This window comes from Janthinobacterium pasteuri (assembly GCF_051380775.1).
In the GTDB taxonomy this organism is placed as follows: Bacteria; Pseudomonadota; Gammaproteobacteria; order Burkholderiales; family Burkholderiaceae_D; genus Janthinobacterium.
The window spans coordinates 1-55,744 of sequence record NZ_JBNYXS010000005.1 but is presented as its reverse complement, the minus strand read 5'-3'; the positions used below and the strand labels follow the sequence as shown (position 1 = coordinate 55,744).

Annotated in this window: 54 protein-coding genes and 2 pseudogenes (1 of these 56 cut by a window edge); 24 read left to right on the top strand and 32 right to left on the bottom strand. The window is 61.5% G+C overall.

Going from position 1 to position 55,744, the window contains the following annotated elements; translation table 11 throughout:
- Window positions 1-472, top strand: partial view of a multidrug effflux MFS transporter gene (locus tag ACQ4WN_RS07315; RefSeq protein ID WP_436550924.1) — the 3' end only. The gene continues 704 nt to the left of window position 1, outside the view; only the last 472 of its 1,176 coding nucleotides appear in the window; the start codon falls outside the window, past its left edge; its stop codon occupies window positions 470-472.
- Window positions 473-478: 6 nt separating this feature from the next.
- Here ACQ4WN_RS07315 and ACQ4WN_RS07310 read toward each other — a convergent pair whose 3' ends face one another.
- A complete protein-coding gene (locus ACQ4WN_RS07310; protein ID WP_436550923.1) occupies window positions 479-775 on the bottom strand; it encodes a hypothetical protein in 297 nt (98 codons plus the stop codon).
- A gap of 80 nt (window positions 776-855) precedes the next feature.
- A complete protein-coding gene (locus ACQ4WN_RS07305) occupies window positions 856-1,296 on the bottom strand; it encodes a carboxymuconolactone decarboxylase family protein (protein ID WP_436550922.1) in 441 nt (146 codons plus the stop codon).
- A 104-nt stretch (window positions 1,297-1,400) separates the two neighbouring features.
- Here ACQ4WN_RS07305 and pdxR point away from each other — a divergent pair, with 104 nt between their 5' ends.
- Window positions 1,401-2,873 (top strand): MocR-like pyridoxine biosynthesis transcription factor PdxR, encoded by a 1,473-nt coding sequence (pdxR, locus tag ACQ4WN_RS07300; protein ID WP_436550921.1) that lies wholly within the window; start codon window positions 1,401-1,403, stop codon window positions 2,871-2,873.
- On the opposite strand, the gene ACQ4WN_RS07295 is transcribed toward pdxR, so the two are convergent.
- The 5 genes from ACQ4WN_RS07295 to trxC form a co-directional block, all read right to left on the bottom strand.
- Window positions 2,842-3,435: a DUF1287 domain-containing protein gene (locus tag ACQ4WN_RS07295; protein WP_436550920.1), complete on the bottom strand. Its 594-nt coding sequence runs from the start codon at window positions 3,433-3,435 to the stop codon at window positions 2,842-2,844. The genes pdxR and ACQ4WN_RS07295 overlap by 32 nt on opposite strands.
- 62 nt (window positions 3,436-3,497) lie before the next feature.
- Window positions 3,498-3,833, bottom strand: coding sequence for a DUF6616 family protein (locus tag ACQ4WN_RS07290; protein ID WP_436550919.1), 336 nt, complete (start codon window positions 3,831-3,833; stop codon window positions 3,498-3,500).
- 24 nt (window positions 3,834-3,857) lie between these two features.
- A complete protein-coding gene (locus ACQ4WN_RS07285) occupies window positions 3,858-4,604 on the bottom strand; it encodes a HEAT repeat domain-containing protein (RefSeq protein ID WP_436550918.1) in 747 nt (248 codons plus the stop codon).
- Window positions 4,601-5,110 carry a MarR family winged helix-turn-helix transcriptional regulator gene (locus ACQ4WN_RS07280; RefSeq protein WP_436551082.1) on the bottom strand — a complete coding sequence of 170 codons (510 nt, stop codon included), beginning with the start codon at window positions 5,108-5,110 and terminating at the stop codon, window positions 4,601-4,603. Before ACQ4WN_RS07280 ends, ACQ4WN_RS07285 begins: the two co-directional genes overlap by 4 nt.
- A 70-nt stretch (window positions 5,111-5,180) precedes the next feature.
- A complete protein-coding gene (gene trxC / locus ACQ4WN_RS07275; protein WP_436550917.1) occupies window positions 5,181-5,633 on the bottom strand; it encodes a thioredoxin TrxC in 453 nt (150 codons plus the stop codon).
- A 147-nt stretch (window positions 5,634-5,780) separates the two neighbouring features.
- Here trxC and ACQ4WN_RS07270 point away from each other — a divergent pair, with 147 nt between their 5' ends.
- Entirely contained in the window at window positions 5,781-7,223 is a 1,443-nt protein-coding gene (locus ACQ4WN_RS07270) for a coniferyl aldehyde dehydrogenase (protein ID WP_436550916.1), read from the top strand.
- 4 nt (window positions 7,224-7,227) lie between these two features.
- Here the strand turns inward: ACQ4WN_RS07270 and ACQ4WN_RS07265 are convergent, their stop codons facing one another.
- Window positions 7,228-7,833, bottom strand: coding sequence for a LysE/ArgO family amino acid transporter (locus tag ACQ4WN_RS07265; protein ID WP_070312363.1), 606 nt, complete (start codon window positions 7,831-7,833; stop codon window positions 7,228-7,230).
- Window positions 7,834-8,037: 204 nt separating this feature from the next.
- Between ACQ4WN_RS07265 and ACQ4WN_RS07260 the strand changes: the two genes are divergently transcribed.
- Together ACQ4WN_RS07260 and ACQ4WN_RS07255 are read left to right on the top strand one after the other, a co-directional pair.
- Window positions 8,038-8,928: a LysR family transcriptional regulator ArgP gene (locus tag ACQ4WN_RS07260; RefSeq protein WP_436550915.1), complete on the top strand. Its 891-nt coding sequence runs from the start codon at window positions 8,038-8,040 to the stop codon at window positions 8,926-8,928.
- A gap of 105 nt (window positions 8,929-9,033) precedes the next feature.
- Window positions 9,034-10,065, top strand: coding sequence for an alpha/beta hydrolase (locus ACQ4WN_RS07255; RefSeq protein WP_436550914.1), 1,032 nt, complete (start codon window positions 9,034-9,036; stop codon window positions 10,063-10,065).
- 116 nt (window positions 10,066-10,181) lie between these two features.
- Here the strand turns inward: ACQ4WN_RS07255 and ACQ4WN_RS07250 are convergent, their stop codons facing one another.
- The 6 genes from ACQ4WN_RS07250 to ACQ4WN_RS07225 form a co-directional block, all read right to left on the bottom strand.
- On the bottom strand, window positions 10,182-10,817 hold the full coding sequence (locus ACQ4WN_RS07250) for a phasin family protein (RefSeq protein ID WP_436550913.1): 636 nt from the start codon (window positions 10,815-10,817) through the stop codon (window positions 10,182-10,184).
- A 238-nt stretch (window positions 10,818-11,055) separates the two neighbouring features.
- Entirely contained in the window at window positions 11,056-11,397 is a 342-nt protein-coding gene (locus ACQ4WN_RS07245; RefSeq protein WP_436550912.1) for a DUF2628 domain-containing protein, read from the bottom strand.
- Window positions 11,398-11,424: 27 nt separating this feature from the next.
- Window positions 11,425-11,796 carry a VOC family protein gene (locus ACQ4WN_RS07240; RefSeq protein WP_436550911.1) on the bottom strand — a complete coding sequence of 124 codons (372 nt, stop codon included), beginning with the start codon at window positions 11,794-11,796 and terminating at the stop codon, window positions 11,425-11,427.
- Between the two features lie 141 nt (window positions 11,797-11,937).
- Window positions 11,938-13,209, bottom strand: coding sequence for a YncE family protein (locus tag ACQ4WN_RS07235; RefSeq protein WP_436550910.1), 1,272 nt, complete (start codon window positions 13,207-13,209; stop codon window positions 11,938-11,940).
- A 57-nt stretch (window positions 13,210-13,266) separates the two neighbouring features.
- Window positions 13,267-14,037, bottom strand: coding sequence for a creatininase family protein (locus ACQ4WN_RS07230; RefSeq protein WP_436551081.1), 771 nt, complete (start codon window positions 14,035-14,037; stop codon window positions 13,267-13,269).
- 276 nt (window positions 14,038-14,313) lie between these two features.
- Complete coding sequence (locus ACQ4WN_RS07225; protein ID WP_436550909.1) at window positions 14,314-14,781, bottom strand: SRPBCC family protein; 468 nt, start codon at window positions 14,779-14,781, stop codon at window positions 14,314-14,316.
- A 446-nt stretch (window positions 14,782-15,227) separates the two neighbouring features.
- Between ACQ4WN_RS07225 and ACQ4WN_RS07220 the strand changes: the two genes are divergently transcribed.
- The 3 genes from ACQ4WN_RS07220 (at window position 15,228) to ACQ4WN_RS07210 (ending at window position 17,229) form a co-directional block, all read left to right on the top strand.
- Window positions 15,228-15,647, top strand: coding sequence for a hypothetical protein (locus ACQ4WN_RS07220; protein WP_436550908.1), 420 nt, complete (start codon window positions 15,228-15,230; stop codon window positions 15,645-15,647).
- Between the two features lie 50 nt (window positions 15,648-15,697).
- Complete coding sequence (locus ACQ4WN_RS07215; protein WP_436550907.1) at window positions 15,698-16,237, top strand: hypothetical protein; 540 nt, start codon at window positions 15,698-15,700, stop codon at window positions 16,235-16,237.
- A gap of 164 nt (window positions 16,238-16,401) precedes the next feature.
- Window positions 16,402-17,229 (top strand): DUF6624 domain-containing protein, encoded by an 828-nt coding sequence (locus ACQ4WN_RS07210; RefSeq protein ID WP_436550906.1) that lies wholly within the window; start codon window positions 16,402-16,404, stop codon window positions 17,227-17,229.
- Between the two features lie 50 nt (window positions 17,230-17,279).
- Here the strand turns inward: ACQ4WN_RS07210 and ACQ4WN_RS07205 are convergent, their stop codons facing one another.
- Window positions 17,280-17,999 carry a tyrosine-type recombinase/integrase gene (locus ACQ4WN_RS07205; protein WP_436550905.1) on the bottom strand — a complete coding sequence of 240 codons (720 nt, stop codon included), beginning with the start codon at window positions 17,997-17,999 and terminating at the stop codon, window positions 17,280-17,282.
- A 27-nt stretch (window positions 18,000-18,026) separates the two neighbouring features.
- Between ACQ4WN_RS07205 and ACQ4WN_RS07200 the strand changes: the two genes are divergently transcribed.
- Window positions 18,027-18,605, top strand: a complete 579-nt coding sequence (locus ACQ4WN_RS07200) for a hypothetical protein (protein WP_436550904.1) — start codon at window positions 18,027-18,029, stop codon at window positions 18,603-18,605.
- A gap of 52 nt (window positions 18,606-18,657) precedes the next feature.
- Window positions 18,658-18,996 carry a hypothetical protein gene (locus tag ACQ4WN_RS07195; RefSeq protein ID WP_157814644.1) on the top strand — a complete coding sequence of 113 codons (339 nt, stop codon included), beginning with the start codon at window positions 18,658-18,660 and terminating at the stop codon, window positions 18,994-18,996.
- Window positions 18,997-19,212: 216 nt separating this feature from the next.
- Here ACQ4WN_RS07195 and ACQ4WN_RS07190 read toward each other — a convergent pair whose 3' ends face one another.
- From ACQ4WN_RS07190 to ACQ4WN_RS07180, 3 genes are all read right to left on the bottom strand, one after another.
- Entirely contained in the window at window positions 19,213-20,859 is a 1,647-nt protein-coding gene (locus tag ACQ4WN_RS07190) for a methyl-accepting chemotaxis protein (protein ID WP_436550903.1), read from the bottom strand.
- 78 nt (window positions 20,860-20,937) lie between these two features.
- Complete coding sequence (locus ACQ4WN_RS07185; RefSeq protein ID WP_436550902.1) at window positions 20,938-22,059, bottom strand: patatin-like phospholipase family protein; 1,122 nt, start codon at window positions 22,057-22,059, stop codon at window positions 20,938-20,940.
- 312 nt (window positions 22,060-22,371) lie between these two features.
- Window positions 22,372-23,298: a LysR family transcriptional regulator gene (locus ACQ4WN_RS07180; protein ID WP_436550901.1), complete on the bottom strand. Its 927-nt coding sequence runs from the start codon at window positions 23,296-23,298 to the stop codon at window positions 22,372-22,374.
- 133 nt (window positions 23,299-23,431) lie between these two features.
- Here ACQ4WN_RS07180 and ACQ4WN_RS07175 point away from each other — a divergent pair, with 133 nt between their 5' ends.
- The 12 genes from ACQ4WN_RS07175 (at window position 23,432) to ACQ4WN_RS07120 (ending at window position 38,829) form a co-directional block, all read left to right on the top strand.
- Window positions 23,432-24,973, top strand: a complete 1,542-nt coding sequence (locus ACQ4WN_RS07175) for an MFS transporter (RefSeq protein WP_436550900.1) — start codon at window positions 23,432-23,434, stop codon at window positions 24,971-24,973.
- 210 nt (window positions 24,974-25,183) lie between these two features.
- Window positions 25,184-26,401: a maltoporin gene (locus tag ACQ4WN_RS07170; protein ID WP_436550899.1), complete on the top strand. Its 1,218-nt coding sequence runs from the start codon at window positions 25,184-25,186 to the stop codon at window positions 26,399-26,401.
- A 340-nt stretch (window positions 26,402-26,741) separates the two neighbouring features.
- Window positions 26,742-27,752, top strand: coding sequence for a substrate-binding domain-containing protein (locus ACQ4WN_RS07165; RefSeq protein WP_436550898.1), 1,011 nt, complete (start codon window positions 26,742-26,744; stop codon window positions 27,750-27,752).
- Window positions 27,753-27,992: 240 nt separating this feature from the next.
- Entirely contained in the window at window positions 27,993-29,630 is a 1,638-nt protein-coding gene (locus ACQ4WN_RS07160) for an alpha-glucosidase (RefSeq protein WP_436550897.1), read from the top strand.
- Window positions 29,631-29,714: 84 nt separating this feature from the next.
- Window positions 29,715-30,800, top strand: a complete 1,086-nt coding sequence (locus tag ACQ4WN_RS07155) for an ABC transporter ATP-binding protein (RefSeq protein WP_436550896.1) — start codon at window positions 29,715-29,717, stop codon at window positions 30,798-30,800.
- Between the two features lie 99 nt (window positions 30,801-30,899).
- Window positions 30,900-32,120, top strand: a complete 1,221-nt coding sequence (gene malE / locus ACQ4WN_RS07150) for a maltose/maltodextrin ABC transporter substrate-binding protein MalE (protein ID WP_436550895.1) — start codon at window positions 30,900-30,902, stop codon at window positions 32,118-32,120.
- A 94-nt stretch (window positions 32,121-32,214) separates the two neighbouring features.
- A complete protein-coding gene (gene malF, locus ACQ4WN_RS07145; protein WP_436550894.1) occupies window positions 32,215-33,726 on the top strand; it encodes a maltose ABC transporter permease MalF in 1,512 nt (503 codons plus the stop codon).
- 10 nt (window positions 33,727-33,736) lie between these two features.
- Window positions 33,737-34,627 (top strand): maltose ABC transporter permease MalG, encoded by an 891-nt coding sequence (malG, locus tag ACQ4WN_RS07140; RefSeq protein ID WP_070259183.1) that lies wholly within the window; start codon window positions 33,737-33,739, stop codon window positions 34,625-34,627.
- A 1-nt stretch (window position 34,628) separates the two neighbouring features.
- Window positions 34,629-36,257 carry an alpha-amylase family glycosyl hydrolase gene (locus ACQ4WN_RS07135; RefSeq protein WP_436550893.1) on the top strand — a complete coding sequence of 543 codons (1,629 nt, stop codon included), beginning with the start codon at window positions 34,629-34,631 and terminating at the stop codon, window positions 36,255-36,257.
- Window positions 36,254-37,165: a carbohydrate kinase family protein gene (locus ACQ4WN_RS07130; protein ID WP_436550892.1), complete on the top strand. Its 912-nt coding sequence runs from the start codon at window positions 36,254-36,256 to the stop codon at window positions 37,163-37,165. Before ACQ4WN_RS07135 ends, ACQ4WN_RS07130 begins: the two co-directional genes overlap by 4 nt.
- A 94-nt stretch (window positions 37,166-37,259) precedes the next feature.
- Window positions 37,260-38,546 carry an O-acetylhomoserine aminocarboxypropyltransferase/cysteine synthase family protein gene (locus tag ACQ4WN_RS07125; RefSeq protein WP_436550891.1) on the top strand — a complete coding sequence of 429 codons (1,287 nt, stop codon included), beginning with the start codon at window positions 37,260-37,262 and terminating at the stop codon, window positions 38,544-38,546.
- Between the two features lie 142 nt (window positions 38,547-38,688).
- Window positions 38,689-38,829, top strand: coding sequence for a hypothetical protein (locus ACQ4WN_RS07120; RefSeq protein WP_436550890.1), 141 nt, complete (start codon window positions 38,689-38,691; stop codon window positions 38,827-38,829).
- A gap of 3 nt (window positions 38,830-38,832) precedes the next feature.
- Here the strand turns inward: ACQ4WN_RS07120 and ACQ4WN_RS07115 are convergent, their stop codons facing one another.
- From ACQ4WN_RS07115 to ACQ4WN_RS07055, 13 genes and pseudogenes are all read right to left on the bottom strand, one after another.
- Window positions 38,833-39,876 carry an AAA family ATPase gene (locus tag ACQ4WN_RS07115; protein WP_436550889.1) on the bottom strand — a complete coding sequence of 348 codons (1,044 nt, stop codon included), beginning with the start codon at window positions 39,874-39,876 and terminating at the stop codon, window positions 38,833-38,835.
- A complete protein-coding gene (locus ACQ4WN_RS07110; RefSeq protein WP_436550888.1) occupies window positions 39,873-41,252 on the bottom strand; it encodes a phenylacetate--CoA ligase family protein in 1,380 nt (459 codons plus the stop codon). Before ACQ4WN_RS07110 ends, ACQ4WN_RS07115 begins: the two co-directional genes overlap by 4 nt.
- Complete coding sequence (locus ACQ4WN_RS07105) at window positions 41,249-41,842, bottom strand: hypothetical protein (RefSeq protein WP_436550887.1); 594 nt, start codon at window positions 41,840-41,842, stop codon at window positions 41,249-41,251. The genes ACQ4WN_RS07110 and ACQ4WN_RS07105 overlap by 4 nt, the downstream gene beginning before the upstream one ends.
- A gap of 126 nt (window positions 41,843-41,968) precedes the next feature.
- Window positions 41,969-43,756 (bottom strand): vWA domain-containing protein, encoded by a 1,788-nt coding sequence (locus tag ACQ4WN_RS07100; protein WP_436550886.1) that lies wholly within the window; start codon window positions 43,754-43,756, stop codon window positions 41,969-41,971.
- Window positions 43,753-44,730, bottom strand: coding sequence for a hypothetical protein (locus ACQ4WN_RS07095; RefSeq protein WP_436550885.1), 978 nt, complete (start codon window positions 44,728-44,730; stop codon window positions 43,753-43,755). The genes ACQ4WN_RS07100 and ACQ4WN_RS07095 overlap by 4 nt, the downstream gene beginning before the upstream one ends.
- A gap of 9 nt (window positions 44,731-44,739) precedes the next feature.
- Entirely contained in the window at window positions 44,740-45,207 is a 468-nt protein-coding gene (locus ACQ4WN_RS07090; protein ID WP_436550884.1) for a hypothetical protein, read from the bottom strand.
- Between the two features lie 14 nt (window positions 45,208-45,221).
- Window positions 45,222-46,802, bottom strand: coding sequence for an AAA family ATPase (locus tag ACQ4WN_RS07085; RefSeq protein WP_436550883.1), 1,581 nt, complete (start codon window positions 46,800-46,802; stop codon window positions 45,222-45,224).
- 169 nt (window positions 46,803-46,971) lie between these two features.
- A complete protein-coding gene (locus ACQ4WN_RS07080) occupies window positions 46,972-48,123 on the bottom strand; it encodes an ABC transporter permease (protein WP_436550882.1) in 1,152 nt (383 codons plus the stop codon).
- Window positions 48,120-49,301: an ABC transporter permease gene (locus ACQ4WN_RS07075; protein WP_436550881.1), complete on the bottom strand. Its 1,182-nt coding sequence runs from the start codon at window positions 49,299-49,301 to the stop codon at window positions 48,120-48,122. Before ACQ4WN_RS07075 ends, ACQ4WN_RS07080 begins: the two co-directional genes overlap by 4 nt.
- Before the next feature lie 6 nt (window positions 49,302-49,307).
- The gene (locus tag ACQ4WN_RS07070; RefSeq protein ID WP_436550880.1) at window positions 49,308-50,282 is read right to left on the bottom strand and encodes an HlyD family secretion protein; all 975 of its coding nucleotides are present in this window, start codon (window positions 50,280-50,282) and stop codon (window positions 49,308-49,310) included.
- The gene (locus ACQ4WN_RS07065; RefSeq protein WP_436550879.1) at window positions 50,282-51,694 is read right to left on the bottom strand and encodes a TolC family protein; all 1,413 of its coding nucleotides are present in this window, start codon (window positions 51,692-51,694) and stop codon (window positions 50,282-50,284) included. Before ACQ4WN_RS07065 ends, ACQ4WN_RS07070 begins: the two co-directional genes overlap by 1 nt.
- Before the next feature lie 561 nt (window positions 51,695-52,255).
- Window positions 52,256-52,819: pseudogene (locus tag ACQ4WN_RS07060) on the bottom strand (IS5 family transposase); the annotation flags it as partial.
- A 137-nt stretch (window positions 52,820-52,956) separates the two neighbouring features.
- Window positions 52,957-53,922, bottom strand: a complete 966-nt coding sequence (locus tag ACQ4WN_RS07055; RefSeq protein WP_436550878.1) for a GGDEF domain-containing protein — start codon at window positions 53,920-53,922, stop codon at window positions 52,957-52,959.
- 620 nt (window positions 53,923-54,542) lie between these two features.
- On the opposite strand from ACQ4WN_RS07055, the gene ACQ4WN_RS07050 reads away from it, so the two are divergent.
- On the top strand, window positions 54,543-55,031 hold the full coding sequence (locus tag ACQ4WN_RS07050; protein WP_436550877.1) for a hypothetical protein: 489 nt from the start codon (window positions 54,543-54,545) through the stop codon (window positions 55,029-55,031).
- A gap of 36 nt (window positions 55,032-55,067) precedes the next feature.
- The gene (locus ACQ4WN_RS07045) at window positions 55,068-55,643 is read left to right on the top strand and encodes a hypothetical protein (RefSeq protein WP_436550876.1); all 576 of its coding nucleotides are present in this window, start codon (window positions 55,068-55,070) and stop codon (window positions 55,641-55,643) included.
- On the opposite strand, the pseudogene ACQ4WN_RS07040 reads toward ACQ4WN_RS07045, so the two are convergent.
- A pseudogene (locus ACQ4WN_RS07040) lies at window positions 55,630-55,744 on the bottom strand (IS1595 family transposase); the annotation flags it as partial. The gene ACQ4WN_RS07045 and the pseudogene ACQ4WN_RS07040 sit on opposite strands and share 14 nt — an antisense overlap.

The window sequence follows — 55,744 nt, the reverse complement described above, 5'->3', positions numbered from 1 at the left end:
CAACATCCTGCTTTTGCCGGAAACGGCATTCGCCTGGCTGTTCATCCCCTTAATTAGCGGCATGGTGTTCGGTTCGGCCCTGTCGGCGAAAATCGCCCACCGCACCAGCCAGCGCCAGATGATCTGGGCCGGCTTCATCCTGATGCTGGTGGCAGCGCTGGTCAACATCGGCTACAACTATGTGTTTGCCGCCGAAGTGCCATGGGCCGTGCTGCCCTTGTTCTTCTACTCGTTCGCCCTGTCCATCGCCATGCCACCGATGACCCTGATGGCACTGAACCACTTCCCCAACAACAGCGGCCTGGCTTCGTCGATGCAATCGTTCATCCAGATGCTGCTGTTCGCGCTGGTCTCGGGCCTGGTGGCGCCGCTGCTGTTCGATAGCGCGCTGAACTTGGCGTATGGCGTGATGGCGGGACTGCTGGTGAGTTTGCTGTGCTGGGTGTTTGCGCGAGGTAAAGCTGAAGCCTAGGTCGGATTACGGCCACGGCGCTGGCGTCACATCCCGATACTGCGCCCCGCCCTGCTCCGGCTCCGCTTCATTCTGCTGAGACGGCTGGCTCAGGGAACCGGCCGGCGAACGCAGACCCAAAATCTCCTTGCGCGCCTCGACGAAGTCGGCGGAACTCAACGGATGTTGCTGGTCGGGCCAGTGGCTGATGGCCCATTCCTGCAAGGTTTCAAAGCGCCGCCACAGTTCGGCGATAAATTCACGGCGCGCTTCTTCCTGCTGCACCGGCGTCTTTTCGGCGCCCTCCCCGATATGTACTTGCATGGCTGCTCCCTGGCTGATCAATCGTCCTGTCAGCCTACGCAGGGGCAAGCCATGCGTCTGTTCGCAAACGAACACTGGGTTTATCCGGGCATCTTGCGGAAACCCACGGCCAGGCGGTTCCAGGTATTGATGGAGCCGATAGCCAGGGTGACGTTGACCATCTCCGCCGGCGTCAATTGCTGCGCCAGCGCCGCATAGTCTGCGTCCGACGGGTGATTCTGCGGCAGCAGGGTCAGCGCTTCCGTCCAGGCCAGCACGGCCCGCTCGCGCGGCGTGAAGAACGGCGTTTCGCGCCAGACGGACACGGCATACAGGCGGCGTTCCGTTTCGCCCGCCTTGCGCGCGTCGCTCGTGTGCATGTCCACACAAAAGGCGCAGCCATTGATTTGCGAGGCGCGCAGGCGGATCAGCTCGACCAGCGAGTGTTCCACGCCCAGCTTGGCGATGGCCGCTTCCAGCGCATACATGGCCTTGACGGCGTCCGGCGAAGCTTGTGTGAAATCGAGTCGTTGCTGTGTCATGATGCATTCCTTGATAGAGTAGAGATGGACTATTGTAGAAGCGCAAGTAGCGCGTGCGGCAGGCCAATCCTGCCGAAAAACGGCAGACCACCAACAGATACTCCATGGAATTACATATCCTGATCGACGGCACGCGCGACCTGGGCGGCCAGTTGTATCGCCAGCTCAGCGAAGCCATCCGCTCGGGCCGCCTGGCCGACGGCCAGCAATTGCCGCCTTCGCGCCGGCTGGCCAGCCAGCTGGGCCTGTCCCGCAAGACAGTGTCCGACGTGTATGAAAAGCTGGGCTATGAGAAGCTGCTGATAGGAAAAGTGGGCGTGGGCAGCTTCGTGCAGACGCCGCATGCCTCGCCCCAGCGCCGCCACGCCAGCACGCCGCTGGCCAGCTCCGAGCGCATCGCCCGCTGGGAAGCGACGCCCACGCCCTTGCGCCGCGCCAGCCAGGAAACGCCCGCCCGCTACGCCTTCATCGGCGGACGCGCCACGCCCGCGCACTTTCCGCAAGATGAATGGCGCGCCTGCATGCTGCATGCGCTGCGCCAGGATGGGCAGGCGCGCGGCCGCTATGGCCCAGTGGAAGGCTTGCCCGCCTTGCGCGCGGCGATTGCCGGCCACGCCGCCTTCAGCCGCGGCATCCATTGCACCAAGGAACAGGTACTCGTCACCAGCGGCGCGCAGCAAGCTTTGCAGCTGCTGGCGCAAACCCTGCTGGAAGCGGGCGACACGGTTGCCGTGGAAGAACCTGGCTACCCGGTGGCGCGCGCCGTATTCGCCAGCCAGGGGGCGCGCGTGGTGGGCGTGAAAGTGGATGAGGCTGGCCTCATCGTCGCGCAAATCCCCGACGGCACGCGCTTGATCTATGTCACTCCTGCGCATCAATTTCCGCTCGGCATGCCGATGAGCATGGCGCGCCGCCATGCCTTGCTGGAGCGTGCCCGGCAGTTGGGGGCCATCATCATCGAGGACGATTACGACAGCGCCTTCCGCTACGAAGGCCGGCCCGAGGATTCCCTGCAAAGCATGGACCGCTACGGCGTCGTCGCGCACGTGGGCAGCTTTTCCAAGATCATGCTGCCGGAATTGCGGCTCGGCTATGTGGTGCTGCCACAAGCCATCGTGGCCGCCATGCAGACGGTGAAATACCTGAGCGATTGCCATACGGCCAGCCTGGGCCAGCATGCGCTGGCCAAGTTCATCCTGGACGGCCATTTGCTGCGCCATATCCGCCGCTGCCACGACATTTATGCGGGGCGGCGCGAACGGCTGCAGCACTGGTTCAACGGTCCGTTGTCGCCATGGTTCCGCCTGGTGCCAGCCAGCGCCGGCTTCCATGTGGCGGCGCTGGCGCAGGCACCGCTCGATATCGCCGAATTGCTGCGCCGCGCGCGCCTGGCCGACATCAGCTTGTATGCGCTATCCGGCTTTTACGCTGGGCCCGCCCGCCATGAAGGCCTGTTCCTCGGCTATGGCGCCATCGACAGGCTCGATATCGACACGGCGCTGGCCCGCGTGCTGGCGATCCTGCAAGAGATCGCTCCCCTGCCCCTCAGCGGGGTTGCCAGCGATAGTGTCCCGTAATCGGATAGCTGAACAAAATATTTTCCTCGCGCGCGCCCTCGCCGATGTTATGGATGACGAGCGGCACGCCACTCCCTGACCGCTTGTCGCTGACGATGCCGATATGCGTGAGGTTGCGCGGCAGGCGCCAGGTGACGATGTCGCCCGCGCGGTAAGCGTTCGCTTCCTTGGCTGGCGGCAGGCTGGTGCCATGGCGCGCAAAGAACGTGCCCAGGTTCGGCACGCGGCGGTGGTCAATATTGCGGTCCGGCCCCTTCATCTGCCAGCGCCCCTGCTGCTGGTACACCTGCCACGCCTTGCGCATGTCTTCATGCACCAGCACTTGCAAATCCTGGCCCAGTTTGCGGTAGGCGCGCACGACCACATCCGTGCATACGCCGCGCTCGAGCGGCACGTCGCCGCCCGGATAGGCGAGACGTTCGTAGCGCGGGTCGTACTGCAGGGTCACGCCCACCTGGCTGCGGGCAGCGGCGACGAGGGCTTGCGGGGTGGTATCAGGGGTTGCCGAGGCCAGCATGGGTGCCAGCGCAAGAAGCAGGAGGGAGAGCAGTTTAATTGGCATCAACGTCGAAGGTCGGATGGAAATGCCAACTTTACCGCAGCGGCAAGAAAAACGTCGGACGCTTAGACCGCCGCCAGCTGCGCCAGGTGCGCTGGAAAATCCACGGCAGGGCCAGCGGCATTGACGGTGTCAAAATAATCATGCCAGCCCGTGGCGGCGATGCCGGCCAGCAAGGCGTCCAGCGCCGCCTCGTCCGGGAAGCGCCAGACGGCATAAAACTGCTGGACAGCCGCCTGCAGCTTGCCGCCATCGATGGCGCCCATGGCCAGCGCTTCGGCGCCGCTGCCCGACAAGGCCGCCATGCCGGTGCCCACCGTGTCGAAATACGCCTGGCGCGCGGCGCCATCGAGGGCCAGCCAGGCGGGTTTCGGGCTGTACAGTTCTAACAGGTAATGCATGTTGTCTCCTTGGGTGAGGTATCGTCAGGCCAGCGAGCGCTGGGCGCGCTGGCAGATGCGTCGCGTCGCGGCATTGTCACTTTCCTGCAGCCATTGCGCGCACAGGCTGCGCACCCATTCCGGCTGGCTCTTGGCAGCATCGTTGAGCCAGTTGGCAACGGAATCCTGCACGTAGACGGCCGGGTCGGCGCGCAAGGGCTGCAACAGGGGCAAGGCCAGCTGCGGCTGCTCTTTTAAGCGGGCGATGTGCGCGCACCACACGCCGCGCGGGCGCAACGCTTCGCAAGCGAAGCGGCGCACTCTTTCCGACGCATCCCCCGTCCATGGCGCCAGCAAGGCAATCGCCTCGTCAAGACTTGCAGCCAGCCGGGGCCGCAGCGCCAGCCACGCCCATTCGCGCACGCCGAAGTGGCCATCGTCGGCCAGCGGCCGCATGGCCGCCAGCTGCTGCGGCAAGGTCAAGCCAGCTTGGGCGGCGATGGCAAAGCAGGCCCAGCCCCGCACTGTGTCGGATGGGTGCGCTTGCAGCAACGCCAGGTCGGCGTCGGCCTCCAGCAGCAATTGTGCCGCCAGGGCCATGCGCCGGGTGATGCCCACAGCGGACTGCGCGCGCATCCGGTTCAGGCGGGCGGCGCCGATTTCGGGTACGGCAGTGGCTAACAGCTGGACGAAATCGATGGCCAGCCCTTCTGTCAGGGTGGCGCTGGCCACGCTGCCCGCGTTCAGCATGGCCAGGCGCGCGGGAGCGATGTCGGCGACGCCACGGCTCATGGCGCACCTCGGACCGTCTTGCGCCAGGCTTTTTCCAGCAGTCCACTCAATAATTGCATCTCGTCCGGCATGAAATCGGCAAACAGGCTGGCGATCCATTGCGCGTGCTCATCGACCAGGGTGGCAGCTGCAGCTTCTCCCTTGGCGCTCAGGCGCACCAGCAGCTTGCGCCGGTCGAACTGGTCCGCGTGGCGCGCCAGGAAACCGTCACGTTCCAGGCCGTCGAGCAAGCCCGTGATGGTGCCGCGCGTCACGCCGGCCCGCTCGGCCAGTGCGTGCGGCGAGAGTCCCTCGGGCACGTCACGCAGCAGGGACAGCAGCACAAACTTGCCTTCCGACAAACCATGCCGGCCCAGGCGAACAGCGCAATCGCCATCGATGGCCGATGCCAGGCCCAGCACTTCAAAGCACAGGCGCAAGCGCGCCATGGACTGCGTCATGTCGAGACCGCTGGCGCGGCGCTGCACGTCGCCCAGCAGGGCCGTGTATTTCTGTTCGAGTTTTATCATATGGCGCAATATAATATGGCGCCATACTACAAGTCAAATGAAAAACCATGATGGTTTTCATGTCGGCTCAAAAGCGGGCTTTATCCCTCGCCCACGCGATGATGGATTGCGCATCGATGGCGCCCGGCTGGCGCGCCACTTCCACGCCACGCGAAAACAGGGCCAGGGTGGGAATGCTGCGGATATTGAAACGGCTGCCCAGGTCCGGCGACGCTTCCGTATTCACCTTGACGACGCGAAACGCGGGCTCCAGGGTCTTGGCGGCTTGCACATAGAATGGCGCCATGCTGCGGCACGGACCACACCAGGGCGCCCAGAAGTCCACCAGCACGGGGATGTCGCTGCGTTCGATATGCTTGAGGAAGCGGGCGCTGGCCAGGTCCACGGGCTGGCCTGTAAATAAATCTTTCTGGCATTTGCCGCAGGTGGGCTGCTCGGTGAGCCGGGCGGCCGGCAGGCGGTTGACGGCGTCGCAATGGGGGCAAACGATGTGCAGCGAGTCTGGCGTGGTCGAGGTCATGGCATTCCTGGAAAGGGTGGCGTACAGTTGCCGCACATTTTACGGTGTATCGTGCAGCGCCGTCGGCACGCTGGCGGCGCATTTGCCAATACTCCACTATAGTGCGCTGGAACGGCGCGCACATTGCCCAGCCAGCCAAGGAAAACAATGCCCGATGTCGCAGAAAACATGGATCTGAGCACCGCCCCCGTCCACGCAAAACTGGATGCCACCCTGACTTTGCAGCGGGCCGCCTATCTGGCCCACCCCGTGCCCACGCTTGCCGAGCGCAAGCGCGACTTGCAAACCTTGCAGCGCTTCATCCGCGAGCATAAAGAAGCGCTGTGCGAGGCGATCAGTGCCGACTATGGCAACCGTTCCCGACACGAAACCTTGCTGGCGGAGATCTTTCCCGCCATCGACGGCATAGACCATGTCTTGAAACAGTTGAAAAAATGGATGAAGCCGCAGCGCCGCACCGTCGACTGGCGCAATTTCATGGGCGCCCGCAACCGCGTGCTTCCCCAGCCGCTGGGCGTGGTGGGCGTCATCGTGCCGTGGAATTTTCCTGTGAACCTGAGCCTGGTTCCCCTGACCTACATCTTTGCCGCTGGCAACCGTGCCATGGTCAAGATGAGTGAAAACTCGCGCCACCTGGCCCGGCTGCTGATCGACACCATGCCGGCCTACTTCCCACCGGAAAAATTGCAGTTTTTTGAAGAGACGGGCGGCGTGGGCATGGCTTTTTCACAACTGCCGTTCGACCACCTGCTGTTTACGGGTTCCGGCCAGACGGGCCGCGCCGTCATGGCGGCAGCTGCGCGCAATCTGTGCCCGGTGACCCTGGAGCTGGGCGGCAAGGCGCCGGCCATCGTCTGCGCAGACTTTCCCCTGCGCACCGCCGCCGAACGCATCCTGTTCGTCAAGTACCTGAATGCGGGACAGATCTGCACCAGCGTCGACCACGCCTGGCTGCCCGAAGCGAGCATCGCCGCCTTCGTCGACCACGCGCGCCAGATCGTACCCACGCGCTACCCTCGGCTGGACACGCCCGACTACACCTCCATCATCGACGAGACCGCCTTTGAGCGCCTGCTACTGGCGCTGGACGAAGCGCGCGCACGGGGCGCGCAAGTGATTCCCCTGCTACCGGGGCCTGCCTACGACCGCGCCACGCGCAAGATCGCGCCGCATATCGTGCTCGATGCGCCCGAGGACAGCTTGCTGCTGACGCGCGAAATCTTCGGCCCCATCCTGCCGCTGCGCGGCTATGCACATCTGGACAGCGTGATCGACAGCATCAATGCGGGGCCGCGCCCGCTGGCCATCTATCCGTTCAGCAAGCAGGCAGACACGGTGCAGAGACTGATTGACCGCGTGATGTCGGGTGGCGTGTCCGTCAATGACGCCCTGTTCCACGTGGGCCAGCACGATTTGCCGTTCGGCGGCGTGGGCGAGTCCGGCATGGGCCATTACCACGGGGTGGAAGGTTTTCATACCTTCAGCAAGCTGCGCCCCGTGTTTTACCAGGCCCGCTTCAGCACTTTGACACTGCTGTGGCCGCCGTACGGCAAGCTGGCCAGCCGCGTGCTGGCCTTCCTGACGCGCTAATTGCTTAGAGGAACAGCGAGGCGGCGATGGCCCACATGACGAGAGCGATGATGCCGTCGAGCACGCGCCAGGCCATGGGCTTGGCAAACACGGGCGCCAGGTAGCGGGCGCCAAAGCCCAGCAGGAAGAACCACAGGGCCGAAGCCATGATGGCGCCACCTGCGAAGTAGAAGCGTCCCACGCCTTCATGCTGGCCACCGATCGATCCGAGCAAGATGACCGTGTCGAGGAAAGCGTGCGGGTTCAGCAGGCTGAACGCCAATGCCGCGCCGATCACGGCCCAGTAACCTTCGGGCGCCTTGGCAGCCGACACTGTCATGGCCGTTGGACGCCATGCCGACTTGGCCGCACGCAAGCCATACGCGATCAGGAAGGTGGCGCCACCAGCCTTGGCCCACAGCAAGAAGTTGGGATTATCGGCAATGAACGTGCCCATGCCGGCCACGCCGGCCGTGATCAGGATGGCGTCGCACAGCAAACACACGAGTATGCAGGTGAGCACATAATGGCGCTTCAAGCCCTGCTTGAGCAAAAATGCGTTTTGCGTGCCGATGGCCACGATCAGGCTCGCTCCGAGGCCCATGCCTTTCAAGAAAATTGCGCTGTCCATATCGATTCCTTTGCATTGCTTTCCATCACGCGCACGGCCGCCCACGCTCTGCCGGCAACGGCAAAGTCATCAGTGGTAGGTGGAGGGTGGTGCGGAACCAGGAGGACCGCGCGGGAGAGTGGAGTTGTTACCCTATTTCAACAGTGTAAAGAAAAAGTAAATATAAGTATAATGAATGATTCTAACCTTATATAAGAGAATCTTATGCGCGTCGTCGATTACCGTGGATTGGCCGCCCTCGATGCCGTGATCGGCCTGGGCAGCTTTGAAAAGGCCGCGCAAGCGCTGGCGATCAGCCAGCCAGCCGTGTCGCAGCGCATCCGCACCCTGGAAAACCTGGAAGGCACTTTGTTGATCATCCGCAGCCACCCGCCTCTGCCCACGGAAGCGGGCCAGCGCCTGATCGCCCACTACCGGCAAGTCAAATTGCTGGAAGCGGCGCTCGACGCCCTGCCGGGACCCACCACGCAATTGCCGGAGCTGGCCATCGCCGTCAACGCCGACAGCGCCGCCACCTGGATCCCGGAAGCGCTGGGGCCGCTGCTATCGCCGCCATCTTGCCTGCTCGATATCCGCCTCGATGACCAGGACCACACCCTGAGCCAGCTACGCGAAGGACGCGTGTTTGCCTGCGTCACCAGCGCCAACGACCTGGTGGCCGGCACCACGGCCACGCCGCTGGGCGGCATGCGCTACCTGTGCGTGGCGTCGCCCGCGTTCGCGCAGCAATGGTTTCCCCATGGTTTTACGGTGGAGGCCGTCAGCCAGGCGCCCGCCATCACGTTTGGCAGCAAGGATGCCCTGCACGAGCGCTATTTGCAACACCGCCTCGGCTACACGGGCCGCTATCCGCACCATGTGCTCGGTTCGGCGCGCGACTTCGTGCGCTTCATCGAAGCGGGCTATGCCTATGGCATGGTGCCTCTGCTGCAGGCGGAAACGGCGCTGGCCGCCGGCAGGCTGGTCGACGTGGCCGCCGGGCAAGCGCTCGACGTCCCCCTGACCTGGCATGCCTGGGATATCCAGACACCCCTCACGCGCACCCTGTCGGACGCCGTCATCGCCACGGCGCGCAAATGGCTGTTGCAGGATTGATTGAAACATGCAACATTTATCTATGACGGACAGCAACTTCCCCATGTGCACCCTGCCCTGCCTGGTCTACACTGCAAGCTTCACCAACAAGTATCGGGAGCCAGCATGACGATAGTGCGCACCACATTGCTCTGTTTGCTGGCGGCCATCCCGCTGGTCACAGTCCTGGCTGCCTGCTCGCCCTTGACCGCCATCAATGCCTTGTCGTCCGGCAGCGCCTCGCAAGTGACGCGGGGCCTGGCCTACGGCCCACTGCCGCGACAAAAACTCGATGTATATACCCCCAAAATCCGCACGGGCCCCGTGCCCGTGGTGGTGTTCTTTTATGGCGGCAACTGGACGGCGGGCGAGCGCGCAGACTATGCCTTCGTTGGCCACGCGCTCGCTGCGCGCGGCTACATGGCCGTAATCGCCGACTATCGGCTATATCCGGACGTGCACTACCCCGAGATCTTGCAGGATGCGGCGCGCGCCGTGGCCTGGGCCGCGATGGAGTCCGGCCGCCATGGCGGCGACCCCGCGCGCCTGTTCGTCATGGGCCATAGCGCCGGCGCCTACAATGCGGCGATGGTGGCACTCGACGCCAGCCTGCTGGCGCGCCACGGCATGCACCCGCACGACTTGCGGGGCTGGATAGGCCTGGCTGGCCCGTATGATTTCCTGCCGATCGAAAACACCACCACCCGGCCCGTCTTCTTTTACCCGGACACGCCCGCCTCTTCGCAGCCTATCCATCACGTCACTGCCGAAGCCCCACCCGTCCTGCTGATCGCCCCCCTGCCCGGGCAGGATAAGCTGGTCAATCCGCAGCGCAACACGGGTGGCCTTGCCAAGGCCTTGCGGGCGTTGTCCAGGCCCGTGACGGAAACGTATTTCGACAAGGTCAGCCATACCACCCTGGTCGCCTCACTGGCCAGCCCCTTGCGCATGCTGGCCCCCACGCTGGACGCCGTGAGCGCCTTTATCGACGCCAACAACAGCATGGACAACGTGCTGACGCCAGAGATGGGCATGCAGGAGAACTCGGCCACCCGGCACCATCCTGCAACGGCGCAAAGTCCCGCAACGACGCAGGGCGCCGCCACGCAAGCTGCCGCAGCGCGCCCCGCCACCTACGACAATACGCCCGCCCCCTGAAAGACGGGCGCTCTGCCCGGACCAATACGCACGATGCTGCGCCAGCTAAGCGCATCGCAAGGCTAGCCACTCGCGATGCGGATTCAGCGGCCATTCAGCCCACAGCAGCGGCCCGCTTATTCTTTACGGCTGGCACTGCTTTTGCTTTGAGCGGAGCCCGCTTGCGATGCGCTGCCGCTGGCCGAGCCTTCGCTGCCGGCCGACTGCTGGCTGCCCTGCTGGCTGACGCTTTGCAGGCTTTGACCTTCACGGCTGTGCGCACCGCGTTGCTGGTCGCGGTTGCTACCGTTTTGATGGCTGGCCTGGAATGGTTCAGCGACGCGCTGCATGGTTTCCTGCTGCTTGCGCACGTTTTTCTGCGTTTCTTCCGAAGCCGTACGCGCCACTTCTTCGGCCAGAGCCTTGGCAGTACGGCTCGTTTCACTCACATGCTGCTCTGCCACATTGGCCAGTTCGACCTGCGTATCGGCTGCCAGGCGCGATACCTGTTGCTGGTACTTGCGCAGTTGCCCGACGACTGGCTGGCCCGCTACGGCAGCCACCTGAAACACATCTTCAGCGCGCTCGAGCGTCAGCAGGTTCTGGCTGGTGACAGTGGTTTCTTCCAGCAAGCCTTGCACCAGCTGCATGTTCAGGTCATTAAAGTGCTGCACCGACTGGAACAAGGACTTCGACAGACCATTGAAAAAGGCCAGTTGCGCTTCCAGGTGGTTTTTGACGGCAGGGGTAACACTACGGAAATATGGATACATGGAGTTCCTCATTAAATAGCGGTTGGGTAGACACAAGGCGACACCACCGGCTGTCGAACGGTGAAGCAGACGACCGGGCTACGCCACGAAACGCGAAAAACATATCCGATTGGTGGAAAGATGCTTTGCAACGCGAGTCCCAAGGCTACGTGAGCACCGCAGGTGAAGGATGATCTGGATCAAAGGTACGCCAGGCAGCGCAGAAAGTTTTGGCTGGACAGCTTGCCCTTGGCAAACGTCAGTGACAGGAAGGAAAATCTGTGCCCGGCACGACGGGCCGGTAGCCATGGCTGCGTAGCGAGGCTTCCAGCCAGCGGTTGCCATACCAGCCACGCGCCAGCAGGTAACTGAGCTCCGCGGCGGCCATCAGCAGCATCATCGGACCGATGTGCAGTTCGGTGGCCAGATGACTGCCAAACCACAGGCAGACATCCATCGCCAGCATGAGCAGCAATAGCCACCAGCGGCGCTTGGTCACGGCCCAGAACGAGCCCAGCAAAAGGGCCGGCCAGGAAAATCCCGTTTTCACGTAGGCATAGCGGCCCGCATCGTCGGCAAACAGGGTGGCGCTGTGCTTCATGTTGCTCTCTTCTGGTAATGAACGGTGTCAGGGTTCGGAATGGTGGCAGACGGCTTCGACATTGTGACCGTCCGGCCCCAGCACGAAGGCGCCGTAGTAATTTGGATGATAGATGGCGCGGATGCCGGGGGCGCCATTATCCTTGCCGCCCGCTGCCAGCGCGGCCTTGTAAAACGCGTCCACCTGGGCACGGTTGTCCGCCGCGAAGGCGAGATGCATGCCGGCATGCGGCGTGCCGCCCGCGCCGAACCAGAAATCGGGCTTGCCATCCTTGCCCAAGCCAACCCAGCCCTGCACTTCCATCACCACCGATACGCCCAGGGGCGCCAGGGCGGCCGAAAAGAAAGCCTTGCTGGCCTGTGCATCGCTGACATTCAAACCGATGTGATCAAGAATCATGATGGTGCTCCTTGCAGGTAAGGGGACAGGAAGCAGAATATGCGCCAAAATTGCTTTTTAAGCAAGCAAAGCAACAACTCCTGCGTGGGTTTAGTAGGCCCGCGCAGGAGCACCGGAACGATGACCGCGCACCTGCCTCGCCTAGCGCAGGTTACCCGTATGGCCCAGTGAATAGCGGCCCGGCTGCGGCCATACGGTCAGGCCATGCGGTTCCTGGCCGACTTTCACCTTGGACACGTCGCCGCTGTTCGTATCGATGCGATACACCACATCGTCGAAGCGCCCGGACAGCCACAGATACTTGCCATCGGCGCTGACATTGCCCATATCGGGGCTGCCGCCACCGGGAATCGGCCACTGCGACACCACTTTTTCGGTGGCGAAATCGATCACGCTGACGCTGCCCTTGCCTTTCGGCTTGCCGTGGATGCGGTGCGTGCCGCGGTTGGCCACGTACAGTTTCTTGCCATCGCGGCTAGGGTACAGACCGTGCGCGCCCACGCCCGTCTGGATGAAGCCGATTTCCTTCAGGGTGGCGCCATCAACGATGTGCACGCCATCGGCATCCATGTCGGCGATATAGAATTTCTTGCCATCCGGCGAGATGCGTATGTCTTGCGGCATGCCCTTCTTGACGCTGCAGATTTCATTTGCCGGGCCGCCCACGGGGCCGGACTCGGCAAAGCGCTTGGCCGGCATCTGCAATTTCAGGTAGCCGTCGACCTTGCGCCCCACCAGGTCGATCTTGGCAATAGTGCCGTCGAACTCGCAGGTGAACATGGCGTAGCGGCCGTCATTGGAAAAATCCGCATGGTTGATGCCGCCACATTGGGGCGTGTCGATCGAATACTGCACAGCCATGGTCTTCGGATCGCGGAAATCGAGGCGGTGGCGCGCTTCGGCCACGACGATGGCCGACTTGCCATCGGGCGTGAAGTACATATTGTAGGGATCATCGACAGGCACTTCCTTGCCCGGCTTGCCGCTCAAAGGATCGACCGGCGTCAAACTGCCCTTGTCCGTGCGTTCGGCATTATTCGCCACCCACAGGGTGCGCAAGTCCCACGACGGCACCACGTGCTGCGGGCCGATGCCGACCTTGAACTTGTCGACCACTTTCAGGCTGTCCTGGTCGATCACATAAACGTCGTTCGAGCGCAGGTTGGGCACGTAGACTCTGCGCAAGTGATCCTTGACGACGGGGCTCATATTGCTGCTGGCGATGCTGCCGTACACGTTTTTCGGGTCCACCAGCGGCGGCATGCCCGGCAGCGGAGAATAGGCGGCAGCCGGCGCCGCGGCGGCAGGGGCCGCTGTGCTGGCGCCGGTGACCTGGCTGGCCACGGCCAGGCCGGCCAGCGCGGCAGCCAGGGCGGACAATGTGACGATAGTGCGTCGTTGAGATTTTTTCATGTGATTTCGCGTCTTTTCGTTGCAAAAGCCGGAAGTTCAGCACTTCCGGCGGAGAATTTACTTGTTACGTTGTAGCAGTTGCTTGATGGCGGCCACCGAGGTATCCACCTGCAGCTTGATGCCGATCTGACCCAATTCAGCCGTGGCACGCGTGGCGTCACCGCGCACGCCGTCTGCCACGCCGGGCTTGGGTCCGTGGGCCATGGCCTCGCTGCGCACCAGCGACGGGTCCGTCGCCAGCATCAGCGCCGCGTCGGCCAAGCCCGCATGCAGGCCGATCTCGGCGCTGCTGTGGCCGCGCTTCTGCAGCTCGGCAATATATTGCGTTTGCGTAATGTCATAGTAGTCGAGCAAGGCGTAAGCACGCGCATCTTTGGCGGCGGAAGCTTTTCCCCAGGCACGATTGAGCTTGCTGGCCACGTTCTGCTCGTTTTTCTGGTAGCCGCCATGGTCGCCGAGGAAGATGATGTCGCGGAAACCATGCTGGCGCAGGCTGGCGGCCGCCCCTTCCAGCACGGCTTCGAAGGCGGCTGGCGGTATCGAGATCGTGCCGGCAAAGCGCATGTGACCAGCTGGTGGCGTAATACTGCCTTCCGGCACGTAGGAAACGACGGGTGCGACGATGGTATTGCCCAGCTTTTGCGCAATCTGGCGCGCCAGCATCCCGGCGCGCACATTGTGCTTGCCCAGCGCGATGTACGGCCCGCTCTGCTCGACGCCGCCAATCGGCACCAGCACTGTCGTGGCACCGTGATCGATACGGCTGCGCAACTCCGTGCTGGTCAGCTCTTCCAGCATGACGCTGCTGCTGGCAGGCGCGGCCGCCATGACGGGCGCCGTGACCAGCAGACACGAAAACGTCAGGACGAACAGGGAAACGAGGGGCTTGCGTGAAATGCGGAGCGTGGATGGCGCGTAAAGCACCGTTCGCAGGGGGAACTGCAGAGTCATAAGCCAACGTCTTTCCAAGGTCAAAGCGTGACACCGTGCCCGGCCTTGCCAGGCAAGCTGGCTGCCACGCAGGAATTGTATTCCATCATGACGGGAAGGGCACGTTAATTTGACGCGGCACTTTGCAAGGAATTGACGAGGGGAAACTATCTATCACGCTGTTGCCGCGTTAGCCCTCGCCGCCTCGCCATCATGGCGAGTCTCGTTGCGCTTCTCGGCATAGGCCTTGAGTGAGCGCATCGTTTTGGGAAGCCCTTGCCGGACTTGTTTGGCAACGCCTGGCCCGAACAGAAAGGCGAGCGCTCCAGTGAACCACACGCGGTGAACGACTTCCGATCCGCCATCTACGGCGGCAACCGTGTGCTCGAAGTGGATGCGAAACAGGGGGATATAGCCTTCTACAGTGAACGAGCGGCCTGCAGTGCGCTCGGTGACCAGCATCGGAATACCCATCCCCTTGCTGGGAACTATCCGGCCATTTGTTCCCACCGCGAATGGTCCATTGAGCCGGGCTTGTTTTGTATCCGGATCCCACAAATGCCATCGGTCAACCTCGCTCCAAATTTGGTCAATGACCGTGGGCGGGACTGCAACGTAGATGCTTTCCTCGATATGCGTCAATTGGGGATCTCCCTATCATTTTCATGAAAGTAACTGGGTCTACTATCCGGCGCCGCGCAGCATCTGGATATTGGTCGGCAGCAGAGCATTCATCATGCAGTATCGCCATGATAATTGCGACTATCAAAAGATACGCCGCTAGCATAAACAAACACTACGGCTTTTCCCTTGCACCGGCAAAAATGGACTTGCCGGGATTGGAGGATACACTGTTTTTTTGTCATATAAATATAATTAGATTCTGGTTATACTTGTCACAAACAGAATCAGGCCATGACGCCAACCTTGTCTGGAGCCAGGCTCAAGCGGTACGGCAATGAGCAGGCGCGCGCCTGGCAAGACAAGTAACGAGGCATGCATTTCACACCCGGCACGACTCCATCCTGAAAGCGTTGGCCGGGTTCGACCACAAGCCACTGGCCGTGATGGCCGTGAGATTTTGAGAGATGATGAACGCAACACATTGGAGGGCTCAGGAGCTAAAGCATCACTCAGCGGATATCGTTTGGCTGAATGCCGAGGGTGCTCGCCGCGCATATCATTTAGTGGGCCTTCATGACTCGAAGACGCATCTCGGCCTGGACATTAACACCGTTGGCGCAATCGAGCGGTTCGAATTCGGCAATGATGCGGCCATCGCGACCATGTGGTTACGTGCGCGTGTACCGGGCATTCAGCAGGTCGTGGTTGTGTTTGGAGAAGACGAATGCTTCTTATGCAGCAGTGTGTTCCTGGTCGAAAACTGGTCGGATATTTTTATCCCTTCACGTGACGACGCGATAGTCTATTCGAACGACAAACCTCTTATCCTATTTTATAGCCATGAGAATGCATTCGAGGTGGGGCAGCGAATTGTCTCTGATTAAAGGCCGAGTTCGGCCACAAGCGGACTGATACTTTTTTTTGAAAATTGCTTATGCAACGCTATTTCTACGCGACAGCAAAGGACCTTCTACCAATTTTCGAACTTGTTGAGGCGAAGATTCCGCTTGGCTATACACGAACTGGGCTATTTGATGAGGATGCTTACGTGACGTTTGGCAGCGGGGCAGAACTTCCGACACTAACAAAAGCCTTAGTTGTTACTAGTGCGGTAGCGGGGCCAGGATACCTTGTCACTGAGCGGGCGTCTCTTATCCAGAGTAGGGGCATCCAACAAAATGATGGGCGAAAAAAATTCGCCATCGACCAGTTGATGAATCCTGATAGTATTGTTTTCCAGCACGGCGGCTTTTATTCTGACCAGATTTTGTTATCTGGTCGTATCTCGACGGCGTCAGACACTCCGGTGGCCACGAGGCTACAACGTGCGTTCTCTACTGCGTTGACCAACAAATTTTTCCGCGTTAAAGCTTATTGGGTCGGACCAGATGCTTTGGCACTATTAGAACGAGGTGCTCGCTTAACGATTGGCGCTGCCTCGCCAAGCGAATTCGATTTGGCGCTTGACAGCTAAATGCCCTCGGCCCGGTACCGGCCAGAAGCGGACATTCAAGTAGAATCAGTGAGATTCTTTTCCGCGCCGCTATGTTAGATTCTCGCGTATTCGCGATGCATCACCTGTCAACTATCTGCCGCAGTCGCAGAATTTTCCTGCCCCATTCTATGGAGAGAACCAGAATGACCTTGCGGCCGCAATACCTGCTTCTTGCCACACTCGCCTGCATAACTCAGCCAATCTATGCAGATGGTGGGCAGACGCAGACCACGATTTCGGTTTACACCGAAGGCAAACTCGTTGCCGGGATGATGTTTCCGATCGGTTCTAAGGTCGAGCTATCGGCCATGGCCAACCGTATTGACACCGGTGACAAGGAAGCCCGCTTCAGGGGCAACGTGCAAGGCAGGTTCACGCCGCCGGCCGGGCAATCAATCGTTCTGTTTGGAGAAGAAGTGGTGGTAAGCACCGAATCGATTAGTGCTGAGCGTGCCAAAGCCGTGCAGGACATCGAGGCGATGGCCGGCCCCGACCAGTTGTACCGCGGACGCTTGGAAAACGGCGACCTTACCCCGGACGAGTGGAAACAGCAGACTGCAATCGACGTCGCCAACATGAAACGGCTGGCGGAAATAATCGATGCCTACGGCTGGCCCGGCCTGCGTTTTGCCGGCGCCGCTTCACAGACTGCTTTCCTGGTTCTGCAGCATGCGGACCACGCTAGTCAGGGCAAGTACCTGCCGCTGCTGCACGATGCGGTTAAGCGCAGTGATGCTCTCGCCGGCCATTTTGCGATGCTCGATGACCGCGTTCGTATCGCTGACGGCAAGTTCCAACGGTACGGCAGCCAATTGAGCACCAATCCGCTGCGCTTCAAACCAATCGAGGACGAAGCCCATGTCGACGAGCGCAGACGCAGCATCGGCCTGGAGCCACTGGCTGACTATGCAAAACGGTTCGGGTTGACCTATTCCCCTAACGAAGCCAAAGGTAGCGGTGTAGCCAATTAAGGAATGGCTGGCGTCAAGCCGTTGCCGAGTAAAACGCTGAATGCCCTTCTTCAATCAAGCACGACTACGGGATTCCAATTCATGAGTAACCCTGGAGACCTAAAACGACCGCTTCGGGGCGACTGCTGGCGTCGCTTTTGTTCTAAAGCATCGGTTTTCTCGGCCATTTCTAGCGCATCGTCAACCTCAATGCCAAGATAGCGCACCGTACTTTCCAAGCGCATGTGGCCCAACAATAGCTGTACCGCCCGCAAATTTTTTGTGCGACGGTAGATGAGGGTTGGCTTCGTCCGGCGCATCGTCTGTGTACTGTATGCCATCGAGTCCAATCCGATTTCGTCGAACCATTGGTGAACTATGCGCGCGTACTGCTTGGTCGAAATATGCGGCGATTCAGAAATCCGACTGGAGAATAGAAAGTCGCCGTGCCGAAAAGCTGCGGCCGCAATCCATTCCCCCAGGCTCTTCCTGGTTCCTGCGGTAAGTTCGAATTGGACAGGTCGCTTCGTTTTCTGCTGCATCACAATGGCCCTCGCTGCTATATGTCCTCCTTGACATACATCGTTGACACTTAACTGGACCAAGTCGCATCCACGCAATTTGCGATCGATAGCCAAGTTGAAGAGCGCCAAGTCGCGCACTCTCCGGTATATCTCCAGGCAGACGCGAATTGCCCAGATTTCGCTTATGCGCAGCGGCGCTTTTTGCCCGACTAATTTACCCTTGTTCCATGGTGTAGGTTGACCAAAAAATTTTGCATGATGTTCCATGATAGACCTCCTGAATGGAACTCTACTATGCGTCTAAAGAGCATCGGCGGCGTGAGGAAGGTGAGGTGGAAATTCACTGGATTTTCATTTGGACAACATGATATCGTTGCTGATAGGCTGGATACGGCCAAGAGCAGACAGTCAGTACCTTACTTCAACCTCACCAGATTTGTAATGACCTCAACGTTCGTATTCTCACCGGATTCATTTTGGCTACGCATTCCGGCACAAGTAGAAACTATTTCGATAAAACCGTTTGTCACGCCCTTCGGAGAGACTGACGAATTGCTTTGCTATGTGGGCGAGACTTTGCTTGGCAAGCTTGTGAAGTGTGGCGACGGTGAGGGAAAAGTGATTGCTCTACTGCCTACACTTGACCGTAAACGTGCATATCTTTGGCCAAACCCAGATATGTTTTTGCAAGCGTTGTTGCATGTTCTGCGCTACGAATCCAACGCTGTCTTGTCTTGTGAGCGTGATACCGACCAAGACCAGGTGTTACCGCTGACCGAGTATCATGACGTCGCCGCTGTGCTGACGCAGGTGGTTAAATTTAGCAAAGATGGGGCGGGAACGTGTCCAACATTCCTGTATCAGAAACTGTGATGCCGGTTCCGGCCAGGAGCAGACAGTTAGAGGAATTGATGAGGTACGAAAGATGGAAGAACCAGTTCGAGTTCAGCTGTGGGCGAAAATAGCTCCTACTATGCGGGAAGAAGGACTTAAGCTCATCCGTGCGCAGGGAGTTTTTGCTAGTGAGATTGAACTGCGAAAAGCAGTGATGGAAAGTGTGCGCGACAGAAGACCGATGCAGGTTTCATTAGGATTGGGCTATCAAAACGCGCGGCAACTAGCATCGTCCAATAGAGCTATTTTTGAGGAGGTTACATATTGCCAAGAAGGATATAGCCCAAGTGCCGCCTATTGTTCAGATCATAATTTCCACTATGGTGGAATTTTTGGGTGTCACCTTTGTAGTGGTTTTTACGAGAAGTAGAACTCTTGAACAAAGACCGCTTTGGGGCGAAAGCGGACTCACGCGTCCGTAAGCCAGGCAGGCACCCTGACTGGCGAAGAACCGGACGGTGCCCCTCCTTCCGCCCGGGCAACTTCACTGACACTCGCCACAGGTCCAGAACATCAACACTCCCGCATGGGACAGCGCCAGCACCAAAGAAACCCCCCGGCGTACCGGGGGGGGGAGTTACAAGGTTTAACTGCGGGCGCTGCGGCCGGGCAGCGCCAGGCGCCGGCTGGCGGCAGGCGCTGCCGGGGCCGGCAAGCCGCCCGCCACCTTCAACGCTTTCCCCTGGGTATCGGCACGCAAGCGGAACACGGCCACCACGTCGACCAGTTCCACGGCGCGGTCTTGTAGCGAGGATGCGGCGGCGGCCGCCTCTTCCACCAGGGCAGCGTTTTGCTGAGTGACCTGGTCCATCTGGGAAATGGCCTGGTTCACCTGCTCGATGCCGGCGCTTTGCTCGTGGCTGGCGTTGGCGATGTCGCCCATGATGTCCGTCACGCGACGGATGCTGGCGACGATTTCTTCCATGGTCGCGCCCGCCTGGTCAACCAGCGCGCTGCCCGTGTTGACTTTATCCACGGAATCCTCGATCAAGCCCTTGATTTCCTTGGCTGCCGCCGCCGAGCGCTGCGCCAGGTTGCGCACCTCGGTGGCCACCACGGCAAAGCCGCGGCCCTGCTCGCCCGCGCGGGCCGCCTCGACGGCCGCATTCAGCGCCAAAATATTGGTTTGGAAAGCAATGCCGTCGATCACGCCGATAATGTCGGCGATCTTCTTCGCCGACTCATTGATGGAACCCATCGTGCCCACCACTTGCGCTACCACGGCGCCGCCCTTGCGGGCCACGTCCGAGGCGGACACGGCCAGGGTATTGGCCTGACGCGCATTGTCCGTATTCTGGCGCACGGCCGAGGTCAGCTCTTCCAGGCTGGACGCCGTTTCTTCCAGCGAAGACGCCTGTTGCTCGGTGCGTACGGACAGGTCCGCGTTGCCGGCGGAAATCTGCGCGGCCGCCACGCTGACCGTATCGGCCGATGTGCGCACGGTGGCGATCACGTCGACTATGCGTTCCAGAAACTTGTTGAAGGCGGTGGCCGTGCGGCCCACTTCATCCATGCGCTCGACGGGCATGGCGGCGGACAGGTCCAGCGAGGCGCTGACGCGTTCCAGCGTGTGCTCGATATCGCCCAGGCCGCCGCTGATGGTGCGGTAGATATGCCAGGCCAGCGCGCCCGTCAGCAGCACGGCCACGCCCAGCACCGCCAGCATGGTGTTGAACGCCGTGTCGTAGGCGGCCAGGCTTTCAGCCTTCACGTCTTCGACCAGCTTATTGTTGTAGGCGATATGGTCATCCATGCTTTTTTTCGCGGCTGCCGCCGTGATGGCCAGTGGCGTACCCGCCAGCAAGGTGGCGCGCACGCCATCCATGTCGCCCGCGTAGGCGGCGGCAAAGAATGGCACCAGCGCGCGGCGGTAGGCTTCCATGGCGGCCTGGTCGGCGTCGAGCATCTTGCTGTCCGTCGCGTCGTACAGGCGCTCGGCGCGGTAGGTGGCGATGACCTTGTCGAAATTCGTGTTGGCGTCGGCCACGGCCTTGTCCAGCGCCGTCTTGTCGGCCAGGTTCGAGAACACGGACAGGCGGTAGCCGGCCAGGCGCGAATCTGCCAGGAATCCCTTGGCCGCATTCAAGCCCTGGATGCTGGGGATGATGCGGTTTTGCACGGTATCAAAACGCTCCTGGGCGCGCTGCAACTGGATGGCGCCGCCGGCGCCAAGCAATAGCAAGGCCAGCAAGGCGATGGTGAGGGTCAGAATTAATTGCTTGGTGATATTCATGGCGTTTCACAGTAAAAAGGTGACCTGGCGGAGCCAGGCAGGATGAGTAGCTGCCGATCAGGTGGCCGGAGACCGGTGCTAGGCCGCCAGCGGCGAAGCGCCAGGCGTGCGGCGCAGCAAGTCGCCATGCTGGCGACAAAACGCCAGGCCCGCCTTGTGGCCCACGTCGAACAGCAGCTGCATGTTCGAGCTGGACCAGTCCAGGGTATCGGGCCAGTGCTGCTCCGGGATGCCGCCCATCAGGTCGAGCTTCAGCAGGCGCCGCTTGGGCTGGCCCGTTTGCGCGTCCGTGTTGTGCTCGAGCTCGAACAGGCGCAGCTCGCTCTTGGAAATTTTCACCAACGGCGTGATGATGGAGCGCACCCAGGCGTCGTACAGGTTGCGCGGCTTGCGCAGCAAGCGCTCGTCGCCCAGGATGTCGAGGATGACCAGGGTGTCGGCGTCATGGTGCTCGCCCTTGCCTTCGATAAATGGCTCGAAATTGAGCGTATCGAGCGCCGCGCCTTCGATGTAGTCATCGCCAGCGATGGTCGTGGGCGCATACAGGAAGGGAAACGACAGGGCCGCGCGCACATGGATGGGTTCGATCTCGTGCTTGCCCCAGATTTGCATGCGATGTTCGCTGAGGTTGTAGGCATTGATATAGAAATCGGGGCGCATGCGCGCCACGCCCGAGAAATCCACGGCTTTTTCCAGGAAGGGCAAGTGCGCGCACAGACCCAGGCTTTTCGCCGAAAGGTCCGATGGCGACAGCGATGACACCATCAGCTTGCCCCAGTCCGACCAGGCTGTGGGCACGCCCGCAAACGTTTGCTGGAACGCCTGAAAAAAAGGATTGTTGGCCGGCGGCTGGAAAGCGTCGCGAAAGGTGCTCGCCTGCATGCCCGGCTTCTGGAACACCTTGTAGTTGATCGGAATCATCTTGTAGATGCTGTCGGCCACACCCGTGTCGGCCCAGCTTTGCAAGGCCTGGCGTGGCGTGGCCTCGTGCGGCGTCGTGTAAAGCAAGCCCATCAACACACCGGCGCCGGAGGCGGAAATGACGTCGAACTCGATGCCCTCGTCGAGGAAAGCGGCCAGAGCGCCGGCAATCAGGGTGGAATTTGGTGCACCGCCACCCAGCAACAAACCCGTTTTGCGGGCCGGTTTCGCTGTTGCAGCTGGCACCGGATTCTGCGGTGTCGTCATCACTGTCTTCATGCACACTCCCTGAACGGAACGGGGTTGCCACCCCTTAATTGTTGGTTACTACACGCTTAGTGCGCCTAATCCTGCGCATGTTCCCGCAACCGTCACGCCGATGCAATGTGACAGAAACAAATATGAAATTAACATAAATAAATTCTTCATGGCAATTTAATTAGCGCATAACCGGTATTCAGGAAGACCATAAGTTGATGCTGCGCGGCATCGCGTGGTGCGGCGCAGCAAATATAAATTCGGCAGCGTTAGGAATAATCTCTTGGGGGTAGGAATATTCCGCAACCAGCCGCCAGTGCGGCGGCCAGGAGGTCAGCGCGGCGATACAGGATCAGGAAGGGGCGAGGAAAAGTGCAGGTGGGTACACAAATGGTCAACAAAGACGCGAATTTTGGGAGACAGATGGCGGCTCGACGGCCACAGCACCCAGAACTTGCTCGAGTACAGCAGGTACTCGGCCAGCACGGCCTGCAGTTCGCCCCGTCCGATGGCGTCGCGCACGATAAAGTCGGGCAGGTAAGCGAGGCCAACGCCCTGCGTGGCGGCGCCGATCAAGGCCTCGATATTGTTGCAGGTCAAGGCCGTCGGCAAGCGCAACTCGCTGCCGCTGTCGCCCTCGGCGCGCTGCAGCGCCCATTCCTGTAATTTTCCCGTGGTGGGAAATTTATAGCGCACGCAAGCGTGCCCTTCCAGCTCGCGCGGCGTGGCCGGCATGCCATGCCGGGCGAAATACGCGGGAGCGCCGACGATGGCAAAGGCAAACGGCCCCAGCTCGCGCGCCATCAGGCGCGAATCGGTGAGCGTGCCGCTGCGCACGGCCACATCGACGCCTTCGGCCACCACGTCGACCAGGCGGTCGTTGAAATCGAGGTCGAGCTCGATCTCCGGGTACAGGCGCGTAAAGTCCGCCAGCAGGGGCAAGATGATGCGGTAACCGATCACGGGCAGGCTGACCTTGAGCTTGCCGCGGGGCGCCACGGCCAGGTGCGACAATTCCGCCTCGGCATCGCCGAGGTCGGCCAGGATGCGCTGGCAGCGCTCGTAAAACAGCGCGCCCTCGTTGCTCAGGCTGATGCGCCGCGTGCTGCGGTTCAACAAGCGCACGCCCAGCTTTTCTTCCAGCCGCGCCACGCTCTTGCCCACGGCAGAAGCCGACACGCCGAGCAGGCGCCCGGCCGCCACGTAGCTGCGCATTTCCGCCGCGCGCACGAAGGCGGCGATGCCGTTCAGATTATCCATGCCACCTCGCCATCTCCATTAAGGAATATTTGTCCGCTATGAGTGGAATTTAAGCCACTTTTTCATTGATTACGTCCATATTATCATCACATTCCCCCTTTCTGGAATCACTCCCATGGATACGAATCACCATATGAAGCCTGCCTCCCCGGCCCGGCGCGCCTTCGTGCTGGCCGCCGTCTGCCTGGCCGCGCTGTGCATGCCGCTCAGTTTTACAGGCCCCGCCATCGCCATCCCCGCCATCGCCGCCGACCTGCACGGTACGCCGCTGGCGCTGGCGTGGATCACAAATGCCTTCATGCTCAGCTTTGGCGCTTGCCTGATGGTGGCCGGCGCGCTGGCCGACCGCTATGGTCGCAAGCGCGTGTTCTTGCTGGGCATGGGCGTGTTTTCCGCCGCCGCACTGGCGCTGGCGGCCGCGCCCGCCATCCTGTGGCTCGATGTGCTGCGCGCCATCCAGGGCCTCGGTTGCGCCATGGCCCTGTCGAGCGGACTGGCGGCCCTGGCGCAGGAATTCGACGGCCCGTCCCGCGCGCGCGCCTTCAGCCTGATCGGCACAGCCTTCGGCGTGGGCCTGGCCTTCGGTCCCTTCCTGGCAGGCACATTGATCACGCACACGGGCTGGCGCGCCATTTTTGTCGCCACGGCCGCAGCCGGCCTGACCTCCCTGCTGGCCGCCGCGCGCGCCATGCGCGAATCGCGCGACCCGCAGGCGCAAGGCGTGGACTGGCCCGGCGCCCTGACGTTTACAAGCGCCCTCTCTTTGTTGACGTATGGCTTGCTGCAGGCGCCCGACAGTGGCTGGGGCAGCGCCGCCAGCCTGGGGCTGCTCGGTGGCGCGGCCTTGCTGCTGGCCGCTTTCATCCGCGTGGAGCGCCGCGCCGCGCGGCCCATGCTGGATCTGTCGCTGTTCCGCCTGCCGGCCTTTGCCGGTGTGCAACTGCTGGCGGCCGCGCCCGCATTTTCCTTTGTCGTGCTGCTGGTGTTGCTGCCGGCCCGCTTCATCGGTATCGAAGGCTACAGCGCGCTGGAAGCGGGACGCATGATGATCTCCCTGTCGGCGCCCATGCTGGTGCTGCCTGTCCTGGCCGGCATGGCGGCGCAGCGTATTGCCGCCGCACACATTTGCGCCAGCGGCCTGCTGCTGGCGGCGGGTGGCTTGCTGTGGCTATCGACCTGCGCGCCGGGACAGTCGCCCGCCAGCTTGCTTGGACCGCTGCTGCTGATCGGCTGCGGCATCAGCCTGCCCTGGGGCTTGATGGATGGCCTGGCCATCAGCGTCGTGCCCGTCGAGCGGGCGGGCATGGCGGCCGGCATCTTCAACACGACGCGCGTGGCGAGCGAAGGCCTGGCGCTGGCCATCGTCAGCGCGCTGCTGGGCACCTTCACCGTGGCGTCGCTGGTCGGCGCCGGCATTGCCGGCGTCGGCACGGCACAGGCGGCGCACGCCGGGCCGTTCCTGGCACTTGGCGAACTGCGCCATGCGGCTACCCTGCTGCCGCAGGCAGACACCGCCGAGCTGGCGCAAGCGTATGGCGCGGCTTTCCGCCACTTGCTGTATGTGCTGGCCAGCATTACCACGGCCTCGGCCCTGCTGATTCTGGCATTCCTGCGTCATCCGGCCGCTGCAACAATGGACACGGCCGCCCTGCCCGCTGGTGATACTACCTCCTGATTTGCACTTGCCGTACACGGCGGCGCCCATGCGCCGCTGCCCGCCTTTGATGTTTCTCCGCAACACCTCAAAAGTTTCAAGGAATAAAACCAGTTTACTGATCAAAGCGCTTTGGACTATACTCAAAGCGCTTTGAGGCACAGTTAAAGCGCTTTGGTTGTGCGAAGTGACGTGCACCGATCCCACACCTATAAAAATACTGGAGACACAATGAACAAATTTTTCTTGAAAGCGTTGCCAGCGGCAGTGCTCATGGCCTTGAGCGCGTCGGCCCAGGCTGCCTTGCCGATCGACTTCGGCGGCTACATCCGCTCGGGCTTCGGCACCAGCAGCGAAGGCGGCAAGGAAGCCTGTTTCGGCCTGGCCGGCGCCTCGTCCAAGTATCGTCTGGGCAATGAGTGCGAAACCTACGGCGAGCTGAAATTCGGCGGCGAAGCGTTCAAGGCAGCCAACGGCACCACCTTCCGCATCAATACCCTGGTGGCGTTTTCCGTCAATCAGAACCAGGACTGGGAACAGTCGGACCCGTCGTGGCGTGAAATGAACGTGGTGGCTGACAAGATTGGCACGGGCGCTTTCGCCGAAGCGCGCGCCTGGGTCGGCAAGCGCTACTACGACCGCCAGGACGTTCACATCACCGATTACTACTTCTGGAACAACAGCGGCCCTGGCGCCGGCCTGGAAAACATCGACCTGGGCGCCGCCAAGCTGGCCTACGCCATCGTACGCACGGCCGATGACGGCGACAGCAAGCGCATGGGTCTGTCCCACGACTTGCGCTTTTCCGGCATCAAGGTCAACCCGGACGGTGAACTGACGCTGGGCCTGCAATTCAATCAGAAACGCAATGCGCAAGGCGCCGCCCCCATCGCCAGCGGCCACTTGTTGACCATCATGCATACGCAGGGCAACCTGCTGGGTGGCTTCAACAAGGTCGCCTTGCAGTTCGGCAAAGGTAGCGCCGCCAACACGGGCGGCTTCAGCCTGGGCGCCGACAAGGACGACAAGGTCACGCGCCTGACGGAACAAATCATGATCCAGCCCAAAGGTTCCTGGTCGGGCATGGGCACCTTCGTCTACGAAGACAAGCAAACGGCCGGCGTCAGCAGCAAATGGACCTCGATCGGCGCGCGTCCCGTCTACCACTTTACGGACAACTACAGCCTGGCGGTGGAACTGGGCCACGACATCGTCAAGCCGGAGGGTGGCGAGAGCCGCAACCTGACCAAGCTGACCTTCGCGCCGCAATTGTCGGCAGGCAACAGCTTCTGGTCGCGCCCTGTGCTGCGCGCCTTCTACACCTACGCCAAATGGAACAAGGCAGCCCAGTCGGCGGCCGCAGCGGAAACGGCGCTGTCGTCGACGGGCGTGTTTGGTGGAAAAACAAACGGCAGCTCCATGGGTTTCCAAGTGGAATCCTGGTGGTAAGAGCATCCAACACTGGCTGATGCCGCAAGGCGCCAGCCACTGGCAGCAACACCGCCCGCCTTCCTGGGGGCCTGCTTTACCCGGACCCACCATTTCGCCGCTGCACGCGATGGCCGGCAGCTTCAATGTAGTGATTCAGCAGTATCCTCTTTTAGCGCGGGCGCCCCTGGGTTTGCCCGCGTATTTTTTTGGGCGCTGCCGCCGCTGGTCATACCCCTGATCATTCCGGCATTTATCAGATAAACTACTCCTAATCGCATTGCACTGCACCGCTCCCGCCCACCGGCAGGACGCCGGCAGCGGCAAGACCCACTCAAGATAGCCCCCGACTGCAGCATCCATGAACCTCAAAAATCTCGCCAGAACGCTAGGAATATCCGAAACCACCGTCAGCCGCGCCTTGAATGGCTATCCGGAAGTGAGTGAACGCACGCGCGAGCGGGTGCTGGCCGCCGCGCAGGCGGCCGGCTACCGCCCCAATCCCATGGCGCGCAGCCTGGCCGTGGGGCGCACGAATATCGTCGGCATCATTTACCCGCTGATGCCGAACGACCTGGCCGACCCCATGTTCATCGAGATCGTGGGCGGCATGTCGGAAGCGCTGGAAGCGCAGCAGATGGACATGATGATCGCGCCCGCGTCGGCCACCAATGAATTCCACACCTATGAACGCATGGTCAAGGGACGCCGCATCGACGGCCTCGTGGTCGGACGGACAAAACCGTTCGACGAGCGCATCGCCTACCTGGCGCAGCAGGGCATGCCGTTTGTCGCGCATGGCCGCACGCAGCTGAACCAGCCGCACGCCTGGTTCGACTATGACAACGAGGCGGGCATGCGCCTGGCCGTCGAACGCCTGGCACAGCTGGGCCACCAGCGCATCGGCCTGATCAGCGCCACGCCGGACCTGAACTTCGTGCGCCAGCGCGTCGAGAGTTTCCAGCACGCCATGCAGGCAGGCGGCCTCGCCGTTGACCCGGACAACCTGGTCGACAATGCGCACGACCGCCGCGCCGGCTACCAGGCGATGCAGCGCCTGCTGGCCCGCTCGCCCCGCCCCACCGCCGTCATCGTCGACAATCACATGTCGGGCGTGGGCGCCGTGCGCGCCCTGCTCGACGCTGGCATCGCTATCGGCAGCGAGATGTCGCTGATCGTCTGGGGCGTGATGGAAGACTCCCTGGCCGGCCACAACGTCACCACCGTCGTCCAGCCCGACCCGCGCGGCGCCGGCGCGAAGATGATCCACATGCTGCTGGCCCTGATGGACGGTACGCCCGTCACCGAGCTGCAGGAACTGTGGCCATGCGAACTTTTGCCAGGCGAGTCGGCCGGCCCTGTGCCGAACTAGTCGCTTTTCCCCTCCCTTACGCTGCCGGCCACCTCGCCGGCAGCGCCGCATTGTTGGCCTGAATCACCCTCATAAAAAAATCGTATGTCTGGCGCGTGTATCGCTTTACTTTTCAAAGCGCTTTGAACTATACTCATTTCATACCCAAAGCGCTTTGAATCTTAAAATAAGACGTTCGCCTACCAACCAGCAGCGCTGCACTGATAGCCAAGGCTACAGGCAATTTTTAAGAAATCATTCATGCCGACCATCCAGAACAATCTCGCCCACTTGCCCGCCGACTGGTGGCGCAGCGCCGTCATCTACCAGGTCTATCCACGCAGCTTCCTCGACAGCAATGGCGACGGCATCGGCGACTTGCCCGGCATCACCTCCAAGCTCGATTACATTGCCGCCCTGGGCGCCGACATCGTCTGGATCTCGCCCTTCTTCACATCACCGATGAAAGACTTCGGCTACGACGTGGCCGACTTCTGCGACGTCGACCCCATGTTTGGCAGCCTGGCCGATTTCGACCGCCTGGTGGCACGCGCCCATGAACTGGGCTTGAAAGTGATGATCGACCAGGTGTTATCGCACTCGTCCGACGTCCACCCATGGTTCGTGGAAAGCCGCTCCAGCCGCGACAATGCCAAGGCCGACTGGTATGTATGGGCCGACCAGAAACCGGACGGTACGGCGCCAAACAACTGGCTGTCCGTGTTCGGCGGTTCCGCCTGGCAATGGGAGCCGCGCCGCGGCCAGTACTACCTGCACGATTTCCTCGCCAGCCAGCCCGACCTGAATTTCCACAATCCAGCCGTGCAGCAAGCCCAGCTGGACAACTTGCGTTTCTGGCTGGAACGCGGTGTCGATGGCTTCCGCTTCGATTCCTGTAACTTCCCGTATCACGACCAGTTGCTGCGCGACAATCCGCCGGCCGCCCAGCGCGATGCGAGCAGCGTGTCGGCCATCAATCCGTACGGCATGCAAGCGCACGTGTACGACAAGACCCAGCCGGAAAACATCGCTTACCTGCAGCGCGTGCGCGCCATACTCGATGAATACCAGGCCATTTCCATCGGCGAAGTGGGCGACGACAATGCGCTGGCCACCATGGCTGCCTACACGGGCGCCGACAAGCTACACATGGCTTACAGTTTCAACTTGCTGACGGCAGAGTTTTCCGCCGCGCACATCCGCACGCAGGTGGAAGAATTCGAAGCGCAAGTGGCCGACGGCTGGGCTTCCTGGTCCGTGGGCAACCACGACAGCGTGCGCGTCATGACGCGCTGGGGCGGCGAGAACCCGTCGCCATCGCTGGCCAAGGTGGTGCTGGCCGTGCAGGCGGCGCTGAAAGGCACGCCGTGCCTGTACCAGGGCGACGAGCTGGCCCTGACGGAAGCGGATATTCCTTTCGAAGCGCTGCAAGACCCATACGGCATCCCGTTCTGGCCCCAGTTCAAGGGCCGCGATGGTTGCCGCACGCCAATGCCATGGGTGGCTGACGCGCCGCATGGCGGCTTCAGTTCGGCAAAACCGTGGTTGCCCGTGCCGCCCGAGCATTTGGCGCGCGCCGTCAACGTGGAAGAGGACAATGCCGGGTCGCCTCTGCGCTTTGCGCAGAACATTCTCGCCTGGCGCCGCACCCTGCCGCAATTGCTGCGCGGCGATATCGTCTTCTTCGATGCGCCGGAACCCGTGCTGGCTCTGCGCCGCGACTTGCCCGGCCAACCATCCGTACTGGCGGCCTTCAATCTGGGCACCGAAGCGGTCACGTTTGACTTGCCGGCCGCAGCAGCAGCGACGGACCTGGCCGGTCACGGCTTGCCGGGCGACAAGCAAGGCAGCCAGATCACCCTGCCCCCACATGGCGGCTGGTTCGGCACCCTGGCGTAAATCGCAGGCTTTGGCGGCCATGCCGCCAATTACAATAACGAGCCCCGCGCATCAGCGGGGCCAAATTGAGAGAACGAGGACGACATGGCTGGACTGAAGTTAACAGGCCTGAAGAAGGCATATGGCGACGTGCAAACCCTGCACGGCATCGACCTGGAGATCGCCGACGGCGAATTCATGGTCTTCGTGGGCCCGTCGGGTTGCGGCAAGTCCACCCTGCTGCGCAGCATCTGCGGCCTGGAAGAAATCAGCGGCGGCGACCTGTTCATCGGCAAGACGCGCATGAACGATGTGCCGCCCGCCAAGCGCGGCATCGCCATGGTATTCCAGAGCTATGCCCTGTACCCGCACATGAGCGTGGCGCAAAACATGGCGTTCGGCCTGAAACTGGCTGGCATGAGCCGCGTACAGATCGCCGACGCCGTGCAGCGCGCCGCGCAAATCCTGCGCATCGAACCTTTGCTGGAACGCAAGCCAAAAGACTTGTCAGGCGGCCAGCGCCAGCGCGTGGCCATCGGCCGCGCCATCGTGCGCAAACCCGACGTCTTCCTGTTCGACGAGCCGCTGTCGAATCTCGACGCCTCGCTGCGCGTGCAGATGCGCATCGAACTGGCGAATTTGCACCGCGAATTGCGCTCGACCATGATTTACGTCACGCATGACCAGGTCGAAGCGATGACCCTGGCCGACCGCATCGTCGTACTCAACGCGGGCCGCATCGAACAAGTGGGCGCACCGCTGCAGCTATACCACCATCCCGCCAACCTGTTCGTGGCCGGCTTCCTCGGTTCGCCCCGCATGAATTTCCTCAAAGGCAAGGTCCACAGCTACGCGGACGGCGTGGCCACCATCGCCACGAATGCAGGCGGCTTGCTGCAGGCGGCACTCCAGCAGCCGCTGGCCAGCGGCACCCCCGTCACCATCGGCGCGCGCCCTGAACACGTACAGGCGTGCGCGCCCGGTGCTGGGGCCGCCATCACGGCCACCGTGCAGGCGGTGGAAAAACTGGGCGACATCAGCTATCTGTATGTGCACGTACCGGGCGGCGATGAGCCGCTGGTGGTGCGCGCCGATGCGGATACGGACTGGACCATCGGCCAGTCCGTGGCGCTGCAGGTGGCACCCGCCCGCGTCCACGTGTTCGACGAGCACGGCCAGACCCGTACCTGAACCCCGGCTTTAAGGGGCCAGGCGCTACAGGCGCCGCCTGGCCCGGTTGCATCGTTTCAGCCTTGATACTTCACATAAAAAAAGACACTGGAGATTGACATGTCCTTCACGCACCCGAAACGCAGCTTCATCAAAACCACCCTGATCGCCGCCGCCCTGGCCGGCATCGGCAACCTGGCCGCCGTCAGCATGGCGAACGCGGCCGAAGCAGGCACCCTCTTGATCTGGATCAATGGCGACAAGGGCTACAAGGGCCTGGCCAAGGTCGGCGAGGAATTCACCAAGAAGACGGGCATCAAGGTCGTCGTCGAACACCCGGAAGATGCGCCGAACAAATTCCAGCAGGCAGCGGCCGCCGGCAAGGGCCCGGATATCTGGATCTGGCCGCATGACCGCATCGGCGGCTGGATTGACGCGGGCTTGCTGCAACCAGTCACGCCAAGCAAGGAAGCGCGCGCCGCCATCCTGCCGCTCGCCTGGAACGCCTTCACGGTGGGCGGCAAGACCTGGGGCTACCCGATCTCCATCGAAGCCGTCGCCCTCGTCTACAACAAGGACCTGGTGCCGAATCCGCCAAAGACCTTCGAGGAAATCGCCGCACTGGACAAAAAACTCTCGGCGCAAGGCAAGAAAGCCATCCTGTGGGATTACACGAATACCTATTTCACCTGGCCTTTGCTGGGCGCGGGCGGCGGCTACCCGTTTGAAGTCAAGAGCGACGGCCGCTACGATGCGGCCAAGACGGGCGTCAACAATGCCGGCTCGCAAGCTGGCGTGAATGCGCTGATGACCTTGATCAACAGTGGCGCCATGCCAAAGGGCGCGGGCTACGCGGAAATGGAAGCGGGCTTCAACCAGGGCAAGATCGCCATGATGATCAACGGCCCATGGTCGTGGGACAACGCGCGCAAATCGAAGATCAATTACGGCGTGGCAACGATTCCTACCGTGGCAGGCAAGACGGCCACGCCATTCGTGGGCGTGCTGGGCGCGATGATTTCCAAGGCGAGCCCGAACAAGGACCTGGCCACGGAATTCCTGGAAAACCAGATGCTGCAGCTCAATGGCCTGAAAACCATCAACGCCGACGTCCCGCTGGGTACGCCAGCGAACAAGGTGCTGTTCGCGGAGTTGAAAGCCAATCCGAACATCCAGGCGACGATGGAAAGCGCGCAAGCGGGCCGCCCGATGCCGAACAACCCGGAAATGGGCCGCTTCTGGTCGTCCATGCAATCGGCGCTGGAAAACATCACGCAAGGCCGCCAGACCACCAAGGATGGCCTGGACGCGGCGGCGAAGCGGATCACGACGGCGAACTAAGTCACTCAAGGGGCTTGCCCTCTGGGGTTTTGGCATGCGCGCCACTGGCGCGCATGCCCCCCAGGTCTTTCACCATCTTCACAGGTATCCCATCGTGCGCAAGTTTATCGGCCCTACGGTATTGACCATCAGCATGGCGCTGGGTCTGTATCGGCTCTTCATGTTGTACATTTCCGGCCAGACCATGCTGGCCGCCGTTTTCCTCGGCTTGCTGACCCTGACGACGTTTGTCTTCACGTCGCCGCGCGCGTATGCCTACCGCTATCTGTTTCCCGGCATCACGGCGGTGATCGTCTTCGTGCTGCTGCCGATGGTGTACACGGTGTCGATCGGCTTTACCAATTTCAGTTCGCGCAACCTGCTCACCTACGAACGGGCCACGCAATACCTGCTCGACGAGACGCAGCGCGTGGAAAGTACGGGCTACGCGCTGACAGTGCATCCTGACAACAAGCAATACCGTTTACGCCTGGAAAGCCCGGACACGGGCGAAGTGCTGCTGACGCAGCCGCTGGCCCTGAAGCGCGCCGTGCCCCTGAACGTCGAGGTGGCACCGTTGGACCCCGTGCAGGCGCCCGTGCTGGCCCAGCCACTGCCCATCAAGGACATCATCGCCCTGCAAAAGGATTTGAAGCTGCTCACTTTGGTCATGCCGAACAAAATCGAGCTGCGCATGATGGGTTTGCGCGAATTCGGCCCCGTCGCGCATGTCTACAAGCAACTCCCTGACAAGACGCTGAAGAAGATCGCTACGGGCGAACTGGTCAAACCGAACTTCAAGACGGGCTTTTATGAAATGCCGGATGGCACGAAGCTGGAACCGGGTTTCAAGGTCAATGTGGGCTTCGCCAACTTCGTGAAGATTTTCTCCGATGAAGCGTTCCGCGGCCCCTTCCTGCGCATTTTCGTCTGGACCATCGTCTTCGCCCTGATCAGCGTGGCCACCACGACGGGCCTGGGCATGGTGCTGGCCGTGCTGCTGAACTGGGATGCGCTGCGCTTCCGCGGCCTGTACCGCACCCTGCTGTTCCTGCCGTACGCCGTGCCCGGTTTCATTTCCATCCTGGTCTTCAAAGGCTTGTTCAATAATAACTTTGGTGAAATCAACCTCGTGCTCGACGCCCTGTTCGGCATCAAGCCCGCCTGGTTCTCCGACACCACGCTGGCCAAGGCGATGATCCTGATCGTCAACACCTGGCTCGGCTACCCCTACATGATGGTGGTGTGCATGGGCTTGATCAAGGCGATCCCGTCGGACCTGTATGAAGCGTCGGCCCTGGCCGGCGCGGGACCGCTGACGAATTTCTTCAAGATCACCCTGCCGTTGATCATCAAGCCGCTCACGCCCTTGATGGTGGCCAGCCTGGGTTTCAATTTCAACAATTTTGTCCTGATCAGCTTGCTGACGGGCGGGCGTCCCGATTTCCTCGACACAACCTTGCCTGCCGGCACGACCGACTTGCTCGTGTCCTACACCTACCGCATCGCGTTCGAGGATTCCGGCCAGAACTTTGGCCTGGCCGCCGTCATCTCGACGCTGATCTTCTTCCTCGTGGCCGCGATTTCGCTGGTCAACATGCGCCTGACGCGCATGAACAAAGCATAAAGGACAGTTCATGGCTATCGTTGTCGACCGTTCCAACCGCTGGCGCATCCTGGCGGCCCACGTCGCCGTGATCGCGCTGATCGCGCTGGTGATGTTCCCCTTCCTGATGATTTTGTCGATCTCCCTGCGGCCCGGCAACTTCGCCTCGGGCAGTTTGATACCACCCGAGATCAGCTTCGAGCACTGGCGATTGGCGCTGGGCATGTCTTACCAGGCGCCCAACGGCACGCTGGTCGAGCCGGACTTCCCCGTGCTGCTGTGGCTATGGAATTCCATCAAGGTGGCCAGCATGAGCGCCACCGTCACCGTGCTGCTGTCGACCACCTGCGCGTATGCATTCGCGCGCATGCAGTTCCGCTTCAAGTCGCAAACCCTGTCCGCGCTGATGCTGCTGCAAATGTTCCCCGCCGTGCTGGCCCTGGTGGCCATCTACGCCATCTTCGATGTGCTGGGCAGCTACGTGCCATGGCTGGGCATCGACCACCACGGCAGCCTGGTGCTCGCTTACACGGGCGGCATCGCCCTGCATATCTGGACCATCAAGGGCTACTATCAAACCATCCCCATCGAGATCGAGGAAGCGGCCAAGGTTGATGGCGCCACGCAGTGGCAGGCGTTTATCTACGTGCTGCTGCCAATGACGGTGCCCATTTTGATGGTGGTGTTTTTGTTGTCCTTCATCGGCGCCATCATCGAATACCCGATCGCCTCCGTGCTGCTGCATGAACAAAACAACCTGACCCTGGCCGTCGGCTCGAAACTGTTCCTGTACGAGCAAAAATACCTGTGGGGCGACTTCGCCGCGGCAGCCATCTTGTCCGGCTTGCCCATCACGGCCGTATTCCTGCTGGCGCAGAAGTGGATGATCTCCGGCCTGACGGCTGGCGGCGTGAAGGGCTGACATGAAGACCGTGCTGACCGCCCTCGCCGCTTTGCTCTTCTGCGCACCGGCGCAGGCGGGCAGTTTCGCGGACAACCCCATCGTCTACTTTGCCGTGACAGATCGCTACGCCAACGGCAATCCCGGCAACGACCACAGTTATGGCCGCGCCGCCGACCCGCAAGGCGGCGATGTGGGCAGCTTTCACGGCGGCGACATCGCCGGCATCACGCAGCAGCTGAAAGCCGGCTATTTCCAAGACCTGGGCGTCAATGCCCTGTGGATCACGGCGCCGTATGAACAGATACACGGCTGGGTGGTAGGCGGCAAGCAGCAATTCCAGCACTACGCCTACCACGGCTACTGGGCGCTCGACTACACCACCATGGATGCCAACATGGGCACGCGCGAAGAATTGCGCGAGATGATCAACACGGCCCACGCGCAGGGCATCCGCGTGCTGTTCGACGTGGTGCTGAACCACCCCGGCTACGCGGACCTGCGCACCCTGTCCGAATACAAGGTGCCTGTGCTGTGGCCGGGTCGCGAGAAGGCCGGCTTGCGCGATTATCACAGCTTCATCGACTACAATAACTTCGAATTCAAACAGTGGTGGGGCCCGGACTGGGTGCGCGCGGGCTTGCCCGGCTATCCCGATGGCGGCAAGGACGACTACACGATGCAGCTGGCCTTCCTGCCCGACTTCCGCACGGAAAGCGGCAAGGCCGTGGGCTTGCCGCCCATCCTGCAGCGCAAGGCCGACACCCGCGCCGTGGCCCTGCCCGACACCACCGTGCGCGCTTACCTGGTCCACTGGCTGGCCGACTGGGTGCGCGAATTCGGCGTCGACGGTTTCAGGGCCGACACCGTCAAGCACGTGGAGCCGGCCAGCTGGCTGGCCCTGCGCGCGGCCGCCAGCGACGCCTTGAAGGATTGGAAAACGCGCCATCCGCAACAGAAAATCGACGACGCGCCGTTCTGGATGACAGGCGAAGCGTGGGGCCATGGCCCGGAGCGCAGCAGCTGGCATGACGCGGGCTTCGACTCGATGATCAATTTCGACTTTCAACACCGCGCGGGCGGCGACTGGACAAGCATCGATGGCGTGTACCGCCAGTACGCGGGCTTGCTGAATAAGAGTCCCCGCTACGACATCCTGTCGTATATCTCTTCGCACGATACCAGCCTGTTCCCGCGCAAGGAGCTGAAACATGGATTGTCCGCCCTGCTGCTGGCACCCGGTGGCGTGCAGCTGTTCTACGGCGATGAAAGCGGTCGCCAGCCTGGCGCGGCACCCATCGGCGACGAACAGCAGGCCACCCGCTCCGACATGAACTGGACATCCATGGACTCTGCAACTCTTGCGCATGCGCGCAAGCTGGGCCAGTTCCGGCTGCGCCACCCTGCCCTGGCGCGCGGCGAGCATCGATTCATCAACGACAAGCCGTACGCCTTCGCCCGCGTGATCGATGGCGACGCCGTCATCGCCGTGCCCGAGGCACAGGGCGCCATCGAGCTGAAGGTGCACGGCGTGTTCGCCGACGGCGCCCTGCTGCGCGACGCCTACACGCATCAAACATACTTGGTAAAAAAAGGCGCCGTCGCCGTGAACGCGGCCGGCACCGTCCTGCTGGAGAAAGCTGCACCATGAGTACCTATGACATTGTAGTGGTCGGCGGCGCCGGCATCGACACAATAGTGCGCGTCCCTTCCCTGCAACTGCCGGTGGCCGATTCGCTGCACGTGCCGCCCATCCGCGACTACGTGGCGCACACGGGCAATGGCGTGGCGCTTGGCTGCCATGCGCTGGGCCTGCGCTGCAAGTTCATCGACTTCATCGGCGACGATGCGCAAGGCGCGGCCATCCTGCAGCGCTACAAGGAAGCCAAACTCGATTTTTCATACATCGTCGAACCGTCTGGCACGCGGCGCAGCGTCAACCTGGTCGACCCGCAAGGGCGCCGGCTGTCGCTATACGACGGCCGCCACCCGGAAGACGTGCGCATGCCACCCAATTTCTACCTGCCCTATCTGGGCCCGGCCCGCCACGCGCACTTTTCCATCATGGGCTGGGTGGCGGCGCTGTTTGACGACGCGCAAGTGTGCGGCACCACGGTGTCGACCGATTTGCACGACTGGGATGGCGTCAACCCGCACCACAAGATGTTCGCGCTGCGGGCCGACCTGGTCTTCCTCAGTACGGCCGCGCTGGCCGAGCGCATGGAATCCGTCATGCGCACGATAGTCGCGGAAGGCCGCGCACAGACCGTGATCGCCATGGCCGGCGCGCACGGCGCGTATGTGCTGGAGCGGGGTAGCGCGTCCGTGCGCCACTATCCAGCTGCGGGTTTGAAGCTGCCCGTGGTGGACACGAATGGCGCGGGCGACTCCTTCGTCGCCGCCTTCCTGCAGACATGGCTGGATGGCGCGGGCATCGACGCCGCCATGCGCCGCGGCGCCATCGCCGGCGCGTTTGCCTGCGCGCAGCATGGCACGCATGAACGTTTCATCGCGCTGGCAGAACTACATGACTTATATCAAGACAGCACTAGCTTATGACTTAATATTCTATCAAGCGTAGCAACGGGCTAACGGACGCATGGCACAATGACTGCGGATTTCACCACCGCATACCATCGACACCGGAGACCACATGAGAATCGAAACCCTGGCCGTGCACGCCGGCTACACCCCCGACCCGACCACCAAGGCCGCCGCCGTCCCCATCTACCAGACGGTGGCCTACGCTTTCGATAATGCCCAGCATGGCGCCGACCTGTTCGACCTGAAAGTAGCCGGCAATATCTACACGCGCATCATGAATCCCACGCAGGACGTGCTGGAAAAGAGAGTTGCAGCGCTGGAAGGCGGCGTGGCAGCGCTGGCCGTGGCGTCGGGCATGGCGGCCATTACCTACGCGATCCAGACCATCACCGAAGCGGGCGACAATTTCATCTCCGCCAGCCAGCTGTATGGCGGCACCTACAACCTGTTTGCCCACACCCTGCCGCAGATCGGCATCGAAGTGCGCTTCGCTGACGCGCGCCAGCCCGAAACCTTCGCCGCCCTGATCGACAGCCGCACCAAGGCCATCTTTTGCGAATCGATCGGCAACCCGCTGGGCAATGTGACGGACGTGGCGAAACTGGCCGAGATCGCGCATGCGCACGGCATCCCGCTGATCGTCGATAACACGGTGCCGAGCCCCTATTTGTTCCGCCCCATCGAGCATGGCGCCGATATCGTCGTCCATTCGTTGACGAAATACCTGGGCGGCCACGGCACTACCGTGGGCGGCGCCATCGTCGACAGCGGCAAATTTCCATGGGCCGAACACAAGGAACGCTTCAAACGCCTGAACGAACCGGACGTGTCGTATCACGGCGTCGTCTACACGGAAGCCTTCGGCCCCGCCGCCTTCATCGGCCGCGCGCGCGTTGTCCCGTTGCGTAACATGGGCGCGGCGATTTCGCCCTTGAGCGCCTTCCAGCTGATCCAGGGCATCGAAACCCTGGCCCTGCGCATGGACCGCATCTGCGACAACACGCTGGCCCTGGCCAGGCACCTGAAGCAGCATCCAAAAGTCGCGTGGGTCAATTACGCGGGCCTGGAAGACCACCCGGACCACGCGCTGGTGAAAAAGTACATGAACGGCCGCGCCTCGGGCATTTTGTCGTTCGGCCTGAAGCTGGCCGCTGGCGAAGATCCGCGCGCGGCCGGCGCCCGCGTGCTCGATGCCCTGCAGCTGTTCACGCGCCTGGTCAATATCGGCGACGCCAAGTCGCTGGCCACCCACCCGGCGTCCACCACGCACCGCCAGCTCAATGCCGAAGAACTGGCCAAGGCGGGCGTGTCCGAAGACATGCTGCGCCTGTCCGTCGGCATCGAGCATATCGACGACTTGCGCGAAGACCTGGAGCAGGCGTTGAACGCGGCGTAAGCCCTTCTTCACGCGGCCAGCGGGGGATTTCATGGCGTAATCAGCAACATGAACTCCCCGCTACCATCGCCGGAACAGGCTGCGTCCGGCCTGTTCCTCACCGAATATGCACGGTGCATGAATGCCGTGCACGTGGACGCGCATGACGCGCGAATGGCTGCCGGCCAGCGGCCTGCAGTGGGATGAGCGCCCGTGCTTCAAGCGCTTCTCCGCCGCCACGGCGATGGACCCGAGCACCGGCGAATTCTCTTGCGTGATCTGCATTCCCGTGCGGCCGCTGTAGTGGTCATGTCGGATTACGCTCCGCCAACACCCGCGCCACCTGCCCGACCCGCTCGTCCACCGACCCTGACACATGGATAAAGGCGATCCCCCGCCGCGCCAGCTCGGCCTGATACCACGCATGCTGGCGCGCGCGGAAATCCCCGTCACGGCGCGTGCCATCCTGGATGAAGGGGAAGTCGGGCGCGCACAGCAGCACCAGGTCGTAGCGATGCTCGGCCAGCTGCGCCAATTCCTGCTCGGCCTTGCCGAACATCTCGACGCAGTAAAAATACGTGGTCAGGGGCGAGGTATCGCAAAACAGCCAGCGCTGCACGGCCATGGCGGCTTGCGCTTCGCGGCGCAGCTGCTCGCGGCCAATCTTGAGCAGATCGTCGTAATGTAATACGCCATCCTGGCCTTCCCACAGCTCGCGGCCATACTCGGACACCCAGCCGGTATCGAAATGCGCTGCCAGCGCGGCCGCCAGTGTCGTCTTGCCGCTCGATTCGCCACCGAGCACGCACACGCGCGTGACGAAATGGGCACGCACCAGGGGCGACAGGAAGGCGCTGTGCGCCTGCGGGTCTTGCCGCACCAGGGTGCCGGACACGGGCACCAGCGCCCTCGCCTGGTCCACGCTGACATGCGCCACCGCGCCCCCCGCGTAATGCCGCGCCAGCACCCGCGCAAAGCCGGGGCCATAGTCTTCGCTGCTGAACACCGCATCGACGGGCAGCGCCAGCACCGTCCAGCACAGCCAGCCCATGAAGTGGCGATGCAGTTCGCCGTCGTCGTCGTTGTGCGGCAGGATCCGCGCCGGCACGCCGCGCGCTGCGCACAGGGCGGCCAGGCGGGCATTGTCCAGCACCACGATTTGCGCCTGCGGAAATTGCGCGCGTAGCCAGGCTTCCCGGCGCGCCGGTTCCAGGCCGGGAAATTCAGGCCTGGTGTAGCTGACCACCAGCAGTTCTTCGCAAGCCTCCTGCGCACGATGGATCAACAGTTCATGGCCCTTGTGCAGCGGGCAAAATTTGCCGACTACCAGGCCGCGCTTATAAAGATTCATGCTGCCGCTTCCTGCACATCCGAGGTGTATTGAATGATCTTGTCTTCCGCCAGCAAGGCCTCGACCGTGATGTCGCCGAAAAAAGGCGCCAGCAAGGCGTGCGCGCGGTCCGCCTGCGACATGGCGCCCGGCGCCAGGCGCAGCACGACCATGCCGTCGCCATGCTGGTGCACGCCGAACAAGGCGATGGCCAGCGGCTTCAGTGCGTGCGTGACGTCGATATTGTTGATCCATTCGCCGTTGATCGTCCTGTAGCGCAAGGGACTGCGGCCCGCCAGGCCCACCAGCACGGGACCATGCGGCCCATGCGCCAGCGAAGCGTAATCGCCCGTGCGGTAGCGCACCAGGGGCAGGCAGAAATTGAAGCCGCCCGTCACGGTGATTTCGCCGCGCGCACCAAGCGGCACGGGCTGGCCGCCGGCGTCGAGGATTTCCACGTACAGCCGGTGCTGCAGCAGCACGTGGCCGCCCGCCTGCTCGTCGTAGACAGCCACGGGTCCCACTTCATTGAGCGAATAGATGTCGAGCACGGGGCAGCCGAAACGCTCTTCCAGGCGTGCGCGCATGCCGGGCAACAGCATCATGGAGACGGACATCAGCGCGGCCGGCTTGTGCGTCATGGGCAAGGTCAGCAACTCGGCAAACGAGATGGGGTCGCCCGCGATCAATTCGGGTGCCATGGCGTCCAGATAGCGCGCGCGGTCGTCCGGCTCGCGCCAGTCGTCCACGTGCAGGTTGATCTTCGCCAGGCCCGATTCGTGCATCGTGGGCGTGACGGAGACATAAGTGAAGCAGCGGCGCTGGTGCCCCAGCAGCATGACGCCCACCTGCCCCGCGCCGTGGCGCAGGGTCACGCCAAAACGCCGCAGCGCGCGCTTGTGGAAAGCCAGGTAGCGCCCCGCCACCAGCGGGTGCGAGGCGATCAGCAGCGGGTGGCCAGTGGTGCCCGTCGTCTGGAAATTGATCATGCGCGCCAGGTCCGCATCGTCGGGCACGAAGGCGGCGATATCGTGCGCCAGCTCGGCGCGGCTGATGGGCGTTGCATCGATGAGGCGCGCCGGTGGCGAACCGCAGGCGCGGTAGTACGGCACCGTGGCGTAGACCGTTTTGAGAAAATCCGCCAGCCAGGATGGCGGCGCGGCGGCGCTCCAGCCTATCGCCGCATCCATGACTTCCTGTTCATAGGCGCGCAGAGCCTCGACTTCCGCGGCCAACAGCTTGTTGCCGCTGCGGTTGCGATACCGGGGCGCTGCAGGATGGCTGCGCAGCTTTTCCAGCATGCGCGCGCCCGCCTGCGTCAGGGTGGGACAGTAGTCGCGGTCCGATTCCCAGGCGCCACCCGGCAGATTGACGTCAGGTTTGCCAGCGAGCGTCATTCGCGCGACCACTTGTCGGCCGATTCCTCGGCCGCCTTTTTCGCCAGCGCCTCGCGGATTTCCCGCGCGCGCTGCTCGGCCTGCCGGCTCGCTTCAAGCAGGCGGCGGCGCTCCGTGCCGCTGATGGCAGACAATCTGTCCGTAGCCTGCGCCATGCTTTCATCGCGGGGACGAAAACCCAGGCGCGCCAGCACGATACGCGCCAGTTCCTCGCGCCGCTCCGGGTCTTGCGTGAACTGGTGGGCTGGCGTGGCGGCAGCCAGCTCGCGCGCCGCCTCGCCCAGCACTTGCAGCAAGGCTGGCTGCGGCAACTGCTCGCCGATGAACCACTCGTCGGCCAGCAGCCAGCACAGGATCATGGCCAGCGCCAGCCGGTTGCGGTCCGCCTTCACCTGCGCGCCGACAAAACCCTGCAAGGACGTGGCCGGCGCGCGCGCGCCATGCAGCAGCAGGATGTCGTTGACCAGCGCAGCAACCGCCACCGCCTGCGCATTGGCGACGCCGGCGATGCGCGGCTCGGCGAGGAATTCGGCGGGCGTGTCGGCCAGGCGGTGGGTCAGGGTTTCGAGGTGGGGACCGATTTGCATCATGATGTCATTACCTCAACCCCACGGCAAATACTGGGGTCAGTTCCTTCGGAATCGCAATACGGTCCATTGGACCGTATTGCCCCGCCGGGTCTGACCCCGGAATTTTGCTGCGCATATTCATCTTATTTAACTCTTCACATAATGCCTGCGGCTGAACGCGCGCGCAAAGTCCAGCAAATCTTCGTAGCGCTCGACGGCGTGGATATCCCAGCCCTGCTCGCGGCGCGCGCGTTTCAGGGTTTCATAGGTCTGCTGCAGCCACTTGTGGCTGGCCACGCCATCCCAGCCGCGCTCCAGGTTCAAGGCCATGGTGCCACCCGCGCCGCCCTGTGCCAGCGCCTTGGCGGAAACATCCCAGCCGCTGTTGCCCAGTTCATCGTCATCGAACATGGTGGTGATGCCATCATCCGAAATCATCAGGATATGCGCGGGCCGTTCGCGCCTGGCGGCAAAGGTCTTGCGCAGGCAATGGATGGGGAAACAGGTGCCGCCGCCAAAAAATTCCGTCAGCACGCCCAGAATCATGTCTTCATCGCGCACGAAACCTGGCGTCTGCATCACCTCGTTCTTGCCGCTCCAGAGGGTCACCTGCACTTTCGCGCCGGCGCGCAGGGCGGACAAGGCGATGACGGCGCCAGCCAGGGTCAGAAACGAAGTGTGCGCCTGCGGGTTCGGCATGGAGCCGGAACTGTCCACGTACATGTCCAGGTCGACGGGCACTGCGTCGATGGCGCGCGCCGGTTCGCGGCCAACCACGCGGCGCATGGTGGTCACGCCGGGTACGGGGCGCGGCGACTGCATCACGGATTGCAACCAGTCGATTTCTTCCAGCGGGTCGCCGATCTCCCACGCTTCCAGCCCTTCCATCTGCGGCTCCTGCGATTCGGGTGCGGGGCGGCTGGGAAACGCCACCAGGTGCGGCAAGGCCCGTTCGCGGTAGTAGCGGATGGCGATTTCATGGTCGCTCAGGTTGATGCCCGAGGCCTTCAAAATGTCGCCCAGCTCGAACGGCTCGCGCAACTGGCCACTACCCGCCCTCGTCGGCGCCTCGGCTTGCGGCTCTTCGCCATCGAGGCCCGAGATGCGCTTGTCGTGCACGGGATGGATGGCGCCGTCCTCTTCTTCATCCTCGATCTGCTGCGCGCCATACGTCTGGCAGCCACGAGCCGCATCGCGCGTGTCCTGCAGATAGCGGCTGGGGTCAAGGCTGCCACCCAGGGCATTAGTATCTTCCACCAGGTAAGGCAGCAGCAAGGTGGCGAAGCGGCCCGCCGCCAGCATCCAGTCGTTCGCATACACGCGTATCAGGCGCGCGCCCAGCCAGGCATCCGTATCCAGGCGCTCGTCGGCCTGGCCACCGCCCAGTTCCCCCTTTTCCAGCTGCCACAGGTTTTCATAGATGCGCATGTACAGGGTCCACACGCCGCCGCTGGCCTTGGCTTGGCCATCCAGCGTAGGCTCGCGGCCCTGCTGCAGCTTGCGGTAGATGTCGGCCATGCGCAAATTCGCCTGGCGCTGCAAACGGTCGTTGATGAACAGGTCCGTGTACAGGTTGGCCACCATGGGCGCGTGCTGCTCCAGGGTGGGCAAGGCGCGGCGCATGCGCGCCAGCAGGCGGAACTGGTCACTGGCATTGCCTGGCGCGAGGATGTGGTGGCCGATTTCATGCGCGAGCACTTCCAGCGCATAGTCGTCCAGCCCCAGTTCCGTCACCAGCGGCAAGTCGACCACGACGCTCTGGTCCAGCAGGCGGATCATGGCGAAGCTGCCGGACAAGCCCTGCTTGCTGGCCTCAACGTGGCTGGCGCACAGGCTGGGGTCGCGCAGGCGCGTAAATTTGCTCCACACGGCCAGGGCCTGGGGCCAGGCAGCCTGCCAGGCATCGATCAGGGTGCTGTCGGCATCCTTCTTCATGCGAGCGGCAGCAGGCGGATCGCATGCGTCCAGGGTGAGGTGATGGCCAGCGTGTGCGCATTGGCGGCGATGGCGATATCGCCGGCCGGCACATCGAGCACGATGCTGCGCGCGCCGATATGCACGGTTGCCCCATCGAGACGCACGGAAGATGGTCTATCGTTTGGCGCCTGCTCGAACTCCTGCGCCGTGGCGCTGTGCAGCACGGCGCCGTAGGCATCGGCCACCAGCAGGTAGTGGCGTTCACCGCTGCGCACAGCAAAGCCGCAGCCGTCCGCCGTGGCGCGTACCTGCGGCGGCATGCCGAAGTCGCCACCCAGGCCGCTGAAGGCGCCAAACTCCCTGCCCTCGGCATTGCCGCGCCAGGGATTGCCCAGCAACTGCGCATGCACCTGCGGCCATTGCGCGCCCGGCTCGCCAAAGGCGGCCAGCGCCAGCGCGGGCGGCAAGGTGTCGGCGGCGGCCAGCGCGCCCTGGCGGAAATGCGCGACGCCGGCGCGCCAGGCCAGCACCTGGCCCACGGCGCGCAGCTGCGCCACCGTGGCGATCTGCGCTGCCAGGGCAGCCAGCTCGCGCTGCCACTGCGCAGGACGCGCGCCCGCCACGGCACCAATGTGGATGGCGGCGTTGCTCAGCATACCCAGCACCTCGACAGGCGCCGTCGCCACCAAAGGCGCAAGCGACGGCGCGAGTTCGCGCCAGACGGTGTTTAGGAAGGAATTTTTCGCCATCGGCCCCGCCAGGCCGTGGCCTACCAGTTCCAGGGCCATGTCATAGGCAACCAGGGTGGCGCCGCCCGCGCGCTCAGGCGAAGCGGCGGCCACGGCCACCACCAGCGGATCGACGCTGTCGTGCAAAAAGGCGCCAAAGGCGGCCATGTCGAGCGAGGGAAAGCGCCGGCGCGCTTCCAGTGCGCGCGCATTGAACTGGGCGCGGCCGCTGGCAAGTATCGAGGCAAAGGCAGGAGAGATCATCGCCACGCCTCAATCGCTGTGCGAAAAGTGCAGCAGATAGCGTTCACCATCACGCTCGAACGCGATCTCGTCCCAGTGGATCGCGTACCAGAAACCAGGCGGCGGCGTCATCTTCACGGCGTGCGTAGTGAATCCGCCCAGCGACATGTCCAGCGCTTCGAGGAATGCGTTGACGAGGCAGGTGCGAAAACGGCCCGGTGGCGCCGTCTGCATGTGGTCCGACGAAAAGAACCAGCGCTGGCATACCTGCTCCAGCTGTGCGCGTCCGCACGGCGCTACCTTGAGGTGCCACAGGGGCGCCGGCAAGTCACGCGCGGGTTCGATGACGTTCAAGGCATGGCCTTCCACGCGCAAGCCCAGCGCCGTGAGCAGATCGGGCGCGTCGGGCAGGCGCTGCAGCTCGTAGCTCGCGCACAGGTCGCTGGCCTCGCTGTTCAACATGGCCAGCGCATCGAGAAACCCTCGGCAGTGATCCATATTCAGAGCGTAATTCATTGCGAACGCAGCCAGCTACGGTAATTCGTATAGCGCTGATGCAGATACTTGAGCTTGAGCAGGTCGTCATACAGGGGACCGTACAGTTTGCGCCCTTTCGTCCGTTCGCCGATCAGCTTTTCGATGCGGTTCAGGCGCGCCAGGGTTTCGCGTTCGCTGACGCCATCGAGGCCCAGGTCGAATTCCGCGGACAAAACGCCCACCGGATCATCACGGTCCAGGTCCAGGCGGTTGAATTCATCGTTCGACAAATCGAACAGGCGGCGCAGCCAGCCCAATCTATCGCTGCGGTAGGCGGCGTTTTCCGGCAGCGCGAAAAAGGGCGCGTCCGGGTCTGGCTGCAACTTGTTGTGCAGGACGAAGGGCAGCACCTGGCGCAAGTCTTCCAGCTCCACTTCACCGTTACCGCGAAAATACGCCATGGCCTTGGCGTAGATCAGCAACGCCATCAGGGTGCGCACGGATATCCCATTTAAAGTCTGGCAGCCCAGGTCCTTCAGGCGGTCGCGCCCATTGTCGGCCGCCTGCGCGGCGCCACGGTCGGCGCCAGCCAGACGCGCCGTATCCTTGGTCATGTATTCAAACTGGCCCCCGGCCGTCTCGAACAGCTCGAACTGGCTGGCGAAAAATTCCAGGCGGCGCCGCACGGCGTCAGGTATGCCCACCTGGCGGATCGCTTCGCCGATCTGGTCGACCTCGCCTTCCGTGAAGATAATATCGGGCGGCACCAGCTCTTCGGGGCGCACGTTTTCTTCCACGCGCAGCAGCAGCTCATTCAAAAAGCGCGGATTGAAGGCCAGCGCCTGCACCGTCACGTCGACCCGGTCACGCAGCGCTTCAATCACCTGGTAAGTGCCGCCGCCCTGGTCGTCGTTGGCCGTCAGGTACCAGGCCGCTTCCGGACATTCGTAAATGTGGTTCAGCACTTCCGCGTAATTGTCGCCCATGACGGTCAGTAGCGCGCTTTGCGTACGCGTGGGGATGCGGTTGTATTCATCGACGATTTTGACGCGCATGCCCAGCCAGGCACGCCAGGCGATACGGATATCGTCCATGCTTTGCGCGTTCACCAGGTCTGCCGGCAGCGGGTTACCAAGCAAATCGGCCACCGTCATCTGCGGGTGGCCATGCTGCATGGCCCGTTTGACTTCCTTGACGGTCGAACCGGCCAGCACGCCCATCAGCAGCGCGCTGGCCGTCTTGCCGCGCCCCGGCCCGCCGACGAACAGGCATTTTCGGCGCGTGGCAAAGGTCAGCAGAGGCAGCAGGATGAAGCTGGAATAGCTTTGCGCCGACGGCAAATTCAGGGTGCGGCGGCTGTCGCCCACGCAATACGTCTGCGACGGGCCATCATTGTATTCGATATCGTAATGGGGGCTGATGATGGCGTGGTTGACGATCCAGAAGTAGGCCTGGCGCAGCTTTTCATCGAAGGGCCTGGCGGCCGCCTCGCCATCGCCGCCCAGCGCGATAGGGCCCTGGTACAGGTCCGCCACGTCGAACTGCCGCGCGGCGGGTGCCGCCTTGGGTTTCGTGGGGGCTTGCGAAAGACGCTGGAACAAGTTAAAGGCGGACATGATTGGCTAACGCCTGTCAAAACCTGCTGCGCGTCGGTATTTACGGCCTGCGATGCTCACTGTACATTCGTACAGTTGCGCTTCTCGGCCGCAACTCCCTTCCGCTCGCTACGGTTTTGTCAGGCGTTGTTATTTAATGTGGAAACGAAATTATTGCATATCGTTCCGATTACGCCTTGTTCAAATCAACAACGGTTTCATCGATCCTGCGCCAGCGCCACCAGCCCAGCGCCACGCACGCCACCAGCAGGCACAGCAACCCTGCCACTTCATGACGGATTTCATACAGCGACGCCCCCATCTGGTTCAGCGCGACAAAGCCCTGGATGCCGGCCGTGGATGGCAGCAGCCAGCGCAGCCATTGCAGCACGACGGGCATGGACGAGACGGGCCAGGTCAGGCCCGCTAGGAACAGCACAGGCATGGAGGTGGCGATCATCAGCTGCGTGCCCCGTTCGCGCGTGCGAAACAGCATGCCCAGCAGCATGCCAAAGGCCGCTTCCGCCAGGGAAAACAATACCAGCAACAAGAGCATGCCGCCGAAGTTGCCACCACGGGGGTAATCCTGGAACCAGAAGACGAAACCGAAGAAATAGCAGCAGTTGAGGAATGCCACGCAGGCAAACGCCAGCAGCATGCCCGCATAGCCGCCTGCCGTGCGCTTGCCCGCCAGGGGAAAGCTCTTGCGCTGGTACCAGGTGCCGAACAGCATGGTCATGCCGATCAGCAAGGTTTGCTGCACAATGAGCGTCGCCACGCCCGGCACGACATACGCGCCATAGCCTTCCTTGACGTTAAACAGGGGCACGGCGGCTAAGGCAATGGGCGAGCGCTGCTGGTTGGCCTGCACGCTGGACGGCGTGCCCGCGCCCAAACGCTTGAGCTCAATACCGGCCGACACGGTGCCCACCACTTCGGCCAGGCCGTTCAAGGCCACCTTGTTCAGCATCAGATACAAGCCATTGCCCGCCACTTGCGCGTGGGCGGCGCGGCCGGCCAGCACATCCGTCTGCAAGCCGTCGGGAAGGATCAGCACGCCCATGACCTGGTCGCGCCACAGCAGGTCCTGCGCGACGGGCAAGTCCGGCGTAACGGCGATGACCTGCAGTGATGGATGGGCCATGGCGAAGCGCGTCAGTTGGCGCGACATGGCGCTGCGGTCCTGGTCGACGACCGCCACGGGCACGCGCTGGACGATTTCCGTCGAATACGGCAGCGGATAGAAGAAGGAATAGATGATGCCGCCGATAAACAGCAAGGTCAGCGCGCCCTTGTCCGTCAGCATGGCGCGCCAGGTGGCGAGGAAGGATTGCCACATCATGCACGCCCCCATGCCGCAGGCGCATTCGCGCGGCGCGCCAGCAGGAATACGCCCACGGCGCCGCAGCCGATGGCAAAGCCGGCCAGTATCAGCATTTCCTGCACGCCATAGCGCCACGGCGCGCCAGCCAGCCAGTATTTGGTTTGCAGTTGCAAATAATGCGTGAGCGGCAAGGCTTCCGCCCAGGCGCGCGCCGGCGCCGGCATGGCCATCAAGGGAAAGGCCTGGCCCGCAAATGCAAAAGCCGGCGCCGTGATGAAGGCGGCACCGGACAGCGCCAGACGCAGAGACAGGGTAGCAGCGATCAGCAAGGTGGCCAGGCCGCAGTAGGCGAGCACCAGCAGCAACATGCTCAGCAGCAAGGCCGGCAAGCTGCCAGCCACGGCCCAATCCCGCGCCAGGCTGAAAAACAGCAAGTACAGCAGCGCCAGCACACAGTAGGCAATCAGGGGAAACAGCAGCTTGGCGCCGACGGCGCGCAGCCAACTGCCCTGGGCCGACGCCAGCCATTGCGGCACCGTGCCGTCGCGCAATTCACGCCCGATGCTCGTAACGACGGCAACGACGATGAAAATCTGCAGCATGGCCGGCATCAGGGCCAGGGTCAAGAACGCTTCATAGCTGACGTTGTCGTTATACAGGCTGTTCAAGGTCGTGCGGATCGGTTCGAACTGGGCCGCCGCCTGCACGCCCGGCGTGCCCTTTTTCGCGCGCGCCGTCATCTCGATGCCAGCCGACAAAGTCGTGCTGACCGTGCGCACGTCGCGCAGCAAGGCGCCCGCGTGCGAGGAAAATTGCGCGTTGTACAGCCATTGCACGGTGGCTTGCCGGCCACCCAGCAGTTTCTGTTCAAAATCGTTCGGAATGAGCAGATAGCCAAATGCCGTGCGTTCGCGCAAGCGATGCAGGGCTTCGTCGCTGGACGCCACCTTGGCCGCCACCTCGATGCCGGGCGAGGCGTCAAGCCAGCGCGTGAGCTGGCGCGACAAGGCAGAGTTATCATTATCGATGACGACGATGGGCAAGTCGCGCGCGATGCCGGCGGAAAACACCAGCCACAACATGCCGCACAGCACGACGGGAATCCAACTGAGCATGCCCATATCCCAGAAGTCACCGCGCAAGCGCCGCCACTCGCGCGCCAGCGCCGCCGGCTGCTCTTTGTCAATCTCGCTCATCGGCTATCAGAGCGGTGGAAAAACGACCGACATGCCCGGACGCAAGCCCTCGACCTTGATGGCGGGGCGCAAGCGGATTTCAAACGTGCGCAAGTCCGTGCCGCCCGGACGGGCCGCGCGCCACGTGGCAAAATCCGGCAGCACGGCCACGGAGCTGACCTTGAAACTCAGCTGCTGTTTCAGCGCCGGCACATTCGCCGTATGCGTGCTGCCCATGCCAAACGCTGCCATTTCATCTTCGCGCACTTGCAGCACGGCCCAGGCGTCATCCAGGTTTACAAGGGTAATCACGGGGAAGCCTTGCGGCGCCAGTTCACCCGGCTGTATCTGGATCTTGCTGACCTGCCCGGCCACCGGCGCGACGATCTTCGTTTCCGCCAGGGCGATCTGCGCCTCCGTCAGCACGGCGCCCACCTGGCGCGCCTGGGCGGCGGCGGCCGTCTTGTCTTCCGGACGGGCGCCCGTTTGCGCCATGTCATATTGCGCGCGGGCCGCTTGCGCCAGCTGGTCGGCGGCGCGCCATTGCGCTTGCGCCTCGTCACGTTTCTGCTGGGCGATCACGCCTTGTTCGAACATATTGTTGACGCGGGTGTACGTCGTCTTGGCGATGGTGGCGCCCGTTTGCGCCCGCTCCCAGTTGGCTTTGGCGGCACGCACTTCCTCGGGACGCGCACCCGCTTGCGCCTTTTGCGCCACGGCATCGGCCGCCTGCGTGGCGGCCGTCGCTTGCGCGATCTTCGCGTCCACTTCCGGGCTCGTCAGCTGGAACAGCAGCTCGCCTTTCGGCACCGTCTGGCCCAGCTTGACGTACAGCTCGCCCACCCTGCCCGGCACTTTCGACGAGACATTGACTTCCTGCGCATCCATCTGTCCCTGCAACGGCAGGCGCTGCGGCTGGAACGCCTGGTACAAGCCCCAGCCCACGAAGGCCAGAACAATGACAGCGGCGACTATGGCCAAGGGTTTTTTGGAATTACTCATTATTTGGTGTCCACAGGTAATTGGATATCGGCCGCTGCCGCCAGGCTGCCCAGGCGCTGCGTCTCGCCCGTCGCTTCCAGCAATTGCGCCAGCCCCATCACATAGTTATAGGCTGTCTGCGCGCGCTGGGTTTCCACCTTCGCCAGATTCAGGCGCGCGTCGACCACTTCCAGCGAGGTCACTTGCCCTTGCTGGAAGGCCACCGTTTGCAAGCGGATATTTTCGCGCGCCAGCTCCACCGACGAGGCCGTGGACAGATACTGGATGCGGGCATTTTCCAGCGCACGCCAGTTTTTCTCGATCAGGGTGGGAATGTCGCGCTCGGCCTGGCGCGCCACCACTTCCACCCGCTCCTGGTCCAGCTTGGCGGCGGCGATCATCTTGCCCGTATTGATGCGGTGCACGAGGGGCACGGACACGACCAGGCCGATGGCCCAGTTCGAGCGCACGAGTTTTTCATTGCCGCGATTCAAATTGTAATTACCGATGGCAAACACGGTGGGCGCGTATTCCTTGCCATGCAGCTTCAAGGCTTGCTCGGCCTGCACGCGCTTGCTGTCGATCTTTTTCCAGTTCGCATTTTCGCGCATGCCCGTGCTGATGAACGATTGCAAGGTGCCGACAGGCAAACTGTTGACGAACAGCGGCGTGCTGGGGCGCACTTGCGTATTCACGGCAAGCAAACGGTCAAGCGCCACTTGCGCGATTTCCTCGTCGCTGCGCGCCTGCGCCTCGTCACTGCGTGCGCTGTCCAGCGCCACGTCGGCACGCAAGCGTTCCGCGCGCGAAATCAGGCCGCCCTTTTCCAGCCTGGCCGCGTCGCGCTGGTGCTGCATCACACCGGCCGTCACTTCAGCCCGCACCGCCACCACTCTTTTCGCCAGCAGCAACTGGAAATAGCGCTGCGCCACCAGGGTGGCCAGCTGTTCTTCCGCTTCCGTGTGCTCCGCCTGTGCGGCGAGGGTCAGGCTGGAAGCGAGGCCCTTGACGGCGTCCAGGCGCCCACCCGTGTAGATGGGCCACATGCCCAGCAAACCGAACGAGGTCAGGTCCGTCACCACTTCACGGTTCAGGGAATTGGGAATATGCGGCGTGGGCAAGCCGGGAATCGGCGGCAGCACCGATTCGATGCCGCCCACCACGCCGGCCAGGCCGCTCGTATCGATACTCAAATCAGTCGACAAGCGGCCGCGAAACGCCGTCAAGTCCACCGACGGGCCGTCGATATTCGACAAGGCTTCGGCCTTCAGTGTTTTGGCGCGCACGTCGAGCGCGGCGCCCTGCACGGCGCCCGAAGCCTTCGCCGCTTGCTGCAGCGCTTCGCTAAATGTCAGCGGTTCCGCCACCGCGGGCATGGCCGCACCCAGCGCGGTCGCCAGTAATAATGATAAATGTCTTTGCAATCTGCCCATGTAGCGTCCAGTCAATGAATGAGGGGAAAGCACGGGGTTGCCATGTTCATACTTTCACAATAGCAATTATATCCATGGATGCCCATTCCACCCTGCACTATTGGTTACTGGAGCTGCCACGTGAAAACGGGCTCCTCTTGCGCGGCGCGCTTTTGATGTGCCAGATGATAAGCTTTTTGCCAGCGACAAAGTGCAGTTCCGGCTTGCGAATAAAGCTCTGATTAAGAGAATGACTACCGATCCGGATTTTCGTCGAGGCATGCTGGGGCGAAATCCAGCGTTGCTTGAATGGTCGAAAAATCCCCCGGATCTAAGGAAGCGTTGATCAATTCGGTTTTCTGGCAAGGTTGGCGCGCCAAATGGTCGACCGGCGAGCCTTTCAAAGACCGCTTTTCATTCAGTTTGACGTGATGCTGCGCGTCTTTCTGCAATCAAGACGGATTACGGGATTCGGTGATCGTAAAGCGCCGTCCAGCCAGCACCAGATTGGCAAAGGAAAAGAAGGTAAAAAGCTGTGCAGTGTTCTTGGCCAAGCCGCGATAGCGCGTGTTACGATGACGGGCCAGAAGTGGCATCGACGCCGACGTGGGCCTTCATGCCAAAGTGCCAGTCGTTGCCTTTCTTCGACTGGTGCATTTCCGGATCACGTTTGCCGTCCTTGTTCTTGGTCGACGGTGGCGCGGCGATCAGCGTGGCGTCGACGATGGTGCCTTCGCGCATCATCAGACCCTTCTCGGCCAAGTGCCCGTTGATCGTGTCGAAGATCTGACGCGTCAGCCTGTTGGCTTCCAAAAGGTGGCGGAACTTCAGCAAGGTTGTTGCGTCCGGCGCCGACTCGCGGCCCAGATCGATGCCGACAAAGGCGCGAATCGATTGGCTGTCGTAGATCGCGTCTTCGATGCCTTCGTCAGACAAGCCAAAGCATTGCTAAGCCACATACATGCGCAGGATGCGCGCCAGCCCAATCGGCGGCCGGCCAGCGCCTTCGACCTTCGGATAGAACGGCTCGATCAGTTTGTCCAGCTTGCCCCACGGCGTCACGCTGTCGATCTCGGCCAGGAAGCGGTCGCGCCGCGTCAGCTTCTTCTTGGCGGCGTATTCAAGGTCGGAAAAGCTCTTTTGCATGGTCGATGGCGGACGGTGGTGATACAGATATTGTCTCAGGTCGGACAGCCGCAGGGAACGGTACCAGATGAATAAATCAGTGCCTCCCTAGTTTGATCCTGATACCTAAAGATGAGATATTTGAATATCAATGTGGCCTATTTTTTCTTGTTAATTGTCTTGTGCTCATACATTGCAGCATCTGCTTCCTGCAACAGGTCTTCGACCGTTGCATGCTTGAGCACGTCATAGGCAACTGCACCATACGAAAGCTGTATGGAATAAGGCAGGCCAAGCTTAGCACAGCGTGTTTGAAGATTGCCCACGAAGCGAGCAACCAGTTCTTGAGTCACGGCATTGGAGGCATTGGTTATCAAAACAACAAATTCATCGCCGCCGAGTCGGGCAAAAATGTCGGATGTGCGGAACGCTTCTGCTATTTGTTCCGCAAAGATTTTCAATGCCCTATCGCCCTCCGAATGTCCAAACGTATCGTTGATTTCTTTGAACTTGTCCAGGTCGAAGAAAATAAGCGTAGCTGGGAACTGTTGACGCTTGCACATCTCGAGACTATGTCGAGCGAGCGTTAGGAATCCTCGTCGATTCGATATACGCGTCAGTTCATCAAGAATTGATAGCTGAACGGCGATAATTTCGCGCTCTATCATTTGGGCAAGATCAACAAGCATCTGTTGATCTTCGGCCGAGAATTCGCGTGGAGCACGATCAATGATGCACAGCGTCCCAACCGCCGTCCCATTGAGTGGCCGCAGTGGCTGACCAGCATAGAACCGAATGTGCGGCTCGCTCGTTACAAGCGGATTGTCAAAGAACCGCTCATCCTTCAACGTGTCTTCAATAACAAACGTTCCTGTCTCTAAAATTGCATGCCCGCAAAAGGAAATATCGCGCGACGTTTCAGAAACATCCAATCCAAAGCACGACTTGAACCATTGCCGGTTTTCATCAACAAGACTTACCAGGGCAATAGGGACGCCAAACAACCGTCGCGCCATTCTAGTCACCCGGTCAAATCGTTCTTCCGGCAATGTGTCAAGAATGGCTGCGGACCTTAATTGGAATAGACGCTCTTGCTCGTCAGTTGGAATCATTGGTATTTCCATTTTTTGCTCCAACGTCTAAATGTTTAAAATGCAATTTTACGACGTAAAACGAATGGCCTAAGAAATTCACAAAACTATAGTCGGGCCCGTCGTTTTTATAGGACGGGTCACTTGGCCCCTCCTGATCGCAGCGCGCACTTGGCGCGTCGCTTCGTCAAGTTGGACGTTCGGGCTGGTGTCGTCAATCGCCTGCAGCACACCGGCCTTGACCGCCTCAGAGCAACGTAACACAAAACTGGGTTAGCCTGGTCAGCACCATCAACATACGCTTTTACTCCCCGCATGACTTCCTCAGGGCCGGCAATGCCGCGCCTGTTCACTTGAGCTGTGCAATATCACGACCATGGAGCGATGTTTTTTTGCATCATCGCTGATAACTACTCGCGTGCGATGCGGGAGTTTGGTGAATTTGTCATGCAATTCTTCGTTGCGTATTTCTGAGCATTTTGTAATCATTTGCAACATTGAGTAATTTGCAATTTACTTGATGTTTCCCATTGTATCTCAATACAATTTTTTACGAATAATAATGTCATTTGATTAATAATTTTCTCATTAATAGCACAGTTCTATTTTGGAAAATCTATTAGATAGTAACAATTACAAGATGCTAATCTTCGTTGATAAAAATTGATTTTTCATTCAAAGGATACCAAGCTGTCGGCAGTGGGAATTCATTACTGAAGAAAATTTTCAAGGAAATGTCGCCCCCCCCCCGACATAAAGCGGCTAATTTTAAAATTAAAGTAATACGCACATTAGAACTTCATGAATTGACAGTAGTTTCCGGTGGCGGATTGGAATATAATTGCGATTATAGCGGTGAAGGTGGATATGGTGGTGACGGCGGTGAACCGTCGCCATCCTATGTTGATGCAAAATCCGCTGCACCCGACAATCCATCGGAGTCGCTGAAACCATCTACCGATAAGAACGGAAATACGACCGTCACCAACGTTTGCATCACCGTCAACGGTGGCGTCGTTTCACAACAAACCTGCTTAAATACTGATAACACCACGACAGTGCAAACTTGCGTCAACCTTGGCGCCGGCGTAAGCGGAAATTACTGCAGCACGGTGACTTCAAAAAGCAAGAAGAATCCTTAATTAATCGGCGGCGCGTACCGAAAGTGTGCGCCGCTTATGTCGATCAATCCTGCAGGTAAAAAATTTATGTTTGAGACGTTGAAGAAAAAGTTGACTGTTGTTTCTGTTATATTTTGTGCAATATCTCACGCCCAATCTTTTGAACTACCTCAGGAACTGCAACGGCAGGCTTTCACTTTGTCGCGGCAGGGGGAAAAGCCGGCATATAACAGCAAGTTATGCATGAAAATTGCCCAAGGCGCCAAGGACTGGCAGCCTAAATCTCCAGATGAAAAAGCGGTCAAAAACATCATCCATCATAAATCGTCCGCGCAACTGAACGGGTTACTTTCATTTATTGGCGAGGATGTTATGTGGTGGACAAGAATTGAAAATGAGGTCGATATCGTCACACTGCCCCGCGCCTTCCATGAATCGAGCCATGTAATAGATTTACAACTTACATCATGCAATGACAACAAAGCAGCTTATTTTTTTAACGGACAGGTCTATGTGATGGATCTGCTGCACGGTAGCATCCCGTCTTACACTATTGCTGCTGAAAAGATACCGGCAGTAATCAAGAGCCAGCCGCTGGGCCGCTATTCAACTTATTTGGCTATGTCACCGTAAGGTGTGGGAACTCTCCCATGGTTGCCTTCAACAATGTTTCCGGGGAGCGGATGCGTCCGGCGTCGAGTATCCAGCGCCACCCCAGATAATTCGGCAGGTAA

Excerpts from the sequence above, each read along its gene's own strand:
- ACQ4WN_RS07310 (WP_436550923.1), bottom strand. The coding sequence starts at position 775 with ATGCAAGTACATATCGGGGAGGGCGCCGAAAAGACGCCGGTGCAGCAG.
- ACQ4WN_RS07305 (WP_436550922.1), bottom strand. The coding sequence starts at position 1,296 with ATGACACAGCAACGACTCGATTTCACACAAGCTTCGCCGGACGCCGTC.
- pdxR (WP_436550921.1), top strand. The coding sequence starts at position 1,401 with ATGGAATTACATATCCTGATCGACGGCACGCGCGACCTGGGCGGCCAG.
- ACQ4WN_RS07295 (WP_436550920.1), bottom strand. The coding sequence starts at position 3,435 with ATGCCAATTAAACTGCTCTCCCTCCTGCTTCTTGCGCTGGCACCCATG.
- ACQ4WN_RS07290 (WP_436550919.1), bottom strand. The coding sequence starts at position 3,833 with ATGCATTACCTGTTAGAACTGTACAGCCCGAAACCCGCCTGGCTGGCC.
- ACQ4WN_RS07285 (WP_436550918.1), bottom strand. The coding sequence starts at position 4,604 with ATGAGCCGTGGCGTCGCCGACATCGCTCCCGCGCGCCTGGCCATGCTG.
- trxC (WP_436550917.1), bottom strand. The coding sequence starts at position 5,633 with ATGACCTCGACCACGCCAGACTCGCTGCACATCGTTTGCCCCCATTGC.
- ACQ4WN_RS07270 (WP_436550916.1), top strand. The coding sequence starts at position 5,781 with ATGCCCGATGTCGCAGAAAACATGGATCTGAGCACCGCCCCCGTCCAC.
- ACQ4WN_RS07265 (WP_070312363.1), bottom strand. The coding sequence starts at position 7,833 with ATGGACAGCGCAATTTTCTTGAAAGGCATGGGCCTCGGAGCGAGCCTG.
- ACQ4WN_RS07260 (WP_436550915.1), top strand. The coding sequence starts at position 8,038 with ATGCGCGTCGTCGATTACCGTGGATTGGCCGCCCTCGATGCCGTGATC.
- ACQ4WN_RS07255 (WP_436550914.1), top strand. The coding sequence starts at position 9,034 with ATGACGATAGTGCGCACCACATTGCTCTGTTTGCTGGCGGCCATCCCG.
- ACQ4WN_RS07250 (WP_436550913.1), bottom strand. The coding sequence starts at position 10,817 with ATGTATCCATATTTCCGTAGTGTTACCCCTGCCGTCAAAAACCACCTG.
- ACQ4WN_RS07245 (WP_436550912.1), bottom strand. The coding sequence starts at position 11,397 with ATGAAGCACAGCGCCACCCTGTTTGCCGACGATGCGGGCCGCTATGCC.
- ACQ4WN_RS07240 (WP_436550911.1), bottom strand. The coding sequence starts at position 11,796 with ATGATTCTTGATCACATCGGTTTGAATGTCAGCGATGCACAGGCCAGC.
- ACQ4WN_RS07235 (WP_436550910.1), bottom strand. The coding sequence starts at position 13,209 with ATGAAAAAATCTCAACGACGCACTATCGTCACATTGTCCGCCCTGGCT.
- ACQ4WN_RS07230 (WP_436551081.1), bottom strand. The coding sequence starts at position 14,037 with ATGGCGGCCGCGCCTGCCAGCAGCAGCGTCATGCTGGAAGAGCTGACC.
- ACQ4WN_RS07220 (WP_436550908.1), top strand. The coding sequence starts at position 15,228 with ATGATGAACGCAACACATTGGAGGGCTCAGGAGCTAAAGCATCACTCA.
- ACQ4WN_RS07215 (WP_436550907.1), top strand. The coding sequence starts at position 15,698 with ATGCAACGCTATTTCTACGCGACAGCAAAGGACCTTCTACCAATTTTC.
- ACQ4WN_RS07210 (WP_436550906.1), top strand. The coding sequence starts at position 16,402 with ATGACCTTGCGGCCGCAATACCTGCTTCTTGCCACACTCGCCTGCATA.
- ACQ4WN_RS07205 (WP_436550905.1), bottom strand. The coding sequence starts at position 17,999 with ATGGAACATCATGCAAAATTTTTTGGTCAACCTACACCATGGAACAAG.
- ACQ4WN_RS07200 (WP_436550904.1), top strand. The coding sequence starts at position 18,027 with ATGCGTCTAAAGAGCATCGGCGGCGTGAGGAAGGTGAGGTGGAAATTC.
- ACQ4WN_RS07195 (WP_157814644.1), top strand. The coding sequence starts at position 18,658 with ATGGAAGAACCAGTTCGAGTTCAGCTGTGGGCGAAAATAGCTCCTACT.
- ACQ4WN_RS07190 (WP_436550903.1), bottom strand. The coding sequence starts at position 20,859 with ATGAATATCACCAAGCAATTAATTCTGACCCTCACCATCGCCTTGCTG.
- ACQ4WN_RS07185 (WP_436550902.1), bottom strand. The coding sequence starts at position 22,059 with ATGAAGACAGTGATGACGACACCGCAGAATCCGGTGCCAGCTGCAACA.
- ACQ4WN_RS07180 (WP_436550901.1), bottom strand. The coding sequence starts at position 23,298 with ATGGATAATCTGAACGGCATCGCCGCCTTCGTGCGCGCGGCGGAAATG.
- ACQ4WN_RS07175 (WP_436550900.1), top strand. The coding sequence starts at position 23,432 with ATGAAGCCTGCCTCCCCGGCCCGGCGCGCCTTCGTGCTGGCCGCCGTC.
- ACQ4WN_RS07170 (WP_436550899.1), top strand. The coding sequence starts at position 25,184 with ATGAACAAATTTTTCTTGAAAGCGTTGCCAGCGGCAGTGCTCATGGCC.
- ACQ4WN_RS07165 (WP_436550898.1), top strand. The coding sequence starts at position 26,742 with ATGAACCTCAAAAATCTCGCCAGAACGCTAGGAATATCCGAAACCACC.
- ACQ4WN_RS07160 (WP_436550897.1), top strand. The coding sequence starts at position 27,993 with ATGCCGACCATCCAGAACAATCTCGCCCACTTGCCCGCCGACTGGTGG.
- ACQ4WN_RS07155 (WP_436550896.1), top strand. The coding sequence starts at position 29,715 with ATGGCTGGACTGAAGTTAACAGGCCTGAAGAAGGCATATGGCGACGTG.
- malE (WP_436550895.1), top strand. The coding sequence starts at position 30,900 with ATGTCCTTCACGCACCCGAAACGCAGCTTCATCAAAACCACCCTGATC.
- malG (WP_070259183.1), top strand. The coding sequence starts at position 33,737 with ATGGCTATCGTTGTCGACCGTTCCAACCGCTGGCGCATCCTGGCGGCC.
- ACQ4WN_RS07135 (WP_436550893.1), top strand. The coding sequence starts at position 34,629 with ATGAAGACCGTGCTGACCGCCCTCGCCGCTTTGCTCTTCTGCGCACCG.
- ACQ4WN_RS07130 (WP_436550892.1), top strand. The coding sequence starts at position 36,254 with ATGAGTACCTATGACATTGTAGTGGTCGGCGGCGCCGGCATCGACACA.
- ACQ4WN_RS07125 (WP_436550891.1), top strand. The coding sequence starts at position 37,260 with ATGAGAATCGAAACCCTGGCCGTGCACGCCGGCTACACCCCCGACCCG.
- ACQ4WN_RS07120 (WP_436550890.1), top strand. The coding sequence starts at position 38,689 with ATGACGCGCGAATGGCTGCCGGCCAGCGGCCTGCAGTGGGATGAGCGC.
- ACQ4WN_RS07115 (WP_436550889.1), bottom strand. The coding sequence starts at position 39,876 with ATGAATCTTTATAAGCGCGGCCTGGTAGTCGGCAAATTTTGCCCGCTG.
- ACQ4WN_RS07110 (WP_436550888.1), bottom strand. The coding sequence starts at position 41,252 with ATGACGCTCGCTGGCAAACCTGACGTCAATCTGCCGGGTGGCGCCTGG.
- ACQ4WN_RS07105 (WP_436550887.1), bottom strand. The coding sequence starts at position 41,842 with ATGATGCAAATCGGTCCCCACCTCGAAACCCTGACCCACCGCCTGGCC.
- ACQ4WN_RS07100 (WP_436550886.1), bottom strand. The coding sequence starts at position 43,756 with ATGAAGAAGGATGCCGACAGCACCCTGATCGATGCCTGGCAGGCTGCC.
- ACQ4WN_RS07095 (WP_436550885.1), bottom strand. The coding sequence starts at position 44,730 with ATGATCTCTCCTGCCTTTGCCTCGATACTTGCCAGCGGCCGCGCCCAG.
- ACQ4WN_RS07090 (WP_436550884.1), bottom strand. The coding sequence starts at position 45,207 with ATGGATCACTGCCGAGGGTTTCTCGATGCGCTGGCCATGTTGAACAGC.
- ACQ4WN_RS07085 (WP_436550883.1), bottom strand. The coding sequence starts at position 46,802 with ATGTCCGCCTTTAACTTGTTCCAGCGTCTTTCGCAAGCCCCCACGAAA.
- ACQ4WN_RS07080 (WP_436550882.1), bottom strand. The coding sequence starts at position 48,123 with ATGATGTGGCAATCCTTCCTCGCCACCTGGCGCGCCATGCTGACGGAC.
- ACQ4WN_RS07075 (WP_436550881.1), bottom strand. The coding sequence starts at position 49,301 with ATGAGCGAGATTGACAAAGAGCAGCCGGCGGCGCTGGCGCGCGAGTGG.
- ACQ4WN_RS07070 (WP_436550880.1), bottom strand. The coding sequence starts at position 50,282 with ATGAGTAATTCCAAAAAACCCTTGGCCATAGTCGCCGCTGTCATTGTT.
- ACQ4WN_RS07065 (WP_436550879.1), bottom strand. The coding sequence starts at position 51,694 with ATGGGCAGATTGCAAAGACATTTATCATTATTACTGGCGACCGCGCTG.
- ACQ4WN_RS07055 (WP_436550878.1), bottom strand. The coding sequence starts at position 53,922 with ATGGAAATACCAATGATTCCAACTGACGAGCAAGAGCGTCTATTCCAA.
- ACQ4WN_RS07045 (WP_436550876.1), top strand. The coding sequence starts at position 55,068 with ATGTCGATCAATCCTGCAGGTAAAAAATTTATGTTTGAGACGTTGAAG.